Origin of the sequence: Actinomyces sp. zg328 (assembly GCF_009829635.1) — a bacterium.
Taxonomy (GTDB): Bacteria; Actinomycetota; Actinomycetes; order Actinomycetales; family Actinomycetaceae; genus Actinomyces; species Actinomyces marmotae.
Map to the genome: position 1 here is coordinate 56,558 of NZ_VWPE01000001.1, position 55,615 is coordinate 112,172.

Annotated in this window: 52 protein-coding genes, 2 tRNA genes and 1 pseudogene (2 of these 55 cut by a window edge); 15 read left to right on the forward strand and 40 right to left on the reverse strand. The window is 72.6% G+C overall.

The features are described 5' to 3' along the window. Positions 1-131: the 3' portion of an ATP-binding cassette domain-containing protein gene (locus GVV75_RS10420; RefSeq protein WP_159812983.1), read on the forward strand. It extends 355 nt beyond the left edge of the window; 131 of the gene's 486 nt are visible here — the last part of the coding sequence; the start codon falls outside the window, past its left edge; it ends in the stop codon at positions 129-131. On the opposite strand, the gene prmC is transcribed toward GVV75_RS10420, so the two are convergent. From prmC to argS, 12 genes are all read right to left on the reverse strand, one after another. Beyond that, positions 106-990 (reverse strand): peptide chain release factor N(5)-glutamine methyltransferase, encoded by an 885-nt coding sequence (gene prmC, locus GVV75_RS00245; protein WP_159812985.1) that lies wholly within the window; start codon positions 988-990, stop codon positions 106-108. The two genes, GVV75_RS10420 and prmC, sit on opposite strands and share 26 nt — an antisense overlap. Further along, positions 987-2,087: a peptide chain release factor 1 gene (prfA, locus tag GVV75_RS00250; protein WP_159812987.1), complete on the reverse strand. Its 1,101-nt coding sequence runs from the start codon at positions 2,085-2,087 to the stop codon at positions 987-989. Before prfA ends, prmC begins: the two co-directional genes overlap by 4 nt. A gap of 94 nt (positions 2,088-2,181) precedes the next feature. Then, the gene (gene rpmE / locus GVV75_RS00255; protein ID WP_159522280.1) at positions 2,182-2,394 is read right to left on the reverse strand and encodes a 50S ribosomal protein L31; all 213 of its coding nucleotides are present in this window, start codon (positions 2,392-2,394) and stop codon (positions 2,182-2,184) included. A gap of 256 nt (positions 2,395-2,650) precedes the next feature. Next, positions 2,651-4,606: a transcription termination factor Rho gene (rho, locus tag GVV75_RS00260; RefSeq protein ID WP_442858376.1), complete on the reverse strand. Its 1,956-nt coding sequence runs from the start codon at positions 4,604-4,606 to the stop codon at positions 2,651-2,653. A gap of 325 nt (positions 4,607-4,931) precedes the next feature. Further along, a complete protein-coding gene (locus GVV75_RS00265) occupies positions 4,932-5,681 on the reverse strand; it encodes a CE1759 family FMN reductase (RefSeq protein ID WP_236266023.1) in 750 nt (249 codons plus the stop codon). A gap of 31 nt (positions 5,682-5,712) precedes the next feature. Further along, a complete protein-coding gene (locus GVV75_RS00270; RefSeq protein WP_236266011.1) occupies positions 5,713-6,987 on the reverse strand; it encodes a CE1758 family FMN-dependent luciferase-like monooxygenase in 1,275 nt (424 codons plus the stop codon). A 150-nt stretch (positions 6,988-7,137) separates the two neighbouring features. Continuing rightward, positions 7,138-8,112, reverse strand: coding sequence for a permease (locus GVV75_RS00275; RefSeq protein WP_159813155.1), 975 nt, complete (start codon positions 8,110-8,112; stop codon positions 7,138-7,140). Positions 8,113-8,117: 5 nt separating this feature from the next. Continuing rightward, positions 8,118-9,047, reverse strand: coding sequence for a TIGR03943 family putative permease subunit (locus GVV75_RS00280; protein WP_159812993.1), 930 nt, complete (start codon positions 9,045-9,047; stop codon positions 8,118-8,120). Continuing rightward, on the reverse strand, positions 9,044-9,943 hold the full coding sequence (thrB, locus tag GVV75_RS00285; protein ID WP_159522272.1) for a homoserine kinase: 900 nt from the start codon (positions 9,941-9,943) through the stop codon (positions 9,044-9,046). Before thrB ends, GVV75_RS00280 begins: the two co-directional genes overlap by 4 nt. Before the next feature lie 2 nt (positions 9,944-9,945). Further along, positions 9,946-11,268 (reverse strand): homoserine dehydrogenase, encoded by a 1,323-nt coding sequence (locus GVV75_RS00290; RefSeq protein WP_159522270.1) that lies wholly within the window; start codon positions 11,266-11,268, stop codon positions 9,946-9,948. 235 nt (positions 11,269-11,503) lie between these two features. Further along, the gene (gene lysA, locus GVV75_RS00295) at positions 11,504-13,009 is read right to left on the reverse strand and encodes a diaminopimelate decarboxylase (RefSeq protein ID WP_236266012.1); all 1,506 of its coding nucleotides are present in this window, start codon (positions 13,007-13,009) and stop codon (positions 11,504-11,506) included. Between the two features lie 2 nt (positions 13,010-13,011). Beyond that, entirely contained in the window at positions 13,012-14,688 is a 1,677-nt protein-coding gene (gene argS, locus GVV75_RS00300; RefSeq protein ID WP_159812995.1) for an arginine--tRNA ligase, read from the reverse strand. A gap of 170 nt (positions 14,689-14,858) precedes the next feature. On the opposite strand from argS, the gene GVV75_RS00305 reads away from it, so the two are divergent. Continuing rightward, positions 14,859-14,934: transfer RNA gene (locus tag GVV75_RS00305), tRNA-Arg, on the forward strand. A 468-nt stretch (positions 14,935-15,402) separates the two neighbouring features. Here GVV75_RS00305 and GVV75_RS00310 read toward each other — a convergent pair. From GVV75_RS00310 to GVV75_RS00325, 4 genes are all read right to left on the reverse strand, one after another. Beyond that, positions 15,403-16,206, reverse strand: a complete 804-nt coding sequence (locus GVV75_RS00310; protein WP_159522262.1) for a glycerophosphodiester phosphodiesterase — start codon at positions 16,204-16,206, stop codon at positions 15,403-15,405. Beyond that, positions 16,203-17,768: a peptidoglycan DD-metalloendopeptidase family protein gene (locus tag GVV75_RS10485; RefSeq protein ID WP_275690042.1), complete on the reverse strand. Its 1,566-nt coding sequence runs from the start codon at positions 17,766-17,768 to the stop codon at positions 16,203-16,205. The genes GVV75_RS00310 and GVV75_RS10485 overlap by 4 nt, the downstream gene beginning before the upstream one ends. A 207-nt stretch (positions 17,769-17,975) precedes the next feature. Continuing rightward, complete coding sequence (locus GVV75_RS00320) at positions 17,976-19,094, reverse strand: hemolysin family protein (protein WP_159522260.1); 1,119 nt, start codon at positions 19,092-19,094, stop codon at positions 17,976-17,978. Beyond that, positions 19,091-20,443, reverse strand: a complete 1,353-nt coding sequence (locus GVV75_RS00325; protein WP_175994056.1) for a hemolysin family protein — start codon at positions 20,441-20,443, stop codon at positions 19,091-19,093. Before GVV75_RS00325 ends, GVV75_RS00320 begins: the two co-directional genes overlap by 4 nt. A gap of 287 nt (positions 20,444-20,730) precedes the next feature. On the opposite strand from GVV75_RS00325, the gene GVV75_RS00330 reads away from it, so the two are divergent. Both GVV75_RS00330 and GVV75_RS00335 read left to right on the forward strand, forming a co-directional pair. Next, the gene (locus GVV75_RS00330; protein WP_235904936.1) at positions 20,731-24,444 is read left to right on the forward strand and encodes a multifunctional oxoglutarate decarboxylase/oxoglutarate dehydrogenase thiamine pyrophosphate-binding subunit/dihydrolipoyllysine-residue succinyltransferase subunit; all 3,714 of its coding nucleotides are present in this window, start codon (positions 20,731-20,733) and stop codon (positions 24,442-24,444) included. A 191-nt stretch (positions 24,445-24,635) separates the two neighbouring features. Then, the gene (locus tag GVV75_RS00335; protein ID WP_159522256.1) at positions 24,636-25,250 is read left to right on the forward strand and encodes a GDSL-type esterase/lipase family protein; all 615 of its coding nucleotides are present in this window, start codon (positions 24,636-24,638) and stop codon (positions 25,248-25,250) included. Positions 25,251-25,401: 151 nt separating this feature from the next. Here the strand turns inward: GVV75_RS00335 and GVV75_RS00340 are convergent, their stop codons facing one another. From GVV75_RS00340 to GVV75_RS00355, 5 genes are all read right to left on the reverse strand, one after another. Beyond that, a complete protein-coding gene (locus GVV75_RS00340) occupies positions 25,402-25,671 on the reverse strand; it encodes a type II toxin-antitoxin system RelE family toxin (protein ID WP_159522254.1) in 270 nt (89 codons plus the stop codon). Next, positions 25,668-25,892, reverse strand: coding sequence for a type II toxin-antitoxin system RelB family antitoxin (relB, locus tag GVV75_RS00345; protein WP_159522252.1), 225 nt, complete (start codon positions 25,890-25,892; stop codon positions 25,668-25,670). The genes GVV75_RS00340 and relB overlap by 4 nt, the downstream gene beginning before the upstream one ends. A gap of 151 nt (positions 25,893-26,043) precedes the next feature. Next, entirely contained in the window at positions 26,044-26,118 is a 75-nt protein-coding gene (locus GVV75_RS10520) for a 50S ribosomal protein bL37 (protein WP_370427841.1), read from the reverse strand. A 162-nt stretch (positions 26,119-26,280) separates the two neighbouring features. Next, entirely contained in the window at positions 26,281-26,697 is a 417-nt protein-coding gene (gene rsrA, locus GVV75_RS00350; RefSeq protein ID WP_159522250.1) for a mycothiol system anti-sigma-R factor, read from the reverse strand. Next, the gene (locus tag GVV75_RS00355; protein WP_175994136.1) at positions 26,697-27,299 is read right to left on the reverse strand and encodes a sigma-70 family RNA polymerase sigma factor; all 603 of its coding nucleotides are present in this window, start codon (positions 27,297-27,299) and stop codon (positions 26,697-26,699) included. The genes rsrA and GVV75_RS00355 overlap by 1 nt, the downstream gene beginning before the upstream one ends. Before the next feature lie 539 nt (positions 27,300-27,838). Here GVV75_RS00355 and GVV75_RS00360 point away from each other — a divergent pair. The 4 genes from GVV75_RS00360 to GVV75_RS00375 all read left to right on the forward strand — a co-directional run bounded on the left by GVV75_RS00360 (position 27,839) and on the right by GVV75_RS00375 (position 32,040). Next, on the forward strand, positions 27,839-28,276 hold the full coding sequence (locus tag GVV75_RS00360; protein WP_159522246.1) for a PadR family transcriptional regulator: 438 nt from the start codon (positions 27,839-27,841) through the stop codon (positions 28,274-28,276). After that, positions 28,273-29,001 carry a hypothetical protein gene (locus tag GVV75_RS00365; RefSeq protein WP_159522244.1) on the forward strand — a complete coding sequence of 243 codons (729 nt, stop codon included), beginning with the start codon at positions 28,273-28,275 and terminating at the stop codon, positions 28,999-29,001. Before GVV75_RS00360 ends, GVV75_RS00365 begins: the two co-directional genes overlap by 4 nt. Before the next feature lie 78 nt (positions 29,002-29,079). Beyond that, the gene (locus GVV75_RS00370) at positions 29,080-29,586 is read left to right on the forward strand and encodes a DoxX family protein (RefSeq protein ID WP_159522242.1); all 507 of its coding nucleotides are present in this window, start codon (positions 29,080-29,082) and stop codon (positions 29,584-29,586) included. A gap of 129 nt (positions 29,587-29,715) precedes the next feature. After that, complete coding sequence (locus GVV75_RS00375; RefSeq protein ID WP_159522240.1) at positions 29,716-32,040, forward strand: NADP-dependent isocitrate dehydrogenase; 2,325 nt, start codon at positions 29,716-29,718, stop codon at positions 32,038-32,040. Between the two features lie 230 nt (positions 32,041-32,270). Here the strand turns inward: GVV75_RS00375 and rplL are convergent, their stop codons facing one another. From rplL to GVV75_RS00410, 7 genes are all read right to left on the reverse strand, one after another. Then, positions 32,271-32,663 carry a 50S ribosomal protein L7/L12 gene (gene rplL / locus GVV75_RS00380; protein WP_073451464.1) on the reverse strand — a complete coding sequence of 131 codons (393 nt, stop codon included), beginning with the start codon at positions 32,661-32,663 and terminating at the stop codon, positions 32,271-32,273. A 69-nt stretch (positions 32,664-32,732) separates the two neighbouring features. Next, complete coding sequence (gene rplJ, locus GVV75_RS00385; protein WP_159522238.1) at positions 32,733-33,254, reverse strand: 50S ribosomal protein L10; 522 nt, start codon at positions 33,252-33,254, stop codon at positions 32,733-32,735. Positions 33,255-33,602: 348 nt separating this feature from the next. Next, positions 33,603-34,292: a 50S ribosomal protein L1 gene (gene rplA, locus GVV75_RS00390; RefSeq protein ID WP_159522236.1), complete on the reverse strand. Its 690-nt coding sequence runs from the start codon at positions 34,290-34,292 to the stop codon at positions 33,603-33,605. Between the two features lie 77 nt (positions 34,293-34,369). Beyond that, a complete protein-coding gene (rplK, locus tag GVV75_RS00395) occupies positions 34,370-34,801 on the reverse strand; it encodes a 50S ribosomal protein L11 (RefSeq protein ID WP_073451467.1) in 432 nt (143 codons plus the stop codon). Between the two features lie 179 nt (positions 34,802-34,980). Next, complete coding sequence (gene nusG, locus GVV75_RS00400) at positions 34,981-35,769, reverse strand: transcription termination/antitermination protein NusG (RefSeq protein ID WP_175994057.1); 789 nt, start codon at positions 35,767-35,769, stop codon at positions 34,981-34,983. A gap of 61 nt (positions 35,770-35,830) precedes the next feature. Continuing rightward, the gene (secE, locus tag GVV75_RS00405) at positions 35,831-36,061 is read right to left on the reverse strand and encodes a preprotein translocase subunit SecE (protein WP_159522234.1); all 231 of its coding nucleotides are present in this window, start codon (positions 36,059-36,061) and stop codon (positions 35,831-35,833) included. A 100-nt stretch (positions 36,062-36,161) separates the two neighbouring features. Next, positions 36,162-36,234: transfer RNA gene (locus GVV75_RS00410), tRNA-Trp, on the reverse strand. 253 nt (positions 36,235-36,487) lie between these two features. On the opposite strand from GVV75_RS00410, the gene GVV75_RS00415 reads away from it, so the two are divergent. The 3 genes from GVV75_RS00415 (at position 36,488) to GVV75_RS00425 (ending at position 39,856) form a co-directional block, all read left to right on the forward strand. Further along, a complete protein-coding gene (locus tag GVV75_RS00415) occupies positions 36,488-37,558 on the forward strand; it encodes a DUF4862 family protein (protein ID WP_159812997.1) in 1,071 nt (356 codons plus the stop codon). A gap of 619 nt (positions 37,559-38,177) precedes the next feature. Then, on the forward strand, positions 38,178-38,447 hold the full coding sequence (locus GVV75_RS00420; RefSeq protein WP_201288236.1) for a metal-sensing transcriptional repressor: 270 nt from the start codon (positions 38,178-38,180) through the stop codon (positions 38,445-38,447). Between the two features lie 194 nt (positions 38,448-38,641). Then, a complete protein-coding gene (locus GVV75_RS00425; RefSeq protein ID WP_159813159.1) occupies positions 38,642-39,856 on the forward strand; it encodes a pyridoxal phosphate-dependent aminotransferase in 1,215 nt (404 codons plus the stop codon). Positions 39,857-40,308: 452 nt separating this feature from the next. Here the strand turns inward: GVV75_RS00425 and GVV75_RS00430 are convergent, their stop codons facing one another. Beyond that, positions 40,309-41,556, reverse strand: coding sequence for a phosphotransferase (locus GVV75_RS00430; RefSeq protein WP_159522231.1), 1,248 nt, complete (start codon positions 41,554-41,556; stop codon positions 40,309-40,311). A gap of 130 nt (positions 41,557-41,686) precedes the next feature. On the opposite strand from GVV75_RS00430, the gene GVV75_RS00435 reads away from it, so the two are divergent. Next, positions 41,687-42,796, forward strand: coding sequence for an adenosine deaminase (locus GVV75_RS00435; protein WP_159522326.1), 1,110 nt, complete (start codon positions 41,687-41,689; stop codon positions 42,794-42,796). Here the strand turns inward: GVV75_RS00435 and GVV75_RS00440 are convergent. From GVV75_RS00440 to GVV75_RS00450, 3 genes are all read right to left on the reverse strand, one after another. Next, positions 42,751-43,944: a UDP-N-acetylmuramate dehydrogenase gene (locus GVV75_RS00440; RefSeq protein WP_159522229.1), complete on the reverse strand. Its 1,194-nt coding sequence runs from the start codon at positions 43,942-43,944 to the stop codon at positions 42,751-42,753. The genes GVV75_RS00435 and GVV75_RS00440 overlap by 46 nt on opposite strands. Further along, positions 43,941-44,039 (reverse strand): 30S ribosomal protein bS22, encoded by a 99-nt coding sequence (locus GVV75_RS00445; RefSeq protein ID WP_003792170.1) that lies wholly within the window; start codon positions 44,037-44,039, stop codon positions 43,941-43,943. The genes GVV75_RS00440 and GVV75_RS00445 overlap by 4 nt, the downstream gene beginning before the upstream one ends. Positions 44,040-44,198: 159 nt before the next feature. Next, positions 44,199-44,438 carry a helix-turn-helix domain-containing protein gene (locus GVV75_RS00450; RefSeq protein WP_159522227.1) on the reverse strand — a complete coding sequence of 80 codons (240 nt, stop codon included), beginning with the start codon at positions 44,436-44,438 and terminating at the stop codon, positions 44,199-44,201. A gap of 369 nt (positions 44,439-44,807) precedes the next feature. Between GVV75_RS00450 and GVV75_RS00455 the strand changes: the two genes are divergently transcribed. Next, on the forward strand, positions 44,808-46,205 hold the full coding sequence (locus GVV75_RS00455) for a TrkH family potassium uptake protein (protein WP_413227731.1): 1,398 nt from the start codon (positions 44,808-44,810) through the stop codon (positions 46,203-46,205). A 58-nt stretch (positions 46,206-46,263) separates the two neighbouring features. Further along, positions 46,264-46,932 (forward strand): potassium channel family protein, encoded by a 669-nt coding sequence (locus GVV75_RS00460; RefSeq protein WP_159522223.1) that lies wholly within the window; start codon positions 46,264-46,266, stop codon positions 46,930-46,932. A 25-nt stretch (positions 46,933-46,957) separates the two neighbouring features. Here the strand turns inward: GVV75_RS00460 and GVV75_RS00465 are convergent, their stop codons facing one another. The 4 genes and pseudogenes from GVV75_RS00465 to dhaK form a co-directional block, all read right to left on the reverse strand. After that, a complete protein-coding gene (locus tag GVV75_RS00465) occupies positions 46,958-47,887 on the reverse strand; it encodes an aldose 1-epimerase family protein (protein ID WP_159522221.1) in 930 nt (309 codons plus the stop codon). A gap of 241 nt (positions 47,888-48,128) precedes the next feature. Continuing rightward, positions 48,129-48,572 (reverse strand): PTS-dependent dihydroxyacetone kinase phosphotransferase subunit DhaM, encoded by a 444-nt coding sequence (locus GVV75_RS10065; RefSeq protein WP_175994139.1) that lies wholly within the window; start codon positions 48,570-48,572, stop codon positions 48,129-48,131. 177 nt (positions 48,573-48,749) lie between these two features. After that, positions 48,750-49,445, reverse strand: a pseudogene (gene dhaL, locus GVV75_RS10070) (dihydroxyacetone kinase subunit DhaL); the annotation flags it as partial. Further along, positions 49,442-50,452, reverse strand: coding sequence for a dihydroxyacetone kinase subunit DhaK (gene dhaK, locus GVV75_RS00475; protein ID WP_159624904.1), 1,011 nt, complete (start codon positions 50,450-50,452; stop codon positions 49,442-49,444). The gene dhaK and the pseudogene dhaL, both read right to left, overlap by 4 nt. A 246-nt stretch (positions 50,453-50,698) precedes the next feature. Between dhaK and GVV75_RS00480 the strand changes: the two genes are divergently transcribed. Then, a complete protein-coding gene (locus tag GVV75_RS00480) occupies positions 50,699-51,463 on the forward strand; it encodes an L-ribulose-5-phosphate 4-epimerase (RefSeq protein ID WP_159522215.1) in 765 nt (254 codons plus the stop codon). Positions 51,464-51,615: 152 nt separating this feature from the next. Here the strand turns inward: GVV75_RS00480 and GVV75_RS00485 are convergent, their stop codons facing one another. The 4 genes from GVV75_RS00485 to GVV75_RS00500 form a co-directional block, all read right to left on the reverse strand. Further along, complete coding sequence (locus GVV75_RS00485) at positions 51,616-53,013, reverse strand: MFS transporter (RefSeq protein ID WP_159522213.1); 1,398 nt, start codon at positions 53,011-53,013, stop codon at positions 51,616-51,618. A gap of 49 nt (positions 53,014-53,062) precedes the next feature. Next, the gene (locus tag GVV75_RS00490; RefSeq protein WP_159717540.1) at positions 53,063-54,010 is read right to left on the reverse strand and encodes a sugar kinase; all 948 of its coding nucleotides are present in this window, start codon (positions 54,008-54,010) and stop codon (positions 53,063-53,065) included. A gap of 144 nt (positions 54,011-54,154) precedes the next feature. Further along, the gene (locus GVV75_RS00495; protein ID WP_201288675.1) at positions 54,155-55,129 is read right to left on the reverse strand and encodes an L-ribulose-5-phosphate 3-epimerase; all 975 of its coding nucleotides are present in this window, start codon (positions 55,127-55,129) and stop codon (positions 54,155-54,157) included. After that, on the reverse strand, positions 55,120-55,615 hold the 3' portion of the coding sequence (locus GVV75_RS00500) for an orotidine 5'-phosphate decarboxylase / HUMPS family protein (protein WP_159522209.1). The gene runs 164 nt beyond the window's last position; 496 of the gene's 660 nt are visible here — the last part of the coding sequence; the start codon falls outside the window, past its right edge; the stop codon is at positions 55,120-55,122. Before GVV75_RS00500 ends, GVV75_RS00495 begins: the two co-directional genes overlap by 10 nt.

Here is a 55,615-nt window from a genome sequence, read left to right on the forward strand (position 1 = left end):
CCAGCGCCTCACGCGAGACCGCATCGCGGAGCACTACCGGGGCGAGGACATCGACCGCGCGACCGAGCCGAACAACCGCGGGGGCGGAGGCACCGAAGGGACGGTTCAAGCCCGTGAGGCTCGCTCGGTGACGGCCCGTAGGTAGCGGTCGCGACCGGCGAGGTCCTGGCCGGTGACCGCCTCGGTGAAGCCGGCACCGAGGGCGGCGGCCCGCAGCGCGGCCCCCTGCCCGGGGTCGTGTTCCATGACCAGCACGGCGCCGGGGCGCAGCAGGGCAGCGGCCCGCTCGATGACGGCGAGCGGCAGGCGCAAGCCGTCCGCTCCCTCGCCGTACAGGGCCAGGTCCGGGTCGTACCCGGCCGTCTCGACGTCCTCCACCTCCCCGGCGGGCACGTACGGCGGGTTGGAGACGACCACGTCGACGCTCCCGTCCAATTCGGCGAGCACGGCCGGGGCGGTGGCGTCACCGCCGACAACCTCCACCCGTCCCGGCGCCAGGCGCTCGCAGTTCTCCCGCGCCAAGGCGAGGGCGGCGGTATCGATCTCGACAGCCCACACGCGGGCCAGGGGAACCTCCGCCGCGACCGCGGCGGCAATGGCCCCCGAACCGGCGCACAGGTCCACGACCACGGGGCCACGTCCCTCCTCCGACGCCACCGCCCGGGCGGCCTCGATGGCGGCCCCGGCCACCACCTCGGTCTCAGGGCGCACGATGAACACACCCGGTCGGCACTCCAACTCCAGCCCCCGGAACCACATGACGCCGAGAATGCGCTGCAGCGGTTCGCGTGCGGCACGACGCTCCACCAGCGCCGCGTATGCGGCGGCGAAGCCCTCGGGGGCGCCGTCGGCGAGCAGCAGCGGCCCGCCCAGCAGGTGCTCGGCCAGCAGCCGGGCGTCGACCTCCGGCGAGGCGACGCCCGCCAGCGCAAGCATCTGCCCCGCCTCACGCACCGTCCGCCGCAGCGCGTAACGGTCGAGTGAGTTCACGACTGCTCGCCGACGGCCGCCAGGCGCTCCGCCTCGTCCATGGCGATGGCCGAGTCGATGACCGGCCCCAGGTCGCCGTCGAGGACGGCGTCGAGGTTGTAGGCCTTGTAGCCGGTGCGGTGGTCGGCGATGCGGTTCTCGGGGAAGTTGTAGGTGCGGATGCGCTCGGAGCGGTCCACGGTGCGCACCTGGGAGCGGCGGGCCTCAGCGGCCTCGGCCGCAGCGGCGGCGGCGCGCTCGGCCAGCAGACGGGAGCGCAAGACCCTCAGCGCCGCCTCCTTGTTCTGCAGCTGGGACTTCTCGTTCTGCATGGACACGACGATGCCGGTGGGCAGGTGCGTCAAGCGCACGGCCGAATCAGTGGTGTTCACGGACTGGCCGCCGGGGCCCGACGAGCGGAAGACGTCGATGCGCAGGTCGGCGGGGTCGATCTCGAGCTCACCGGGGTCATCGGACTCGGGCATGACGAGGACCCCGGCGGCGGAGGTGTGAATGCGGCCCTGGCTCTCGGTGACGGGAACGCGCTGAACCCTGTGGACGCCACCCTCGTACTTCAGGCGGGCCCAAACCCCGTCGGCGGGCTCGACGGCGCCGCGCGCCTTGACGGCCAGGCGGACGTCCTTGTAGCCGCCCAGGTCGGAGTCGGTGGCGTCCATGATGGTGACGCTCCACCCCATCCGCTCGGCGTAGCGGGTGTACATGCGGGCCAGGTCGGAGGCGAACAGAGCGGATTCCTCCCCGCCCTCGCCGGCCTTGACCTCGATGATGACGTCCCGGGCGTCGTCGGGGTCGCGGGGAACGAGGACGTGGCGCAGGCGGTCGGCGGCCTCCGCCTCAGCAGCCTCGAGGGAGGGGAGCTCGCCGGCGATCTCGGCGGCGAAGCCGGGGTCCGCGGCGGCGAGCTCGGCGGCGTCATCCAGGTCGGCCCGGGCATCCGCCCAGGCGCGGTGCGCGGCGACGACCTGCCCGAGCTCGGCATAGCGCCGCCCGAGGCGCCGCATGACGGCGGGATCGGCCGCGGCGGGACCGGCCATCTCCACCTCCAGCTGGGCGTGCTCGGCGAGCAGCGGCTCGACGGCGCTGAAGTCCTCGCTCATCATGGTCCTCTCGGGGCGGAAGGCGGATTGCCGGGATGCGACGACGCCGGCGCTGGGCTCGCGGGGAGCCGGGCGCCGGCGTCGGTCGGGATGCTTACTTCTTGCGCTTGCCGTAGCGGGCCTCGAAGCGGGCGACACGGCCGCCGGTGTCGAGGATCTTCTGCTTGCCCGTGTAGAACGGGTGGCAGGCGGAGCAGACGTCGGCGCGGATCTCGCCAGCGGTGACGGTGGAGCGAGTCTCAAAGGTGTTGCCACAGGTGCAGGTGACCGTGGTGGCCACGTACTCGGGGTGAATGCCCTGCTTCATAGGTGTCTCCTTCAGCAATCAGAGGGTCCCGGGTCCCGCACGGCAGCGCGGGTGAACCGGAGGCCGTGGGTGATTATGCCGCCGCGCGCCCCGGTGGCACAACGCGGCGGCCAGTGACGCCGAGCACCCGGAGCTGGCCCTCGGGCGGCAGACCACGCTACCTGGAGGACTGACGCGCGGGCGGGCCTGCCAGCCTCGATTCCGAGGCGGCGGGGCCCACCCGCGCGCCTCGCCGGGGATGCGTCCTGTCAGTTCGTCACTCGCCGTCGTCGGCGTCCGCCAGGGAGGCGCCCGCCGGCGTCGTCTTGGAGATGACCATGAGGAACTCGGCGTTGGACTGGGTGTCCTTGAGCTTGGAGAGCACGAGTTCGAGGGCCTGCTGCTGCTCCAGGCCCGCGAAGAGGCGGCGCAAGCGCCACATGATCTTCAGCTGAGCGGGGTCGATGAGCAGCTCCTCGCGACGCGTGCCCGAGGCGGCCACATCCACGGCGGGGAAGATGCGCTTGTCGGCGAGCTGGCGGGAGAGCTTGAGCTCCATGTTGCCGGTGCCCTTGAACTCTTCGAAGATGACCTCGTCCATCTTCGAGCCGGTCTCCACCAGCGCTGTGGCCAGGATCGTCAGGCTCCCGCCGTTCTCGACGTTGCGCGCGGCGCCGAAGAAGCGCTTGGGCGGGTAGAGCGCCGCAGCGTCGACACCACCGGACAGGATGCGCCCGGAGACGGGGGCGGCGAGGTTGTAGGCGCGGCCCAGGCGGGTGATGGAGTCCAGGAGCACGACGACGTCCTGCCCGAGCTCCACCAGGCGCTTGGCGCGCTCAATGGCCAACTCAGCGACGATCGTGTGGTCCGAGGCCGGGCGGTCGAAGGTGGAGGCGATGACCTCGCCCTTGACCGTGCGCTGCATGTCGGTGACCTCCTCGGGACGCTCGTCGACGAGCACGACCATGAGGTGGGCCTCCGGGTTGTTCACCGCGATGGCGTTGGCAATCTGCTGGAGGACGATCGTCTTACCGGCCTTGGGCGGGGAAACGATGAGCCCGCGCTGGCCCTTCCCGATCGGGGAGACGAGGTCGATCACGCGCGGCGTGACGGCCTTCGGCGTGGTCTCCAGGCGCAACTGCTCCTGCGGGTAGAGGGGGGTCAACTTGGCGAACTCCGGGCGGCGCTTGGCTCGCTCGGGGTCCATGCCGTTAATCGTCTCCACGGAGACCAGGGGGTTGTACTTAACGCGGCCCGCGCGGTTCTGCCGCCGGTTCTGGCGCCCGCTGTGACCGCCCCCGAACTGAGCAGACTCGCCGCCCTCGCGGACCCAGCCCGAGACGGCGTCGCCCGGGCGCAGGCCGTGCTCCTTGACCTGGGCGGCCGAGACGTAGACGTCCTTCGAGCCGGGCAGGTACCCGGAGGTGCGCAGGTACGCGTGGTTAGGGTCGGAGGCGTCGAGGATGCCGGCTACCGGGAGCAGGACCTCGTCCTCGCGGGGGGCGCGCTGCCTGCCCTGCTGCTGGTTGCGGCTGTCGCGGCCGTCACCCTCGTCGTCGTAGCGGTCACGGCCGCGCTTACGGCCCCGGCGACGGCGCCCGGGACGGCCCTCGTCCTCGCCATCGCGACCCTCGCGCTCAGGGCGGTCCTCGCGGCGGACGCGCTCGGCGGGCTCGACGGCGGCGGTGCCGGTGACGTCGGCCAGGTCGCGCATGAGGGCGGCCTTGGCGTCGAGATGGTCCTCGGCGGAATCGGGGCCGTCGGCGGGGCGCTGGTCGCGCTCGGCACGGCGACGGCGGCGCGAGCCCTCCTCAGACCGGTCGGAGCGCTCCGCGCGGTCGGCGCGCTCGCGACGAGGGCGGAGTGCGCTGTCAGAGCTCTGCGCGGGGGCGTCCCCACTGCGCTCCGAGCGGGTCGGCAGGTCGAGCTCAAGGGAGGCGGGGACATCGCTCGGGGCACCGGCGGCGGCCGTGGCGCGGCGACGGCGCGGGCGGGAGGAGCCCTGCGCGGGGGCCTCAGTGGAGGCCGGCGCCTGGGCGCTAGCGGGCTCGGAGGCAGGGGCCGCGCCATCCTTGGCGCTGGAAGCGGTCGATTTGGCGCTGGAAGCGGTCGATCCCTGCGCCGCGGGGGCGCCGGCGTCACGGATCGCGGCGATGAGCTCGCTCTTGCGCATGCGGGAGGTGCCCTTGAGGCCCATTGAGGAGGCGAGCTGCTGCAGCTCGGCCAGGCGCATGGCAGTCAGGGCGGGGGCGCTGGAAGTCTCAGTCACGAGTGTCCTCATGGTGTGGCGCGCGCGATGGCTGCGCGCGGGTAGGGGGATAACCCGGATTCATTCACGGGAGAGGTGATGCACTGCGCGGCGCCAGGGTGATGCCTCGGTCCGGTGGTTCAGTGCTCGCGGCGGGCTGGCTGCGTCGCCACTGGGAGGCGCTATGGCTCGGCCGCTGGACGCAGCATAGCAGGGATCGGCGACCATCCCCACTGCGGCCGCCAACACGCGGCGAGGCCGGGCCCAGGGCCCGCGCCCTCGTGGTCGTGGTTCGAGGGCGCACGAGCGCTCAGGAGATGCCGCCCGCCGCCTCCCCGCCGCGCGACCGCCCCGGCAGGAGGTCGGTCATCGGGGTGAAGCCCGCCAGCGCGTCCACCGGGGCCTGGCGGCTCAGCCGCGTCATGAGATCCGCGAACTCCGCGCCCGCCCGGGCGATCCGATCGGCCAGGGGCGCCCCACGGTGGGGGCCGTCGCCGTCGGAGCCCTGCGCCCATGCGGCGCCGAAGTCCTCGCTGGCGGCGAAGACCGCGAGCGTCGTCGGGCGGGCCTTGAGGTAGGTGAACAGCGGCCGCAGCGCCATCTCAGTGACGAGGCTGTGCCGCGCGGTGCCAGCGGTGGCGCCCATCAGGACGGGCGCGTCGCGCAGGGCGCCGTCGGGAATGACGTCGAAGAAGCCCTTGAACAGGCCCGTATAGGAGCCCTGGAAGACGGGGCTGACCGCGACGACGCCGTCAGCTGAGGACAGGGAGTCAATGGCGGACTGGAGCCCTCCGCTGATCGGACCTCCGATCCCGGCCAGGGCGATGTCGGCCGCCAGGGGTCGCAACGCTATGACCTCGGTGGTGGCCAGCCGGGCTCGCGACTCCAGGGCGGCGCGCGCGGCCTCCACGAGGCGCTCGGCGAGCATCGCGGAGGTCGACGGCGCTCCCAGGCCCGCGTGGACGGCGACGATCCGGGGGATGCGGTCCATCTGCGCGTGCTCGTAGGCGTCGGGCGTCTCGCCGTGCTCCCCGGCGGGAGCGGCACGCCTCGCGCCCATCACCCGCGCGCCGCGATACGGCTCACTCATGTCAGATCCTCACTCTCCTGCCCGTGAGCGGGTCGAAGTCGTTCACGAGCCCGAAGGGCTCCTCGGCAGGGGGATTCCCGCCGGCGAGGGCGGCCTCGTGGCGGGGGTGGAGCGGGGCGTCGGGGACGCCGTCGGGGCGGGAGCCCTCGAGCTCGGCTCGCAGGGCGGGCACGATCCGGGTGCCCAGGATCTCGAGCTGCTCCATCACGACGGAGTGCGGGGCCCCGCCGGCGTCGATGAGGAAGCCCTGGCGCTGGTAGTCGCCAACGGCGTCGCGATAGGTGAGGTAGCGCTCGACGATCCGCTCGGGAGTGCCGACCGTCAGCGGGGTGTGGGCCGTCATGTCCTCCAGGGAGGCCCCCTGGTAGACGTAGCTGGAGCGGAAGTAGGGGGTGTAGCGCTCGATCGCCGCGGCCTCGGACTCAGCGGCGAAGAACTGGCCGCCCAGGCCGACGATGGCGTGTTCGGCCCGGCCGTGGCCATAGTGCTCGAAGCGCTGCCGGTAGAGGTCGACCATCCGCCTGGTGTGGTCCAGGGGCCAGAAGATGTTGTTGTGGAAGTAGCCGTCGCCGTAGTAGGCGGCCTGCTCGGCTATCTGGGGCGAGCGGATGGACCCGTGCCATACGAAGGGGGCTGCGCCGTCGAGCGGCCGGGGCATGGAGGTGAAGTCGGTCAGCGGCGTGCGGAACTCGCCCTCCCAGTCCACGTTGGTCTCGCGCCACAGGCGGCGCAGGAGGTCGTAGTTCTCCACCGCCAGCGAGATGCCCTTGCGGATGTCCTTGCCAAACCAGGGGTAGACGGGGCCGGTGTTGCCCCGGCCCATCATGAGGTCCACGCGGCCATCGGCGACGTGCTGGAGGAAGGCGTACTCCTCGGCCAGGCGCACGGGGTCGTTCGTGGTGATGAGGGTGGTGGCGGTGGACAGGAGGAGGCGGGAGGTGCGCGCGGCGATATTGCCCAGCAACGTCACCGGGGAGGAGGGGACGAAGGGCGGGTTGTGATGCTCGCCGGTGCCGAAGAAGTCGAGGCCGAGCTGCTCGGTGGCCACGGCCATCTCAATGGTGTTCTTGATGCGCTGGTGCTCACTGGGCGCGCGCCCGGTGGCGGGGTCGGCGACGATCTCGCCGACGGTGAAGATGCCGAAGTGCATCCGGTGGCGGGGCGCGGGGGCGGCCTGGTCGACGGGGGCGGCCTGGCTCACCTGGATGGCCGGGGACTGGCGGTCGGAGGCGGTTGTCGCGGGCGCAGCGCCCGGGATGGTCCGCGCGCTGCTCATGGCGCTGTCCTTTCATGGCTTTCACGCCTGTGCGTGATGCCCCGACTCTAACCCAGTTAGTTGAGAATGCAACTACTCAGGGGTGGCGCCTCGATCACACCACCCAGCCGTCCCCGAACCGGTCTCGCTCGTGTTTTCGACCGGTCTCGCTCAGAGGGGGAGGAGGAGGGGGCCGATGGCGAGGGCGCAGAGGATGGCGGCGCCCAGCGCGAGCGGGACGAAGCGCACCACGAAGCGCCGCCCGAAGGCCCCGTACTGCATGGCCATGAGTTTGAGGTCCACCATGGGGCCGACCACGAGGAACACCAGTTGGGCCGTGGCGGGCACTCCCGTGAAGGAGGCGGCGACGAAGGCGTCGGCCTCCGAGCACAGGCTCAGCACGATGGCCAGTCCGGCCATGACGAGCGCGGCCGCCCAGGGCCGCTCCCCCAGAACGGCGAACCACTCCCCCGGCGCCGCGACCCTGACCAGGCCCGCCACCATGGCGCCGACGACGAGGAAGCCACCGGCCTCCAGCAGGTCGTGCACGGCCGCCGCCCTAAAGGCGTCCAGCCTGCCAGCGCCCCCATGCCGGTGCTGGTCGCAAGCCCCATCGTCGGCGCCCCCTGGGCCCAGGGCAAGGCGGGCGTCGTCGTCGAGCAGGATCCAGGCCCAGCCGACGAGCACCGCGGCGAGGAGCGAGGCGACCAGGCGGGCGATCGGCATGCCGGGCGAGCCCTGGTAGGCCACCGCGGTGGACACGAGCACGATGGGGTTGATCGCCGGGCTGGCCAGTAGGAAGGCCAGGGCCGCGGCGGGCGGCGCGCCACGCTGGATGAGCGAGCGGGCCACCGGCACGGAGCCGCACTCGCAGCCCGGCAGGAGGACGCCGGCCCCGGCGGCCACCGGGACCGCGAGCGCGGGGCTGGACGGCGTGGCGCGGCGCAGCAGGCGGACGGGAACGAGCGCGGAGAGCGCGGCGGAGACCAGCACTCCCAGCAGGAGGAAGGGCAGGGCCTGGACGGTGATGGCCACGACGATGGTCGCCCACGAGCTCGCGGCGCCGTCGAGCCCGGGCGAGATCAGCAACTGGGGGCCCGGGGAGCGGAGGGAGGGAGCGCTCAGCGCCACGGCCGCCGCGCCCATCGCGCTCACAGGTAGGGCTCCTTGGGCTGGGGGATCTCGCGGAGGCGCTCGACGTCGATCGCGGGCCCGCCTGCGGCCCCGACAACGGTGCCGACCACCTCGTACCAGCGGTCGGCGCGCAGGCCGCCGACGTCGGCGCCGGGGACCGGTCCGCCACCGGCGCGCAGCCCCACCTGGTAGGGGACGGCGTCGGCGGCGCAGCAGATGATCTGGAAGCGGCCCAGGACCCAGCCTCCCTCCCCATCGGGGGCGGCGAACCCGATCACGGTCACGCGCTCGCCGAGGAGCTCCCCGCGGCGTGCCGAGTCCCAGTACTGGCCGAGCTCGGCCAAGGTGAGCGGGTTGTTCGCGTCGGGGTCGAGGGCGGGCAGTGCCGTGCCGCGCCGGGCGGCGCGCGCGGCTAGGTCGATGCGCTCACCGGTCCAGGCGTCGACGGCCACCGCGCCACCGGCCTCGCCGTGGGCGGCTGCCGCTCTTCCCCCGCCCACGGCGGTGGATGCGAGCAGGGCGCTTCCCAGCGGCGCGGGTGAGGCGGCGGCCAGGACGGCGGGCAGGAGGAGGAGCCAGGAGGCCGCCCGCGGGCGGTGGGCGCCGCAGCCCCGCCGTCGCGAGCCGCGCAGTGCCCAGAGGCTCCAGGCCGCGAGGGCGAGGAGGAGGGCTGCGGTCAGGCCGAGCGCGGGGGTGAGCAGCGGCTGGACGTAGTGGTGGCTGCGCCCGGTGAGGACGAGCGCTCCCAGGAGCAGGCCGAGGACGAGGACGATGACGGCGCCAGCGGCCTCTCCCGCGCGGGAGGCGGCTCCCCCTGGCCCGGGACCGCGCGAGGCCTCCTCCCCTCCCCCGGGCGCCGGGGCGTAACCGGTCTCGACGCAGTTTTCGACCGGTCTCGGTAAGAGGGGGGTGGGGGCCTGAGTTCGGTCGGCCGCGGGGTCGCTCACAGGAGGCGGGCGCCCTGGGTGTCGATGCCGGGGGTCAGCACCTGCCAGCCGTGCTGCTCCAGGGTGAAGCGGGTCTGGTCGGCCAGGCGCGCCAGGACCAGCACGGTGGGACCGGCCCCCGAGATGACCGCGGGGTAGCCCTGCTCGCGCAGGGAGTCCATGACGGCCATGGAGCCGGGCAGGACGTCGCGGCGGTACTCCTGGTGGAGACGGTCCTCAGTGCCCGCCATGAGCAGGTCGGGGCGACCGGCGAGGGCCAGCATGAGGACCGCGGCCCGGGAGGTGTTGAACAGCGCGTCGGCTCGGGGCACCGAGTCCGGCAGGACCCGGCGGGCCTCCTCGGTGGACAGGCGCGTGGCCGGGGGCGGCACGAGGATCGTCACCGGCAGGGAGCCGTCCACGGGCATGGGGGCGGAGCGGGGGGTCCCGTCCGCCTCGATCCAGGCCACCGTGGCGCCGCCGTAGACGGCGGGGGCGACGTTATCCGGATGCCCTTCGAAGCGCGTGGCCAGGGAGAAGACGGCGTCAAGGGGCAGGGCCTGGGGGTCTGAGAGCAGGCCTCGGGCGAGCATGAGGCCGGCGACAGCGGCGCACGCCGAGGAGCCGAGCCCCCCGCCGTGGGGGATGCGGTTGACGCAGCGCATCTCGAACCCGGCCTGGGGGGCGCCGGCGGCCTCGAGCCCGGCGCGCAGGGCCCGCACGACGAGGTTGTCGTCATCGGTGGGGACGACGCCCTGGCCCACGCCCTCCACGCGCACGCTCGTGGCGCCGATGATGGGGCGGACGCTGACCTCGTCGTAGTAGCGGAAGGCCATGCCGAAGGAGTCGAAGCCCGGCCCCATGTTCGCGGTGGTCGCGGGGACGCGGACCCGCGCCTCCTCATGGGCGATGCGCACCGTCACTCCCCCTCGACGCGCAGGACGGAGATGACTTCGCGGACCTGCTCCATGCCGCGCAGCGCATCGACCGCCCGGTCGAGGTGGAGGACGGCGGCCGGGTGGGTGACGATCGTGACGAGGGGATCGACGCCGTCGGAGACGTAGGAGGCCTGGCGCACAGAGTTGATGGAGATGCCATGGTCGGCCATGGCCTGCATGATCGCGGCGAGCGTTCCGGGGGCGTCCACGGCGCGCAACTGGATCTGGTAGCGGGTCAGCGCCGACTCGGGGCCGAGGATCGGCAGGTCGGCGTAGGCGAGCTCGCGGGGCGCCTGCCCCCCGCCGACGCGGTGGAAGGCGGCGGCGACGACGTCGGAGAGCACGGCGGAGGCGGTGGGCGCCCCGCCCGCGCCCTGCCCGTAGAACATGAGGCGGCCGGCGGACTCCGCCTCGACGAGCACGGCGTTGAAGGCGCCGTGGACGCCGGCCAGGGGGTGGTCCGCGGGGACGAGGGCGGGGTGGACGCGCACGGAGACACCGTTGGCGTGATCGTCCTCGCGGCGCTGGGCGACGGCCAGGAGCTTGAGGACGCAGCCCGAGGCATGGGCCTCGCGGATGTCGTCGGCGGTGATGGAGCGGATGCCGGTGACGTCGACGTCGTTGATGCCCACCCTCGTGTGGAAGGCGAGTGAGGCGATGATGGCGCACTTGGCGGCGGCGTCGAGGCCATCGACATCGGCGGTGGGGTCCGCCTCGGCGTATCCGAGGGCCTGGGCGGCCGCGAGGGCCTCCTCGAAGCCGAGGCCCTTGGTGCTCATCTCGTCGAGGATGTAGTTGGTGGTGCCGTTGACGATGCCGAGCACGCTGGTGACGCGGTCCCCGGCCATGGACTCGCGCAGGGCGTAGACCACGGGGATGGCGCCGGCGACGGCCGCCTCGTAGTAGAAGTCGGTGCCGGCGGCCGCGGCGGCGGCGTAGAGCTCGGGGCCGTGGGCGGCGATGAGGGCCTTGTTGCCGGTGATGACGGAGGCGCCGGCCTTGAAGGCCGCCAGGATGAGCGTGCGGGCTGGCTCGATGCCGCCGATGAGCTCGATGACGAGGTCGTTGCCGGTGGCCACGGCGGTGGCGTCGTCGGTGAGGAGCTCGCGGGGGATGTCGGTGTCACGCGGGGCGTTCACGTCGCGCACGGCGACGCCCGTGATCTCCAGACGGGCGCCGGAGCGGGCGGCGAAGTCGTCGGCCTGCTCGCCGAGCAGGCGGATGACCTGGCTTCCGACGGTGCCGGCGCCGAGGACACCGACGGTGAGGGCGCGCGCCGCTGGGCGCTGGGGATTCTCAGTCACGTCTGACCACCTGGTTCTCAGGGCGCGCGAGCGCCGGGGCTGGGTGGGCGCGCCGTCGGGGGGTCGCGGAGCACGCGGCGGCGTCCGAGCGGTGGGGCCGCTGGGCGCCTGGGGCGACGACGAGCCGGTCCGGCCCAGCATAGGGGCACCGGCCTCGCGGCGCTCGTCCCGACCGGCGGGCAGGCGGGGCCGACGGCGGGCCCAACCCCGCGGCGGTCCCGGCCCCGCGGAGGGCTCAGCCCTCCAGGCGCAGGAGGTCCTCGACCGTCTCAGGGCGCAGGACCCAGCCCTGCTCGCCCCCCGCCACCCAGGCCACGCCCGGGCGGGTGAAGAGGTTGTAGTTCATGGCCATGGAGCGCCCGTAGGCGCCGGTGGCGGGCACGGCGAGCACGTCGCCGATGACGAGGTCCGCGGGCAGGTCGACGTCGCGAACGACGATGTCCCCGCTCTCGCAGTGCTTGCCGACCAGGCGGGAGCGCACGAGGCCGACGGCGGGGTCGGGGCGGCGGCCCGCCAGCAGCGCGGTGTAGTCGGCGCCGTAGAGGGCCGGGCGCAGGTTGTCGCTCATGCCGCCGTCGACGCTCACGTAGAGGCGGCTCGTGCCCTGCCCCAGCTCGACGCGCTTGAGGCCGGTCACCGTGTAGAGGGTGACCTGGGCGGGGCCAGCGATGGAGCGGCCGGGCTCCACTGACACATGGGGGACGGCGTCGCCGAGCTCGTCGCACAGTCGGCGCACCACGGCCGCCAGCGCGCGGGCGAGAGCCGCGGGTGAGGGGGCGGGGGCGTCGGCACCGGTGTAGGCGATGCCGAGGCCGCCGCCCAGGTCGATCTCCTCGCACAGCACGCCAGTGTCGGCCGCGACCTCGTGGCGCAGGCGCAGGACCGCCTCGGCGGCGGCCTCGAAGCCCGCGGGGTCGGTGATCTGGGAGCCGATGTGGGAGTGCAGGCCGCGCAACTCGAGCTCGGGCGCGGCGATGATCGCGTCGATGGCGGCGCGGGCGGCGCCGGTGTGGACCGACAGGCCGAACTTCTGGTCCTCGTGGGCCGTGGAGATGAACTCGTGCCCGCCGGCGTGGATGCCAGTGGTCAGGCGCACCATGAGCCCGGCGCGCTCATCGGGGCCGTATATGCCCTCGGCGCGCAGGCGGCGCACAGCCTCAGCCGCGTGGGCGATCTCCTCGGGGGAGTCGACGACGAGGTGCCCGAGGCGCTCCTGGACGGCCGCGGCAACCTCGGCGGAGGTCTTGCCATTGCCGTGCAGGCCCAGGCGCGAGGGTGGGAAGGACTCGGAGTCGTCCCCCTCCCCGCTCAGGGCCGCCAGGCCGATGGCCAACTCGACGCGCGAGGCGGTGTCGATGCCGAGGCCGTCGGAGAGCATCCACCGGGCCACGCGAGTGGTGAGGAAGGCCTTGCCGGCGTAGAAGGCGTCGCCGCCATTCATGCCGTAGCCCGGCCAGAATTCCTCGGCCATGGCGGTGGCCCACACGCGCGCGCGCCCGCGCATATCAGCCTCATCGAGGACGTAGACGGGGGTGGGGGCGCTGGCGAGGATCTCGGACACTGAGCGCCCGCCGATCACCAGCTGGCCGTCGTCGCCGCGGTGGGCCGTGGTGGGCCACAGGTCGGGGCGCTCGGCGGGCTCGGGGCAGGCCAGCGCCCCCAGGGGCCGCTCGCCACTGGGGACCAACGCCCCGGCGCCCCCAGTGCCCCCGGTGCTGCTCCCGCTGCTCATCGGCGTCATGCTCACATCCTCTCAGGAGCGCTGACCCCCAGCAGCCCCAGCCCATTCGCCAGGACCTGGCTGACGGCGTCGTTGAGCCACAGCCGGGCGACGTGGCCGGGGGTGATGGCGTCATCCCCCCGCGGGGTGACGCGGGTGGCGCCGTACCAGGTGTGGTAGGCGGCCGCGAGGGACTCCAGGTAGCGCGCCACGCGGTGCTGCTCGCGCAACTCGGCCGCCTGGGCGACCACCGCCGGGTACTGGGCGAGCGCGCCCAGGAGCGCGGCGTCGGCGGGATCGTCGAGGGCGGCGGGATCGAAGCCAGCCTCCCGCGTGACCCCGTGCTCGGCGGCGTTGCGCGCCACGTTGCGAGTGCGGGCGTGGGCGTACTGGACGTAGTAGACCGGGTTGTCGTTGGAGGAGGAGGCCAGCAGGTCCAGGTCGATGTCGATCATCGAGTCCATGGACGAGCGAGTCAGGGCGTAGCGGGCGGCGTCCACGCCGACGGCGTCGACGAGGTCCTCCAGGGTGACGATCGTGCCGGCGCGCTTGGACATGCGCACCGGCTGCCCATCGCTCACAAGGTTGACGAGTTGGCCGATGAGGATCTGCATGTTGACCTGGGGAGTGTCCCCGAAGGCCGCGCACATGGCCATCATGCGGCCGATGTAGCCGTGATGGTCCGCGCCGAGCAGGTAGACGGCGCAGTCGGCGCCGCGCTCGCGCTTGTCCAGGTAGTAGGCCAGGTCCGCGGCGAAGTAGGCGGCGTTGCCGTCGGACTTGATCAGGACGCGGTCCTTGTCGTCGCCGAAATCGGTGGTGCGCAGCCAGACGGCGCCGTCGTGGTCGTCGATGACGCCGCGGGAGCGCAGGCGCTCAATGGCGCGGTCCACGGCGCCGGAGGCGTGCAGGGAATCCTCATGGAAGAAGACGTCGAAGTCGGAGCGGAAGGCGTGGAGCTCGGCCTTGATGGAGTCGAACATGAGGTCCACCCCGCGGGCGCGGAAGACCTCGGTGGCCTCGGCGTCGGGCAGGCTGGCGGGCTCGGGGCGGTCGGCGGCGGCCTCGGAGCGGGTGACCTTCTCGGCGATCTCGCCGATGTAGGCACCGCCATAGCCGTCCTCCGGGGTCTCCTGGCCGCGGGCCGAGGCCAGCAGGGAGCGGGCGAAGCGATCGATCTGGGTCCCGTGGTCGTTGAAGTAGTACTCGCGGGTGATGCCGGCCCCACAGGCGGCGAGGATACGGGCAAGGGAGTCCCCCACGGCGGCCCAGCGAGCGCCGCCGAGGTGCACCGGGCCGGTGGGGTTGGCAGAGACGTACTCGAGGTTGATGTGCTGGCCGGCCAGCGTCTCGTTGCGGCCGTAGGTCTCGCCCGCGGTGACGATCACGCGGGCGAGCTCGCCGGCGGAGGCGGCGTCGAGGCGGATGTTGAGGAAGCCAGGGCCGGCGACCTCGGCGGAGGCGACGCCGTCGAGGGCCTCGATGCGGGGGGCGAGGAGCTCGGCGAGGACGCGGGGGCTGGTCCCGGCCCGCTTGGCCAACTGCATGGCGACATTGGTGGCCCAGTCGCCGTGGTCGCGGTTGCGCGGGCGCTCGACCTTGGGGAGCCCGATGTCCTCCGGGGCGAGGGCCAGGGAGCCGTCGTCGACGGCGGAGGCGAGGACTGTGCGGATTGCTGCGGCGAGCTCTTCTGGGGTCACGGCCGCAAGAGTACCGGACCCAGGCCGGGGCGCCCCGGGCGGGACCGGGACCCGGGCGGGGGCGGGACCCGAACTCGTGGGCGCCCGGCTCCCGACCGGCGGGGCGGGAGGGCCGCGAACCGCCCGCCGGTTTCCCCCCTGGGCCGGGCACTGGTACAGTCGCGCAGCGGGCCCCGGTAGCTCAGTGGATAGAGCGTCTGCCTCCGGAGCAGAAGGTCGCAGGTTCGAATCCTGTCCGGGGCACCACCGAGCCCCCGCCCGGCGCGACGTCGGCGGGGGCTCCGTCGTCGTCGCCCCGCTCAGCGCGGCCGGGCATGGCGACGGCCGACGGAAGAGTCGAGGGCCCGTGGGCCCGGGCTCTCACCCGGACCCACGGGCCCTTCGCTCACGAGGCCGCTCGACTCCCCCGGTTCCCATGACAAGGGAGGAGCGGTCCTCCTTCACCGAAACGAACGGAACGGGCTCCCTAAGACCCGCACCGATCTCGATGCGAAGCGGTCACCGGGTTCCCCAACCCTCGCGCCTCGCACCGTTCGGCGGCAGTCACTATGTAACCCGCCGGACCTGGGAGCACACCCCCTTTTGAACTGGGAAGCACCTGGGAAATGACGCCGAGTGGTGACGAACTCGCCCCGTGGCGCCCGAGCGCGGGACCACAGGCGCTCTCACGCGGGGCCGAGCGCCCCGCCAGTGGAGAGTGAACCGGTCTCGCTCTTATTTTCGACCGGTCTCGGCGCTGTTTTCGACCGGTCTCGATCTTAGGGAGTGGAGGGCCAGGGCGGGACGGTCGGTGATGATCGCGTCCACGCCGAGGCCCGCCAGGCGCCGCATCTCCTCCGACTCGTCGACGGTCCACACGTGGACCTCCATGCCCGCGGCATGGGCGGCGGCGATGAGACGCCGGGTGACCACGGGCACGCCCCAGTGCGCCGTGGGCACCTGGGCCGCGTCGACCCGGCCGCCGCGGGAGAGGCGGTCGAGGACCGCACGCCGCAGCAGGCGCCTGGGAAGGGACGCCTCGGCGGACAGGAGCAGCGCGGCGATGTCCCGCATCCCCAGGGAGGAGCGAATGGTGGGCTCCAGGGCCCGGGCGCGGCCGAGCCGGCGCGAGGAGAACGAGGAGAAGCGCACCCGCTCCAGCGCGCCAGCCCCCCTCACCACGGCGATCGCCGCCTCGACGACGCGGTCGTCCTTGAGGTCGGCGTTGAGGCCCAGGCCCGGGTGGGCCTCAAGGGCCTCGTCGAGGCGCACGGGCGGGCGCCCGTCACCGGCGTCGACAGTGGCCAGGTCGGCCCAGCGCAGCTCCTCGATCATCCGGGGATCGCCCGTGGTGCGCTCCAGGCCCGGGTCGTGCGAGAGGACGACGACGCCGTCGGCGGTGGCGCGCAGATCCGTCTCCATCCACTCCAGCCCGAGCCGGACCGTGCGCTCCAGGGACAACCAGGTGTTCTCCGGGGCCTCGCCTCCCCCGCCCCGGTGGGCGATGACGGCGCAGCGGCGCCCCGGAGCAGGCGTCACGAGCAGTCCGTGGTGAGCGCTACGGCCTTGTTCTCCTTGAGCCAGGTCCACGGGTTGACGGTGGAGGAGTCCGCCACGTCGTTCTTGGTGCGGATCTCGAAGTGGAGGTGCGGGCCGGTGGAGTAGCCGGTAGAGCCCACGCCGGCGATGAGCTTGCCGGCCTCGACAGTGTCGCCCTTCTTGACGTAGATCCCGTCCGCGTACATGTGCAGGTAGGAGGAGTACCAAGTGGTGCCGTTGATGCGGTGCTCGATGGTGACGGTGCCGGTGCCGTCCACCATGCCGGCCTCGACCACGGTTCCCGAGGCGATCGCGTAGATGGGTGTGCCCACCGGGGCGGCCATGTCCTGCCCCGCGTGGAGCTTCTGGAAGCCCAGGGTCGGGTGGATGCGGTAGCCGTAGTCGGAGGACAGCTCGTAGGTCCCCGCGACCATCGGGTAGAAGAGCTCGGGAGTCTTGGTGAAGGCGCTGGTGTTCCCGGAGGCGCCGGAGCGCTGGGCGCAGGTCACCGCCGCGTTCTCGTAGGCCTCGCGGATGCGGGCCAGGGTCGCGGCGTCGGGGGCGTTGGAGAGCTCGGCGTCCGTGCCGGGCCCGAGGTCGGCGTCGGAGCCCAGCACGCCGGCTGACACGGAGGACGGCGTGCCGGCCGCGACACCCAGGTAGGCGGAGGCCGCCGCGGAGGAGGACCCGACCCCATTGTCCAGCACGCGGGCCTCGAGGGGCGCGACGACAGTGACAACGGCGAGCACGGCGAGAACGGCGACCCTGCTCGTGGTGCCGAGCAGGGTGCGGCGACGAGCGCGCGCCGGCGGGACGATGGCGTCAGCGTCCTCCAGGCCCCCAGGGGCCTCGAAGCCGGTGTCGGTGGGCTGCTCGGAGGATGGGATCTCCACCGTGGGCCCGTCGAAGCCGCGGCGCGAGCCCGACGCGGGGCCCGCGGGCGCGGCGGTGCCCGCATCCTCCGCGGGGGGCTCGCCGAAGGGCTTGAGCGCGTCGAGCCCGAGGGCGTCTTCGCGCGCGACCATCGCGGGGGCGTCCTCCCCGGCCGACAGTGGCCGCCAGATCGGGCCCTCGGCCTTGCCCCGGCGCTCCCAGCGCTCGGGATCCCGGGGGGCGGGCGAGGGGGGATACGCCCGAGGCGCCGCGGGCTCGGGCTGCGCGGCAAAACGCTCGATCGCGCTGGCGTACAGGGGCGAGTCGGGGAACTGGGTGGCAGCGCCGGCGGCGCGCGCGGCATGGAGGGCGCTGGCGGTACTGGGCGCGCTGCTCGCGGCCTCCCGCTCGGCCCGGCGACGCTCCTGCCGGAGGCGCTCGCAGCGGGTGGCCGGGGCCTGGGGCGCCGATGCGGCGCGACGGGGCGCGCTCGACCCGGCGGCGCTGAGGGTGGGGACGCTGGCCAGCGCCGCCGGCACACGTGAGGGGGGCTCCATCACTGCGCCGCCGAGTCCATCCGCACCGGGGACGGCACCCTCGGCCTGACCGCTCCCAGGCGCCGCGAGCGCGGCCCGGGCGGCCCGCTCCGCATCACGGCGCTGGCGGCGGGTCAGAGGAGGCTGGTTCACGCTGGGATTCTCCAGATCGTTCCGGGAACTTCCTCGGTCACCACCGGGGAGGCAGGGGTCGGGTCGGGCCGACGATCAACTCGGCCTCTTTCACCTTAGCGAGCCGACGCCGCGAGCGCCACATGGGCTGCGGCACGCAGCGGATCCGGGCAGGTCGTCACCGCTTCAGGAGGGCGCTGACTCATCCTCAGCGGCGTTGGGCCGCGGTCAATCCCGGTCCCTGCGCTGGTGCTCCTCGCGCTGCATGGCGTCGTTCACCTCGCCGACGAGCTCCTCGAGGATGTCCTCCAGGAAGACCACACCGATGGTCCGCTCACCGCGCCCCTGCCCGACGGGCTCGAGCACGCGCCCGAGGTGCGCCCCGGTGCGCTGCATGGCGGCGAGCACGTCCTCGACCTCGTCGTCGGCTCGCACCGGCACGAGCGCCCGCGAGCGCCAGGCGGGCACGGGCTCGCGGCGCTCGCGCTCATCGGCCCCCAGGATGTCCTTGAGGTGGATGTATCCGGTGATGATCAGTTCGGCGCCGTCCTCGCGGGCGGCCGCGGCGCCGTCGGGCCCGCCCGCCCGGGTGATCGGGAAGCGGGAGAACCCGGTGGAGGCGACCTGGCGCTCGACGTCCTCCGGGGTGCAGTCCAGGGGCAGGGTGACGAGCTCGCCGAGGGGCACCATGGCCGAGCGCGCGGTCTCCTCGGAGAACTCGATCGTGGAGCTCAGCAAGCCGGAGTCGTCGTCGAGGACACCCTCGGCGGTGGAGCGCTCGACGATCGCGGCGACCTCCTCGACGGTGTAGACGGCGGACACCTCGTCGCGCGGCTCCATGCCGAGCGCGCGCAGCACCCCGTTGGCGATCCCGTTGAGCCCGGCGATAACGGGCCCGACCAGCCGGGAGAGGGCCACGAGCGGCGGGGCGAGCCAGCGCACGGCGGATTCGGGAGCGGCGATGGAGAGGTTCTTGGGGACCATCTCACCGGCGACGACGTGCAGGAACACGACGATGACGAGGGCCGCGACGACGGCGGCCGCGTGAGCGCCGGACTCCCCCACGCCGACGGCGAGCAGAGGCCCGGCGAGCAGGTGGGCCAGGGCAGGCTCGGCGATGACGCCCAGTCCCGTGGAGCACAGGGTGACGCCGAGCTGGGCGGTGGCGAGCATGGCAGAGACGTGCTCAAGGGCCCACAGGGCGGTGCGGGCGCGGGCGTCGCCGGCCTCGGCCAGGGGCTCCAGGGCGGCGCGGCGGGAGGAGGTGACGGCGAACTCGGCGCCGACGAAGAAGGCGTTGCCCACCAGGAGGGCGACGGCGATGGCGAGGGCGACGGGGGCGCTCATGCGCGCGCTCCCCCCTCAGCGGGATCCTCGCCCGCCCCGGAGGCGCCGGCCGCCCCCACGGGGCGCACGCGCAAGCGGGTGATGCGCCGCCCCTCCATGGCCTCGACGATAAGCTCGGCCCGCGGCAGGGCCAGGCGGTCCCCGATGGCGGGGATGCGGGCGAGTTCGGTCATGACCAGGCCGCCGAGCGTCTCGTAGGGGCCGTCGTCGGGGACGTGGACGCCCGCGCGGGTGGCGAGCTCGTCGGGGCGCATCCAGCCAGGGACGATCCAGTCGCCGGAGGCCTCCAGGTGCGCGCCACCTCGGCGCCGGTCGTGCTCGTCGGCGACATCGCCCACAATCTCCTCGACGGCGTCCTCGAGGGTGACCACCCCGGCGGTGCCGCCGTACTCATCGACGACGACGGCCATCTGGACGCCCTGGGCGCGCAGCTCGACGAGCAGGGAGGCCAGGGGCATGGTCTCGGGCACGCGCGGGGCGGGCGTCATGAGCGAGGAGGAGGTCACGGGCACCTCGGCCCGCTTGGCGTGGGGAACGCCGATGGCGCGCCGCAGGTGGACGATGCCCTGAATGTCGTCGACGTCGTCACCGGTGACGGGGAAGCGGGAGTGGCCGGTGGCGCGGGCCAGGTCGACGACATCGGCGGCGGTGGCGCGCGCGGGCAGCGTGTGGAGGCGGCCGCGGTCGGTCATGACGTCGACAGCGCTCAGCTCGGCCACCAGGATGGAGCGGGTGAGCAGCGTGGCGGTGGAGGCGTCCAGCGCGCCCTCCTTGGCGCTGTGGCGCACGAGGGCGGCGAGCTCGCCGGCCGAGCGGGCGCCGCTGAGTTCCTCGGCGGGGGTGATGCCCAGCCGACGCAGGACGATGTTCGCCGTGGCGTTCAGGACACGGATCACCGGGGACAGGATCGTGGTGAAGCCGGACAGGAACGGGGTGACCAGCCCCGCAGCGCGCAGGGGGTCGGACAGGGTGGCGTTCTTGGGGATAAGCTCGCCGACGATCATGGAGAAGGCGTTGACCAGGACGAGGGCCAGGGTGACGGCGGCGCCGGCGGCCACGGACTGGGCCACCCAGCCCGACAGGAGCCCGTCGAGGATGTTGGCCAGGGCGTCCTGCATCGTGTAGCCCAGCAGGATCGTGGTCAGCGTGATGCCCACCTGCGCCCCGGACAGGAGCGTGGACAGGCGCCCCAGGGCCAGCCGCACCCGCTCGGCGCGGCGGTCGCCCGCGGCGGCGCGCGTCTCAACGGTGGAGGGGTCGAGGGCGACGAGGGAGAACTCCCCGGCGACGAAGACCGCTGTGCCCGCGGTCAGGAGGATGCCGACAAGGATCATGAGCGCGTCGCGCACGTCTCCCCTTTCCTATGGTGGTGGGCCGCACGCTACCACCGCGCCCGGGGCTCGCCCGGGCGGGGCCGGGGGACGGCTCTCTCCCTCCCCGTCAGCCGCGTCGCGCGCCGGTGCGATCCCGGCTCGCCCGCCGTTTCCCGGGAGCCAGGCCTCATGTGCCCGTAGACTTGGGCCAGCGCCCGGGCGCCGGTGCTCCGCGCATCACGGCCCGGCACCGCCGTCCCCGCTATCAGGAGAGATGAGCCGTGACCACCCCGCAGACCGCAGACTTCGGCGCCAACGAGTGGATGGTGGAGGAGAAGCGCGAGGCCTGGCTGGCCGACGCCTCCTCGGTGAGCGCGCCGTGGCGCGAGTTCTTCGAGGCGACGGGCCCCGTCGGCGGGCCCGGGCCGGAGGCGTACGGGGCGCTGCATGACGTCACGCGCTCGGACCTGCCCCCGGCCCCACCGTCGAGCACGGAGCCGCCGACCTCCCCCTACGCCCAGCGCCTGGCGGCCTGCCCCCGCTCCCCACAGGAGGTCCCCGCCGCGGACACCGACATCCGCCTCAAGGGGGCGGCGGCCCGGACGGCCAAGAACATGGAGGCCTCGCTGGCGATCCCCACGGCGACATCGGCCCGCGCCGTGCCGGCCAAGGTCCTCATCGAGAACCGGGCGATCATTAACGCCCACCTGGCGCGCACACGGGGCGGCAAGGCCTCCTTCACCCACCTCATCGGCTGGGCCGTGGTGGAGGCGCTGGCGGAGATGCCGGCGATGAACGTCTCCTACCGGCTCGACGACGATGGCCGCCCCACCCTGCGCTCCCCCGCGCACGTGGCTTTCGGGCTGGCGATCGACGCGCCGTCGTCCAAGGGCGAGCGGCGGCTGCTCGTGCCCTCCATCAAGGAGGCGGACCTGATGGACCTGGCCGGGTTCATCGCCGCCTATGAGGAGTTGGTGCGCAGGGCGCGCGCCGGGGGGCTGGGCGTCGAGGACTTCGCCGGCACCACGGTCACGCTCACCAACCCCGGCATGATCGGCACGCTGCACTCGGTGCCCCGGCTCATGAGCGGCCAGGGGCTCATCGTGGGCGTGGGCTCGATGGCCTACCCGGCGGCCTTCGCCGGGGCGAGCGAGGAGACCCTGGCCAGGCAGGGTATCGGCAAGGTCCTCACCCTGACATCCACCTACGACCACCGGGTCATCCAGGGAGCCGCGAGCGGGGAGTTCCTGCGCCTGGTGGAGCGCAAGCTCATGGGCCTCGACGGCTTCTGGGACCGCGCCTTCACCTCGATGCGCGTCCCGCACGAGCCGGTCGCCTGGCAGCGCGACACCACCTACGACCCCGAGCTCGAGACCGGCAAGCCCGCGCGGGTGGCCGAGCTCATCCACGCCTTCCGCCAGCGCGGGCACCTCGCCGCGGACACCGACCCGCTGACCTACCGCCAGCGCCACCACCCGGACCTGGACCTGACCTCCTATGGGCTGAGCCTGTGGGACCTGGACCGCTCCTTCCCCACCCGGGGGGTGGGAGGGGCCGGGCGGGCCACGCTGCGCGAGATCCTGTCCCTGCTGCGCGAGGCCTACTGCGGCACCGCCGGCATCGAGTACATGCACATCCAGGACCCGGCCCAGCGGGCGTGGTGGCAGGAGCGGCTCGAGGGCCCCCGCGCGCCGATGAGCGCCGACGAGCGCCGCCGGATCCTGGCCAAGCTCGTCCAGGCGGAGGCCTTCGAGACCTTCCTGCAGACGAAGTATGTCGGGCAGAAGCGCTTCAGCCTCGAGGGCGGGGAGTCCCTCATCGTGGCTCTCGACCGCCTCCTGGACGCCGCCGCCCACGACGGCCTGGACGAGGTGGTCATCGGCATGGCGCACCGCGGGCGCCTCAACGTGCTGACCAGCATCGCAGGCAAGTCCTACGGCCAGGTCTTCGACGAGTTCGAGGGCAACGGCGTCATCGTGGGGGCGGGCACCGGGGACGTGAAATACCACCTGGGCACGGAGGGGGTCTTCTCGGGCACCGACGGCGTGAGCACCCGGGTGTCGCTGGCCGCCAACCCTTCCCACCTGGAGACGGTCGACGGCGTCGTCGAGGGGATCACGCGCGCCAAGCAGGACCGGATCGGCCTGGGCGAGCGCGGGTACACGGTCATGCCGGTGCTCGTGCACGGCGACGCGGCCTTCGCGGGCCAGGGCGTGGTCTACGAGACCCTCAACATGAGCCAGCTGCCCGCCTACCGCGTCGGCGGGACGGTGCACATCATCGTCAACAACCAGATCGGCTTCACCACGGGGGCGGCCTCGGCGCGGTCCACCAACTACGCCACGGACCTGGCCAAGGGCCTGCAAGTGCCGATCTTCCACATCAACGCCAATGACCCTGAGATGGTGGCCCGCGCGGTGCGCCACGCCTACGAGTACCGGGCGGCCTTCCACAAGGACGTCATCATCGACCTCATCTGCTACCGGCGCCGCGGGCACAACGAGGGCGACGACCCCTCGATGACTCAGCCGGTCATGTACCGGCTCATCGACTCGCTGCCCTCCACGCGCGCCGTCTACACCACCGACCTGCTGGGGCGCGGGGAGATCACCGCCGAGCAGGCCGAGCGGATCGAGTCCTCCTTCCACGACGAGCTGGAGCGGATCTTCGCCTCCACGCGCGCCCAGGCGCCGGGCGGGCCCGAGGCCGGCCCGGCGGCGGCGCCCGTGGGCGAGGACGCCTCGCTGGCCGACCCGACGACGGTGGGCCGATTCCCCGGCGGCCTGGGGGTCCCAGCCTCCCAGGAGGCCGGAGCGGGCATGATGATCGGCTGGAGGAGCGCCGTCGAGCCGGGCGTCATCGAGCGCATCGGGGACGCCCAGGTGGCCTGGCCCGAGACCTTCACCGTCCACCCCAGGCTGGAGCCGATGCTGCGCCGCCGCCAGGCCGCCAGCCGCGCCGGCGGCATCGACTGGGCCTTCGCCGAGCTCATCGCCCTGGGCTCACTGCTCATGGAGGGCGTGCCGGTGCGCCTGGCCGGGGAGGACGCGCGCCGAGCCACCTTCGCCCAGCGGCACGCCGTCCTGCACGACCACAGCACGGGCGCGGAGTGGACTCCCCTGGACTTCCTCACCCCCGGCCAGGCGCCCCTGGAGATCTACGACTCCCTGCTCAGCGAGTACGCGACCTTGGCCTTCGAGTACGGCTACTCCGTGGAGCGGCCCGAGGGGCTGACGCTGTGGGAGGCCCAGTTCGGGGACTTCGCCAACGGGGCGCAGTCGGTCATCGACGAGTACGTCACCTCCGCGTCCCAGAAGTGGGGTCAACGCTCGGGCCTGGTCATGCTCCTGCCCCACGGGCAGGAGGGCCAGGGGCCGGACCACTCCTCGGCGCGCATCGAGCGCTACCTGCAGATGTGCGCGCAGGAGAACATGCGCGTGGTGATGCCGTCGACCCCGGCCAACCACTTCCACCTGCTGCGCGAGCAGGCCTACTCCCGGCCGCGCCGCCCGCTCATCGTGTTCACTCCCAAGCAGTTGCTGCGCCTCAAGGCCGCCACGAGCCCGGTGGAGGCCCTCACCTCCGGCTCCTTCCAGCCGGTGATCGGGGAGGTCGATGCGGCGATCTCGCGCGGGGGCGGCGTGGACCGGGTGCTCCTGTGCTCGGGCAGGGTCTACTACGACCTCATGGCTGAGAGGGAGCGGCGCGGGGACGCCTCCACGGCGATCGTGCGCCTGGAGCAGCTCTACCCGCTCGACGGCGAGGCGATCGAGGCGGCTCTGGCGCCCTTCCGGGGCGCGGAGGTCGTCTGGGTGCAGGACGAGCCGAGGAACCTGGGGGTCTGGCCCTTCCTCGCCCTCGCCGCCCCCGCCGGGCTGGCCCGGCGCCTCTGGCCCGCGGGCCATCGGGGCGGCCTTGACGACGGCGCGGCCCACTGCGTGTCGCGCCCGGCGGCGGCCTCCCCCGCGCCCGGCACGGCGGGGCTGTACAAGCGCCAGCAGGAGACGCTGGTGGCCCAGGCGTTCGACCGCTCCTGACGGCACCGGTCCCGGGGCGCGGAGGGGTGGCCGGGGGGGCCCGCGCCTCCCGGGCCCTTCCCGCCCCCGGGCCCCGGCGCGCGGGTGCCGCGCCCGCAGCGCGCCGCCGGGATCGGGAGGGCCGGATCGGTAGTCTGGGGCCACTGGGGGCCACTGATCGGGAGGACTCCCGCACGAACAGGAGACCGTCAATGAGCGCAGCAGCCGTCCCTGGAGCGGCCGACGCCAACAGGATCCACTTCATCGGCGATGAGATCGTCGCCGGCTACGGCGATGCGCGGGCGCTGGGCTGGACCGGCCGTGTCCTGGCGCGCACGCCCCGCGAGGCTGACCTGCTCCCCTCCACCCTGGCGATCCCCGGGGAGACCCTCGCCCAACTCGCCGAGCGCTGGCACGCCGAGGTGGCGCCGCGCTCCACCCACACCCGGGACAACCGGCTCGTCATCGGCATCGGCGTCGGGGATGTGCTGGCGGGCATGTCCGCAGCGCGCTCGCGCCTGGCCCTGGCCAACATCCTCGACAAGGCCTCCAGCGAGCACCGGCCCTGCTTCGTCGTCGGCCCTCCGCCGCTCCCCCACGCGGACACCGATGCGACGGCGGCGCTGTCGCACGCGGCGGCCGAGGTGTGCCGGCGCCGCTCCACGCCCTACGTGGAGGTCTTCGACCCGCTGCGCCACCACGACCAGTGGCTCACGGACGTGGCCGGGGGCGCCGGGCACCCGGCCCAGACCGGCTACGGGCTCATGGCCTGGCTCGTGCTGCACCGCGGCTGGTACGAGTGGCTGGGGGTTGAGGCCCCCGCCTGAGGCCTCCGACGGCGCGAGGCGGGCACCGCCCTCATGGGGAGGCCTGGAGGGCGGGCTGGCTCCGGCGGCTCCACTACGCGCGAGGGGATGGCATGTGGCGATGACTTATGCGCGCTCGCGCGCCATCGCATCGGCGGTGACCGTCACGGGATCAGCGTCGGTAGATCACCGAACGGTGCCCGATCTCAATGGCCAGGACGATCAACTCCTCGTCACGGATGTCGCACAGCACTCGGTAGTCACCGATCCGATACCTCCACGCCCCGCTCAACTCACCGCTCAGCGCCTTCCCCCGCTCCCTGGGGTCTTGGGCGCCGTCGATATTCTTGTTGAGCCACGCGACAATAACGCGAGCTGTTCCGCGATCCATCTTGGCGAGCTGTTTGTCCGCGCGTTTGGAGTAGAGGAGCCGGTAGTTCATGCGTACTTGCGCGCCATCGCATCGGCGGTGACCGTCACGGGATCAGCGTCGTGCTCCGCCCGCGCCTCCTGCCATGTCTTGAGATCGGTCTCATCCTCGATGCGCTCCAGAGCCGCGGTCCTCATGAACTCGGACAGGCTCTGGCCGAAGGCCGAGGCGTAATCCTGGATGATGGCTTTCTCCTCCGCCGCCAGGCGCAGGGTGATCGATGTCGCGCTCATGCGCACCTCCTCCGCAAGACATTGTAAGGCAGGCTCTGGCCGAAGGCCGAGGCGCGGCGGCTCCCAAGAGGATGGCCGCGCGACACGGCGGCGGCCGATCACCCATGTGATCGGCCGCCGCCGTTCGATGCTCGGGGCGTTGCCGCCCGACTCAGGCGTTGGGGCGCTTGCCGTGGTTAGCCCCGCCCTTGGCCCGGGCCCTGCGCTTGCGACCGCGCTTGCTCATGGTTGCCTCCTCGTGTCAGATCTGCCCCACGAGGGGGCAAGGAACGCGCACCATCCTCCCACACCGCGCCGAGGGCCGGCCAATCGGATGGGGCCCCTTCGGCGTGCGCCTGGACACAGGCCGGGCGCGCGCCCGCGAGGACCGCGAGCCGGCGCGGGCTCCTCAGTCCCGCTCGACGCGCATCGAACTCGTCCGGGTGACGGTCACCCGGGAGCCGTCCCTGGAGACGGTGGTTGAGGTCGTCCGCGACACGGAGGCGACGCCGCTCGTCCCGCGCAGGACGGCGAGCCGCCCCAGGACCCGGGCGCGGAGCTCGGGCGGCGCCTGCTCGGCGCAGCGCGAGCGGATGATGGCGCGCAGGTGCTGCTCGGCGTCGGCGATCTGCGCGCAGTGCGCGCAGTCGGCCACGTGCCGCGCCAGGCGCTCGGCGACGGAGCGCTCGCACTCATGGTCGAGGAAGGCCTGGAGGTGGGCGATCATCTCCTCACAGGAGACACAGGTGCCCTCCGAGGACGCGGGCTTCCCGGCCTCACCGGTCGCGGCGCCACGAGCGACGGCGCTGGCGTCGGGCGCGCCCATCACTCGCCCTCCTCGTCGTCGCCGGGGAGGTAGCCGAGCTGGCGGGCATGGTCGGCCAGGAGCTCGCGCAACTGGCGGCGCCCGCGGTGCAGGCGGGACATGACGGTGCCGATCGGGGTGCCCATGATCTCGGCGATCTCCTTGTAGGCGAACCCCTCGACGTCGGCGAGGTAGACGGCTAGACGCCTCTCCTCGGTCAACTCGTTGAAGGCCGCCTTGATCTCCTCGTCAGGCATGTCGTCCAGCGCGAGGGACTCCGCGCTCGGCAGCCCGACGGAATCGTGGGAGGCGGCGCGGTGGAGCTGCCAGTCCTCGACGGCGTCAGCGTCGGACTGCAGGGGCTCGCGCTGCTTCTTGCGATAGGAGTTGATGAAGGTGTTGGTCAGGATCCGGTAGAGCCAGGCCTTGAGGTTGGTGCCGGGCCGGTACTGGTGGAAGGAGGCGAAGGCCTTGGCGTAGGCGTCCTGGACGAGGTCCTCGGCGTCGGAGCGGTTGCGCGTCATGCGCAGGGCGGCGCCGTAGAGCTGGTCGAGGTAGGGCAGGGCCTCGGCCTCGAATCGGGCGGCACGGGCCTCGGCGTCCTCGTCTGCGGGGGCTCGCATAGGAGTGTCGCGGTGGTCGCCGAACTCCTGGGCGTCATCAAGGATGACGCTCCCGGGAGTCGGCGCGGCTGAGGACTCGCCGGTGAGGCGGTCCTCGTCGTCGATCGTGCTCGCGGAGCGCTCGCCGCGCTGGGTCTGCTGCTGGGTCATCACCGGCGAGCCTAGCGCGATGCGCCGCGCGGCGCGGGAGGGCCGGCGCGGGGCCCCACCCGTCAAAGAGGCGATAACAGGCGTCATCAGGGCCACAGGGCTGGACGGTGCGGACGTCTCGATCATCACAGTCACGCATCATCCAACGACGACGGCACCGCGCTTGTTCCCGCTCCGGCGTCGCGCGCCTCACCCCCGACACACCGTCTCGCCCCGCCCTTGCGCCCTCGAACGACGACGATGAGGGCGCAAGGGCGGGGCGAGGCGGTTTCCGCGGCCTCAGAACGCATGACCAAGCCGCATCAGCCTGAACCAGCCCCACAGCCGTTGACGCCAGGTACCTTGTAGTGCAAGATATTTGGCATGACCGGGAACGCGAGGTGGAGGGGATGAGCAAGGAGATGTCCGCAACAGCGAGAGCCCCGAAGGGGACCGCGGCTGGCGCCGCGGAGCCGCAACTGCGCAAGGGAGCCCTCGAACTCGCCGTTCTGGCCCTGGTCGAGCGCGCGGAGCCGGACGGCATCTACGGCGGCGCCCTCATCGAGGAACTCGCCGCCCTGCCCACGCTCGCCGCCCCCCAGGGAACCGTCTACCCGCTCCTGTCCCGCCTGCGCGCCGCCGGCGTCGTGGAGACCACCTGGCAGGAGTCCCCCAGTGGGCCACCCCGGCGCTACTACCTGCTGACAGAAGCCGGTCGAGAGCGACTGGCGGCCCAGCGACGGGTCTGGCTGGCACTCAGCCGCGACATGGCCGCCCTCCTGGACAGCGCGGCAACGACAACCAAGGCGCGCGGCACGAGGACGCGCGAGGAAGGAGAGCCAAGATGAGCACGGACGAGACCCGCGCCCCCAAGGAGCGCGCGACGCCCACGGAGCCCACCGCGTGGGAGGAGGCCGCCTGGGACGCGGGCGGGGACCCCGCAGCCCTCCGCGTCCTCGGCATCCCCGTCTCCCTCGATCCACGAGGCCTGCACGAGCGCTCCGCCCGCCACTTCTCCCCGACGGACCCGGTGCTCGTTCCCCGCGCATGGGGCATCGGCTGGGACCTCAACCTCGGGGCCCTCGCGACGAGGGCGGGCTGGATCAACCCGGATGACCTGGGCGATGACCTGCGCCTGGGCCCGGCGGGAATGAGGGCGCTCAGCCTGGCGCCGGCCGCCCTCGCTGTGGGAGCGGCCGCGGGCGTCATCGTCACCAGCGGGCGGGTCCCATCGACGGCGCGCTCTCGACCTCGGGCGGTGCCGACGACGTCGAGCGCGGCCATCGCGCCCATTGCGCCGGCCGCACTCATGGCCACCGCGCTGGGCGCCGTCGACCTCGCGCTCGACGCGCCCCTACCGCAGCGCCTCGGCCACGCCACCGCCTCGCTCCTGCTTACCGGCGCCGGGATCGCCGGCACGATCCAGCAGCGGGGAGGCGCCGGCCGCGCCCGGCGGGCGGCGGTCGTCGTCGGGGCCGCCACCGCGGCCACGGGCCTCGCCATCGCCGTGACCCGGGCCGCGATCCGCCGCGCCATGAGGTCCACCACCACGAGCGGCCAGGAGCAGTCATGAGCAGCGCTCCCCCGCGCGGCGCGGACTCGCGGGGCCCTGGGCCTGGCCCGCGCCGCCGAGGTGGGCCAGGATAGGGGCATGGATCTTCTGCGCGCCGTCGCCCGTCCCCTGCTCGCCGCGAGCTTTGTCGTCGATGGCATCGACGCGATCGCCCGCCCCAAGCGCCACGTCGAGAAGATGAGGCGGGTGACGCCCATCCTGGAGCGCGTGGGCGTCCCGCCGGTCATGGACTCCGACGCCGCCCTGGCCACCCGTGCCCTCGGCGCCGTGAGCGTCGCCGCGGGCCTGGGCCTGGCCACTGGCCGCGCGCCGCGCACGAGCGCCGCCGTGCTGGCCGCGATCAACGTGCCGCTCGCCGTCGTCAACCACCCGGCGTGGGCGGTCAAGGGCAGGGAGGCGCGCCTTGACGCCGTCTCCGGGCTCCTGCGCCGGGGCGCGCTGGGCGCGGGCCTCCTGCTGGCCTGCGTGGACCGCGCTGGCCGTCCCTCGCTGGCGTGGCGCGCCGCGAACAAGCGGGAGCAGCGCCAGGCGATCCAGGCCGCGAGGGCCGCGGTGCGCCAGCGCTATGAGGGCACCTCCGCCTAACCCGCCCACGGGACGGCGCCGTCCGGTACCGGCCGGCTCTGTCCAGTGCCGGATGGCTCTGTCCAGTGCCGGCCCGTACCGCCTCATCCCACGTCCACCGCCGCTACGCCGCCCCGAGGAGCCGTTCCAGTGACCGACCACCAGATCACCGCCACCGAGCCCGACATCGTCTGGACCCGCACGGATGAGGCCCCCATGCTGGCCTCGGCCTCCTTCCTGCCGATCGTGGAGGCCTACACGCGCGCGGCGGGGGTGAGCGTTGGCGTCGCCGACATCTCCCTGGCGGGGCGCATCCTGGCGGCCTTCGGGCTGGCTGACGACGGCCTGGCCCGCCTGGGCGATCTCACCTCCTCCCCGAGCGCCACGATCATCAAGCTCCCCAACATCTCCGCCTCCCTGCCCCAGCTCAAGGCCGCGATCGCCGAGCTGCGGGGGCAGGGCTTCGACATCCCCGAGTACCCGGACGCCCCCGCCTCGCCCCTGGCGGAGGAGGTCCGCGCCGCCTATGACGCGATCAAGGGCAGCGCCGTCAACCCCGTCCTGCGCCAGGGCAACTCCGACCGGCGCGCCCCCGCCTCCGTCAAGGCCTACGCCCGCTCCCACCCGCACTCCATGGGTGAGTGGTCCCCTGAGTCGCGCACCCGCGTGGCCACCATGGACGAGGGCGACTTCAAGCACAACGAGCGCAGCGTCATCGTGAGCGAGGGCGGCGCCCTGGAGATCCGCTTCGTGCCCGCGGGCGGTGGCGAGCCCCGCGTGCTGCGCGACCACCTGACCGTCACGGCGGGCGAGGTCGTGGACGCCACGCGCATGAGCGCTGCCGCCCTCGACTCCTTCCTGGCCACGCAGGCGGCCGCCGCCAAGGAGGAGGGACTGCTGCTGTCGGTCCACCTCAAGGCCACGATGATGAAGGTCTCCGACCCGGTCATCTTCGGGCGCGCCGTCGCCTCCGTCATCCCGAGGACGCTGGCCGAGCACGGGGACGCGCTCGCCGCCGCCGGGCTGCGGGTCGAGGACGGGCTCGCCTCGATCCTCGCCGGGCTCGATGGGCTGGAGGGCGGGGAGGCGATCCGCGATTCGATCACCGCCGAGCTGGCCGACGGCCCGACGATCTCCATGGTCGATTCGGACAAGGGCATCACCAACCTCCATGTGCCCTCCGATGTCATCATCGACGCCTCCATGCCGGCGATGATCCGCCGCGGGGGAACCCTGTGGGATGCCGACGGCGAGCTGCGCGACACCCTCGCCGTCATCCCCGACTCCTCCTACGCGGGCGTCTACGAGGCCGTCATCGAGGACTGCAAGGCCCATGGCGCCCTTGACCCCACCACCATGGGCACGGTCCCCAACGTGGGGCTCATGGCCCGCAAGGCCGAGGAGTACGGGAGCCACGACAAGACTTTCATCATGGACGCCGCGGGGCAGGTCGAGGTGGCGGCGATCGAGGGGGCGGGGGTGGAGCCCGGCACCGTGCTGCTCTCCCACGAGGTTGAGGCCGGGGACATCTGGCGCGCCTGCGCGACGCAGGACGCCCCCATCCGCGACTGGGTGCGCCTGGCCATCGCCCGCGCCCGCGCCACCGGGGCTCCCGCCGTGTTCTGGCTCGACCCGGAGCGCGCCCACGACGCCGTCCTCATCTCGCTCGTCACGCGCTACCTGGCTGAGGAGGGCGTGACCCTGACCGAGGGCGGCGACGGCGCCGATGAGCGCGCGAAGAAGGCCGACGGCGATGACGCCCCCGTGGAGGACTCGGCGGATGGCGCCGGGCTCGACATCCGCATCCTCGACCCGGTGGCGGCCACGCGCCTATCCCTGGAGCGGGCGCGCCGGGGCGAGGACACGATCTCCGTGACCGGCAACGTCCTGCGCGACTACAACACCGATCTCTTCCCGATCCTGGAGTTGGGCACGAGCGCCAAGATGCTCTCAGTGGTGCCCCTCATGAGCGGTGGGGGCCTGTACGAGACGGGCGCGGGCGGCTCGGCCCCCAAGCACGTCGCCCAGCTGCTGGCGGAGAATCACCTGCGCTGGGACTCCCTGGGCGAGTACCTGGCCTTGGCCGAGGCCCTGCGCCATGTGGCCGACCGCGGCGGAAAGCCGGCCGCCGCCCTCCTCGCCGATGCCCTCGACACCGCCACGACCGCATTCCTGGAGGCCGACCACTCCCCGGGCCGCAAGCGCGGCCAGATCGACAACCGCGGCTCCTCCGCGTGGCTCGCCCTGGAGTGGGCGCGCGCCCTGGCCGCCCAGTCTGAGGACCCCGAGTTGGCCGGCGCCTTCCGCCCCGTCGCCGAGGAGTTGGAGGCCGTCATGGGCACGATCCAGTCCGAGATGCTCGCCGTCCAGGGAGGCGCCGTGGACATCGGCGGCTACTACCACCCCGACGCCGAGCTCACCGCCGCCGTCATGCGCCCCAGCGCCACTCTCAACGCGGTCATCAACGGGATCTAAGACCCGCCCAGGAGAGGCGGCCCCCGCGCGGCAGGGGCCACGCGCAGCAGGGACCACAGCCCTCCCGTGGTGACGGGCCCGGTGGCGCCCCATGCGCTCATCGCGGGATCGCCTCCTGCCCCGCGCGCGCCTGGGCCCCGACCACCTCGCGGTGGTCGGGGCCCAGGATGATCAGTGGCTCCCTGCGCCGGCTCAGGCCGCGAGGCCGAGCGCCGACGCCGGGGACGGGGTCACTTGAGGGTGACGGTGGCGCCGGCGCCCTCGAGCTGCTCCTTGGCCTTCTCGGCGGCCTCCTTGTTGGCGCCCTCGAGGACGGGCTTCGGAGCGCCGTCGACGAGGTCCTTGGCCTCCTTCAGGCCGAGGGAGGTCAGGGCGCGCACCTCCTTGATGACCTGGATCTTCTTGTCGCCAGCGGCCTCGAGGATGACGTCGAACTCGGTCTTCTCCTCAGCGGCCTCGCCACCGGCGGCGGCAGCGCCGGGAGCGGCGGCCACGGCCACGGCGGCCGGGGCGGCGGCGGTGACGTCGAAGGTCTCCTCGAAGGCCTTGACGAACTCGGACAGCTCGATGAGGGTGAGCTCCTTGAAGGCCTCGATGAGCTCGTCGGTGGTCAGCTTCGCCATGATGGGCGTTCCTTCCTGGTTAAGTGGTTCCTGCGCGGGCAGGATGGGGGATGACGCGCGCGGCCTGGATCAGGCCGCGGCCTCCTGCTTGTCGCGCAGGGCGTCGACGGTACGCACGGCCTTGGAGGCCGGCGCGGCGAAGAGGTAAGCGGCCTTGGACAGGGACGCCTTCATAGCGCCCGCGGCCTTGGCGAGCAGAACCTCGCGGGATTCGAGAGATGCGAGCTTGTCGACGCCGTCGGCGGACAGCACGGAGCCATCCATGACACCGCCCTTGATGACGAGCTCCTTGTTGTCCTTGGCGAAGTCACGCAGGGCCTTCGCGGCCTCCACCGGCTCACCGGTGACGAAGGTCAGGGCCGTGGGGCCCTTGAGGTCCTCCGCGAATGCCTCGAAGCCGACCTGGCGGGCGGCGATCGCGGCAAGCGTGTTCTTCACCACGGTGTACTCGGCGTTACCGGCGAGCGAGCGGCGCAGCGTCTTCAGCTGGGCGACGCTCATCCCGCGGTACTCAGTCAGCAGCACGGCGCCGGAGGCGCGGAACTTGTCCGCGATCTCGGCAACAGCCGCTTCCTTGTCAGGCCGTGCCATGGGCCCTCCTTCCGTGGTCTGCCGCAGCGCCCTTCACGGAAGAAGCCCCGCGCCGGTGGGCACGGGGCTCGCAGCCCAGCGATGCTGGAGCGGTCTCGTCTCACCTGCGCCGGCCCCGCCCGTGGCGGACTTGGTCCCGCTCGCGCGGGAGACCTGCGGTCTTTGGCACGTCACACTCTGCCCGCTGGCCGCGCCCCCGCGCAAGCCAGGAGGGGGCCAGCGCGCGGTGTGATCGCTCACTGCCCCGGTTCACCCGCCACCGCCCCGGAGGCGCCCGCGCGGGAATGACGACGGCGCCGCCCGTCCCAGCGTGGGGCGGGCGGCGCCGTCGGACGCGATCGCGGGCGGTCAGGCCTTCGTGACATCCATCGGGATGCCGGGGCCCATCGTCGTGGCCATGGTGGCCTTGAGGATGTAGCGGCCCTTCGACGTCGACGGCTTGAGGCGCAGGACCTCCTCAAGGGCGGCCTTGAAGTTGTCCTCGAGCTGGGCCTCGGTGAACGAGGACTTGCCGATGATGAAGTTGAGGTTCGCGGCGCGGTCCACACGGAACTCGATGCGGCCGCCCTTGATGTCGGTGACGGCCTTGGTCACGTCCATCGTCACGGTGCCCGTCTTGGGGTTGGGCATGAGGCCGCGCGGGCCCAGCACCCGGCCCAGGCGGCCGACCTTGCCCATGAGGTCCGGGGTGGCGACGGCGGCGTCGAAGTCCGTCCAGCCCTTGGCGACCTTCTCGATGAGCTCGTCGCCGCCGACCTCGTCGGCGCCCGCGGCGAGGGCCTGCTCGGCCCGCTCGCCCTGGGCGAAGACGATGACGCGGGCGGTCTTACCCGTACCGTGCGGCAGGGACACGGTGCCACGCACCATCTGGTCGGCCTTGCGGGGGTCCACGCCCAGGCGGAGGACGACGTCCACGGTGGAGTCGAACTTCGTCACGGACGTGGCCTTGGCCAGCTTCACGGCCTCGGCCGGGGTGTAGAGGATCCCGGACTGGATCTTCTCAGCGGCGGCGCGGTAGGCCTTGCTGCGCTTGGTCATCTGCTTCTCCTTGGCAGTCGTGGTGAACGGGCCGCGCATGGCCCTTCCACGGGGTCTTGATTAGGGGTGCCGGGGCCTCAGGCCTCGACGGTGATGCCCATCGAGCGGGCGGTGCCGGCGATGATCTTGGAGGCCGCCTCGACGTCGTTGGCGTTGAGGTCGGCCATCTTCGCCTCGGCGATCTCGCGCACCTGGGCAGCGGTCATCGAGCCGACCTTCGCGGAGTGCGGCGTCGAGGAGCCCTTGGCCACGCCAGCGGCCTTCTTGATGAGCTCGGCGGCCGGAGGGGTCTTGAGGACGAAGGTGAAGGAGCGGTCCTCGTAGACGGTGATCTCAACGGGGATGACGTTGCCGCGCTGCGACTCCGTGGCGGCGTTGTAGGCCTTGCAGAACTCCATGATGTTGACGCCGTGCTGGCCGAGCGCGGGGCCGATCGGCGGCGCGGGGTTCGCGGCGCCGGCCTGGATCTGGAGCTTGATGAGCCCAGAGACCTTCTTCTTGGGTGCCATGTGTATGGGTCTTTCTTGTCCGGATGCCGCGCGCCTGCCGCGCGGCGGTGCGCAGGAGCGCGCACGAGGGCCCATCCTAGCCCCCGCGCGGTGCCCCGATAGCGCCCGGTGCCCGGTATCACAAGCGCTCGCGCTGTGATACCGGGCACCGGCGCGGCTCGCCGCGGGGGCGGCTCGCCTCAGATCTTGGACACCTGTGTGAAGGAGAGCTCGGCCGGGGTGTCGCGACCGAACAGGGAGATGAGCACCTGGAGCTTCTGGGTGTCCGGGTGGATCTCGGAGATCGTGGCCGGCAGCGACTCGAAGGGGCCGTCAGTGACGATGACCGACTCGCCCACGGAGAAGGCGACCTCGTAGACCTGGCCTCCGGCGGCGACCTGCGTGGCGGCCCCCTCCTCGGGGCTCGCGTTCGCGCTGGCGGCCTGCTTGGCGGCGACCTCCTCCGGGGTGGGGCCGAGTTGGGAGACGGCCTCCTCGAAGGTCAGCGGCACCGGGTTGTAGCGGTCCCCCACGAAGCCGGTAACGGCCGGGGTGTCCTTGATGGTGCGCCACACGCGGTCAGAGGTCTCCGGGTCATCCAGGTCCATCCGCACGAACACGTAGCCGGGGATGCGGACCCGCGACACCTCCTTCTTCTTGTTGGAGGCCTTGATCTCGATGACCGTCTCCATGGGGACGACGGCGTCGAAGACGTAGTCCTCGATCTCGAAGTTCTCGGCGCGGGCCTTGATGTCCGCGGCCACGCGGCGCTCGTAGCCGGAGTAGGTGTGCAGCACGTACCACTCGCCGGGCAGGGAGGACATCTCCTTGCGGAAGTCCTCCAGCGGGTCGATGGCGTCGGCGGCCTCGGCGGCCTCGGGCGCGGCCTGGGCGGTGGCGCCCTCAGCGGCCTCCTGGGCGGCGTCGGCGGCGCTGGCGGCCCCACCGCTCTCCTCGACAGCGGTTTCCTCGAGCGTCTCTTCGGACACGGTGTACCTGCTTTCCACTGGCTTCTTCAGGCTGACGGGTGGGCGCTGGGCTCGGCGGGACTCAGCCGAGGCCCCACATGACCAGGCGGTCGAAGATGGTGTCGAGAATGCCGGTGAAGGCCATGATCGCGACGATGAAGACCATGACGACGACGAAGTAGGTCCACAACTCGTTCTTCGTGGGCCAGATGACCTTGCGCATCTCGTCGATGACCTGGCGGATGAAGCGCATGACGCGCTTGATGGGGTTGCCACTGCGCGTGGATGCGTCCTTGGCGGCGCTCTCGCTCATTGTCACGATCCTCGGGTGCTCGACGGTCCGAATCCTTGCCATCCCTGACGGGACGAGAAGACGAACCGACGGGATCTCCCGACAGATCCGCCGTTCTCAGCAGGGCAGGCGGGACTCGAACCCACAACCGCCGGTTTTGGAGACCGGTGCGCTACCAATTGCGCCACTGCCCTTCAGCGGTGACCAATCCTGCCACAGGTTCCCCCGGGAGTGGAAACAGCGACGGGGTGGGCTGCACCACTGCCAGACCCCAGAGTCTCGGGCGCCAGCCCCAGAGCCTCGGGCAGAGGCAGGCATCCCAGGGGAATCCGCTATCGTGGTCCCCGTTGTCTGATATCCGATGAGAGGTGCCGACGACAGCTCGTGACCGCGCGCACCGCGCCCGAACCGCCCCGGCCCTGCTCGACCTCACGAGAGGAGGCCACTATGACCAATGCTCGGAACACCGCCGCAGCCCTCCCGACCCCCGGGGCGCCCAGCCCCACCGGCACCGTCGCCGCCCATCAGCCAGCATCGGGCGCCGGCGCGCCCGGCGAGTCGCGCCCCGCCCCGAGCGCGATCCTCGGCGCCTACGCCTCGCTGCCCGAGTCCCAGGAGGACCAGGAGGAGTACTACCGGCTCCTGGCGCAGATTCCGGGCGCTCGCGGGCTCGAGATCCCCTTCCGGGACGACCTCGGCGGGGCGGCCGGCCTGCCCTGGCTGGCCTCCCAGCTCGCACCCCACTGGGACCGCAACATCATCACCGCGATCCCCGGGACCATGGTGCGCGTGTGGGCGACCGGCGCCTTCGGCCTGGCCTCCACCGATCGCCAGGGCCGCGCCGACGCCCTCTCCTTCACCCGCTCGGTGCGCGACGGCGTCGAGGCGCTGCGGGAGGCGGCCGGCCGCGACGTCGTGGCCGCCGTCGAGATCCACTCCGCGCCCTCGGGCGAGCCCGGGGTGGCGCACAGCGCCGAGGCCTTCGGGGAGTCGCTGTCGCAGATCGTCGACTACGACTGGGGCGGCGCGCTCCTCCTGGTGGAGCACTGCGACGCCTTCGTGGCGCCCGACCTGGGGGAGAAGCGGCTGCTCGGGATCGACGAGGAGTTGGAGGTCCTGCGCGTCCTCAACCATCCCCGCGCGCGCATGTCCCTCAACTGGGGCCGCTCAGCCCTCGAGGCCCGCGACGCCGCCACCGCCTTGGAGCATGTGCGCCTCGCCCGCGCCGCCGGAGTGCTGGAGGGGGTCATGTTCTCCGGGGCCGGCCCCGCGGATACCCGCTACGCGAAGGCGTGGATGGATGGGCACCTGCCCCTCGACGTCGACGAGCCGGGATCGGTGATGGGCGCTGAGGATGTGCGCGCCTGCTCCCTGGCCGCGCTGGAGCCCATCGAGGGCCCCGAGGGGGCTATCGCCCCGGCCTCCTACCTCGGGGCCAAGTGCCAGGTCCCGGCCGAGGCCACCCCCGAGCAGCGCCTGTCCTTCCTCACCCACATCCTCGACGCCACCCGCGTCTAACCGCCCCTCATCACCGAGACCGGTCGAAATCAAGAGCGAGACCGGTCCACAGCACGCAGGGCGGGGTCATCGGGAAGCGCAATGCCCTCCCGCGCCACGCGCCCGGCTCCCTGCGGGCCCGCAACCCTGGGGCCCTCGCCTCCACCGAGGCCGCGCCCATCGACCGCGCCGCGCCACCATCCACCGCGCCGACGCCGGGGCCAGCATCGCCGAGGCCGGGCCCTCCTGCGCGCCTTTGACCGGCGGCGCGCGAGGCTGGGGGCCGATGAGCGCGGGGCGATCGCCGTCGACGAGCAGCAGCGATCATCCGATCCCGCGACGTGGCCGGCCGGCGACGCCACTGCCAAGCGCGACGCCATCGACGAGCGGGCCGGCGGAATGCGCCCGGCGCCCTCAACATCCCGGAGGGCACCCCACGCGATCACCTCGGAGATCCGCCCGACCGACCGCTGGCAGCGGCTCGCGAGGCGGGCCTGCGCGGCCACGTCGCGACCCGTATCCTCCTCCAGGAGGGGCGCGAGGCGCGCGATCTCGACGGCGGCCACCGCACCTGGTCCGCGGCTGGCGGGGCCGGCGCTCAGGACGACGCCGCAGCGCCCCCGATGAAGGAGGAACGACCATGGGCATCGCGCTCAACCCCACGGACCTGCATCCCACTATGGCCCGCCTCAAGCGGGCGCGCGGGCAGCTCGACGCCGTCATCCGCATGATGGAGGAGGGCCGTGACTGCGAGGAGGTCGTCGTGCAGGTCGCGGCCGTGAGCAAGGCGGTGGACCGCGCGGGGCTCGCCATCATCGCCTCCGGAATGCGCGCCAGCCTCACGAAGGACCCATCCGGCCAGATCCTGGAAGCGACCCGCCTGGAGAAGCTCTTCATGTCCCTGGCATGAGGGTGCGGGGCGGGGCGGCGGCATCGCGAGCACGAATCTCGCCGTGTTGATGGACCGGTCTCGCTCCTGATTTCGACCGGTCTCGTTGCCGATTTCGACCGGTCTCGCTCCTGATTTCGACCGGTCTCGGCTAGAGGGCGGGAGGGGCGTGACAGGCGGATAACCCGCGTGGGACCATAGGCCCTGTGAGCACAGTGAGCACCTCCCCCGCACGGCGCGTCTCCGCGCGCCTGTCCGCCATCGCCCCCTCCGCCACCCTCGTCGTCGATGCCAAGGCCAAGGCCCTCAAGGCCGCTGGTCGGCCGGTCATCGGCTTCGGCGCCGGCGAGCCCGACTTCGCCACCCCTGACTACATCGTCGAGGCCGCGATCGCCGCCGCCAAGGATCCCGCCAACCACAAGTACTCCCCCGCCAAGGGCCTGCCCGTGCTGCGCGAGGCCATCGCCGCCAAGACCCTGCGCGACTCCGGATACGAGGTCTCCCCCGACGACATCCTCGTCACCAATGGCGGCAAGCAGGCCGTCTTCCAGGCCTTCGCCTCCATCCTCGACCCGGGCGACGAGGCCCTCCTGCCCGCCCCCTACTGGACCACCTACCCCGAGGTTATCGCCCTGGCCGGCGGTATCACGGTGGAGGTCTTCGCCGGCGCGGACCAGGAGTACAAGGTCACCGTCGAGCAACTCGAGGCCGCCCGCACCGAGCGAACGAAACTCCTGCTCCTGTGCTCGCCGTCGAACCCCACCGGCTCGGTGTACACGCCCGCTGAGCTCACCGCCATCGGGCAGTGGGCCCTTGAGCACGGCATCTGGGTCATCACCGATGAGATCTACGAGCACCTCCTCTACGACGGCGCCGAGCCCGCCCACATCGTGGCGCTCGTCCCCGAGCTGGCGGACACCACGATCGTCCTCAACGGCGTGGCCAAGACCTACGCCATGACCGGCTGGCGCGTGGGCTGGATGATCGGCCCGAGCGACGTCATCAAGGCCGCCACGAACTTCCAGTCGCACCTGTCCTCCAACGTCGCCAACGTGTCCCAGCGGGCAGCGCTCGCGGCGGTGGCCGGGGACCTGACCGCCGTGGCGCGGATGCGGGAAGCCTTCGACCGCCGTCGGAAGGTCATGGTGGAGATGCTCTCGGCCATCGACGGGCTCGCCGTCCCGACGCCGCGGGGCGCCTTCTACGCCTACTCGAGCATCGAGGCGCTGATCGGGAAGTCCCTGCGTGGGACGGTCATCGACTCCTCCGCCACGCTGGCCTCGCTCGTCCTCGAGCACGCCGAGGTCGCGGTGGTGCCCGGTGAGGCCTTCGGCCCGTCCGGATTCCTGCGCCTGTCCTACGCCACGAGCGACGACGCGATCACCGAGGGCGTGGGGCGCCTCCAGGCGCTCCTGGCCGAGGTCGCCTGAGCGCCCGCCCGCCGGGCCTCCTTCCCGGGAGCGGTTCCGCCGCTCAGTACCGCGAGCAGGGGGCCCGGCCGACGGTGGGCCCGCGGCCTGTCGCCAGGTTCCATCAGGTCATCCCCGACCGCTCCAAAGGACGGGCGGAGACGCCGTGGGCCGCTGTCAGCCCGTACTCGAGCCCATGGGACCGGACCCCGGCCCCGCCGTGTAAGTACTCGCCGCAGCGCGGCTGACGCCCAGCGGAGTCCGTGGGGATCGCGCGGGGGAGCGAGGCTCCAGTGGCGGAGGATGCGCGGTCAGGGACGTTGACGCGCTCCCCGAGGAGGATGCCGCCGACGGCGCCCGCAGCAGCCCGCGCGAGCACGAGCGGGAATCAGCGCGCTCTCCTGCGCCCAATGCGAACCGGTCTCGACGCCGTTTTCGACCGGTCTCGGCGAGGGGGAGGGTGGGGAGCGGCGTCAGTGGGGGCCGCGGCGGGCTTGGAGCTCGCGGGCCTGGGCGAGCCAGGTCTCGGCCCGGGCCAAGCGGCCCTCGGCGTCGGAGCGCCACGGGCCGCCATCCTCGCGCCGGGCGCCCGCCACGAGGGACAGCACCACGCCGGCGGCCCGCGCCCGCAGCGCCACGGGATCCGCCTGCTTCTCGGCCAGGCGCGTCCAGGTCTCCAGGGCTGGGCGCAGGCGGGGGTAGGAGGCAGGGGCGAGGTGGTCGAGGACGCTGACATGCCCGAGCAAGCAGGCCAGGTCGTCCACGCGCCGCCCGGGCCCGAGGGAGTCCACGTCGAGCAGACAGGAGACGGACTCGCCGTCCATGAGGACGTTGGCCTCGTAGAAGTCGCCGTGAACCGGCACCACCGGGCCCGGGTCGGAGGTGGCCATGAGCTGGGCGACGCCGTCGGCGATGGCCCGGGCGCGCGAGGCGTGCTCGGGCAGCACGGTGGCGGCGGCGTGGGCGTAGTGGCGGGCGCGGTCGGACCAGGCCGGGTGGACCGGCAGATCCAGGGAGGCCCGCGGAAGAGCGTCGAGCAGGCCGGTGAGGTGGTTGAAGACGCGGGTGGCCTGCTCGGGATCCATGCCGCGGCTGAGCAGCCCGGACAGGGAGGCCCCCTTGCCGGTGGACAGCAGGACGAGGCCATCGGGGTCGTCCCGCAGCACCTCGGGGGCGGGGACCTCGGCTGCGGTGAGCAGTCGGTGCCGGTGGGCGAAGGCCTTCGACTGGGAGGGGCGCAGCACCTTGGCGTAGGCGGTGGAGGCGTCGGCAAAGGTCACCTTGACCACCGCGCGGCGCGTGGGGCGGTAGGCCACCATCATCGCCTTGACCGGGGATCCCAGGCGCTGGGAGAGCAGGGAGGGAGTGCAGGCCACGGGGAGGGCGGGGAGCTCGGGGTCCCCGGGGTGCCGCCACACGTGGACGGCCGGCCCGTCCCCGCCGGTGGGCGCCACGCGGGTCAGGCCCGGTGCCTGCGGGTTGGTCAGTCGCGCCGTCGTCGCGCACAGGTACTCGGTGGAGCGGCGCCCATCCGCGGACAGCACGACGGCGGTGTAGCCCACGGACACGCCCGCGCCGGGGCGGTGGTGGACGGAATGGACCTCCCAGGAGTCCAAGCGCCTGCCCGCGGGGGCGAGGGCCGCGGACAGGACGGAGGCCGCTCGGGGCCCGGTGAGGAGCGCGACCTCCTCGGGCTCGCGGGATGCCGACGATGGACTCATGCCGATAAGTCTGCCGCACTCGGCGCCAACGCACATCCGACCAACGGGCGGTGCTCGTGGGAGAATCACCGCCGTGCCCACCGAGTTCCCCGGGCCGAACGCGCCCACCGCATCCGCCGCATCCACCATGATGAAGGCGCCCGCCCCCACCGATGGGCCGACCGACGCCCGGCGCTCCAGCACCGGCCGGCGCGATCTCGCCGCCCTTCCCAAGGCGCACCTCCACCTGCATTTCACGGGCTCCATGCGCCTGGACACCCTGACCGAGCTGGCCTCGACGTCGCGCGCGCGTCTGCCCTCCTCTCTCCTAGACGGCGATCCCCTGCGTGTCCCGGCGGACCACCGGGGCTGGTTCCGTTTCCAGCGCGCCTACAACACCGCCCGCCACCTCGTGGACTCAGAGGAGGTCATGCGCCGCCTCGTGCTGGAGGCCGCGCTCGACGATGCCGCGGAGGGCTCGCGGCGCCTGGAGATGCAGGTGGACCCCACCTCCTACGCGCCCTTCGTCGGCGGGATCACGCCGGCCCTGGAGATCATCCTCGACGCCGCGGCGCAGGCCACCGCCCTGACCGGCGTGGAGGTGGCGATCATCGTGGCGGCCTCCCGCATCCGCCACCCCCTCGATGCCCGCGCCCTGGCCAGGCTGGCCGCCCGGCACGCGGGTGATGGGCCGGGCCAGGTGGTTGGCTTCGGGCTGTCCAACGATGAGAGGGCCGGGGAGACCTCCGCCTTCGCCCCCGCCTTCGCCATCGCGCGGCGCGCGGGCCTGGCCTCTCTCCCCCACGGCGGTGAGCTGCTGGGGCCGGAGCACGTGCGCGAGGTCGTCTCCGCCCTGCGCCCCCACCGCCTGGGCCACGGCGTGAGGGCCGGAGAGGACCCGGCCCTGCTGGACTCGATCGTGGCGGCGGGCATCAGTCTGGAGGTGTGCCCGGCCTCGAATGTGTGCCTCGGGGTCTACCACCGCACCGAGGACGTGCCACTGCGGGCACTCATCGACCACGGGGCGCAGATCGCGCTGGGCGCGGACGACCCGCTGCTGTTCTCCTCGCGCTTGACGGACCAGTACGCGATCGCCCGCTCGCAGGGGCTCGACGACGACGCGCTGGCAGAGTTGGCGCGCGGCTCGATCCGGGCGAGCCTGGCTGAGGAGTCATCCAAGCGGCGCTGGCTGGCCGAGGTGGACGACTGGCTGGCTCACCAGCCGACGTGGACGGGCTCGGGGACGAGCGTGACGCCGTAGCGCTCGCGCACGCCGTCGACCACCGCGTCGCGCAGGGCGACCAGGTCGGCGGCGCTGGCCCCGCCCCTGTTGGTCAGGGCCAGGACATGCTTGGTGGACAGCGAGGCGCGCGGCGCATCGGGCAGGGCGAAGCCCTTGGGGAAACCGGCGTGGTCGATGAGCCAGGCGGCGCTCGTCTTGACCATGCCCTCGATGACGGGCGCTCCCCGCACCGTGTCGGTGGGGCGGGAGTGGTCGGCGACCGGGAAGCGGGGGGCGTCGTCGGGCAGGCTCGCGGCCTGCTCGGCGGTGAGGATCGGGTTGGTGAAGAACGAGCCGGCGGACCAGGTGTCGTGGTCGGCGTCGTCGAGGATCATCCCTTTGGAGCGGCGCAGGTCGAGGACGGCCTGGCGCACGTCGACCGCGGGGACGCGCGCGCCGATCTCAGTCCCGAGGGCGGAGGCGAGCTGGCCGTAGGCGATGGGGGCGGCGAGGCTGGCCTGGCGGACGTGGAAGCCCACGGCGAGCACCACCCAGCGGCCCGTCGGGCCCCAGACGCGCCCGCCACCGGTGGGGGCGTCCGTGAGCGAGCGCTTGATCACGGAGTCGCGGTAGGCCAGGCGCAGGTCCGCCAGCGGCATGTGGACGACGCGGCCGGTGAGGCGGTCCCAGGCGCGCACGGAGGCGAGGAGTTCGGCGACCTCAGCGCCGTAGGCGCCGATGTTCTGCACGGGGGCGGCCCCGACGCTGCCGGGGATGCCGGACAGCGGGGCGAATCCGGCCCAGTCGTCGGCCACCGCCCGGCTGACGAGATCGTCCCAGGCCACGCCACCGGTGGCGGTGATCTCGACGCCGCCACAGGCGGATTCGGAGACGACGCGGACCTCCTGGCGGCCGTCGCGCAGGACGAGGCCGTCGAAACCGGCGTCGGAGGCCACGATGTTCGAGCCGCCTCCGACCACGAGCAGCGGCGTCCCCGAGGCGTCGGCCTGGCGGACCGCCTCGATCATCTCCTCCTCCGTGGAGGCTTCGAGATAGTGGCCGAGGGGACCGCCGATGCGCAGGGTGGTGAGCTCGGCGAGGGAGGACGGCGCCCGGCCGCCCAGCGCCCGGGCGCGCGTGGGCACGCCCGGGGCGGGAGCCCCCGAGGCCCCCGGGGGGCGCGTCACTTCTTGTTGCGGCGCTGGTGACGCGTCTTGCGAAGCAACTTGCGGTGCTTCTTCTTGGCCATGCGCTTGCGACGCTTCTTGATGACAGAACCCATGGGTATTCCTCACAGTCTTACTTGCCGGGGCCCGACCGCGCCCCGGGATCCGAAGACGGGCCAGCGGGCGGCCGGACGGGCCTGATGGTCGGGCGATGACGGGCCCTCATGGGATGTCTCGACCCGGCCACTCATGTGACCCGGCGAGTCTAGCGGGTCTCAGGACCCCGAGGCCTCCGTCTCCCCGTGGCCCCAGTCACCCAGGCCAGCGGAGAGGTACTCGGCCACCGCGCGCTCGGGGACCCGGAAGGAGCGCCCCACCTGCATGGCGGGCAGATCGCCGGAGTGGACCATGCGGTAGACGGTCATCTTGGAGACCCGCAGCATGGCGGCGACCTCCGCGACCGTAAGGAAGGAGGGGGCGCCGGAGGCGGCAGGACTGGGAAGGGCAGGTGCCATGGATGCGGATCCCGTCAGTCAGGTTCGGATATGTGCACAGCGGGCAGCCCCGGGCGGCGGAAGGCGCTGAGGAGTCATGGGTGACGCGCCCTCCCGCCCGGGCGGTCGGCGCCGCGCAGGACTGAGCCCAATATAACGCCTGTCCCACCAGGCGCACACGTCCATCGCGTCCCCAAACGCACCACTCGTTGCAGATCACATTTTGGTCACGACAACGCCCGAGATCAAGAAGGGGAAAGCGACGCCGCGATGGCGCGCGCGGCCCATCGAAGGGGCCACAATGTGCCCGTGCCCTCATCCAGCAAGTCGCCCCGGCAGTCCCCGGGCCCCCTCTCCGCGCTGAGCACCGCGCCCGAGGACGCGGCTCTCATGCCCGCCGACCGCGGCCCCGCCACCGGACCGCGGGGCCTGCTGGTGCGCCTGGGGCTCTACGACCGCCTGGCGCGGGCGGCCCGGTTCTCCCCCGCGCGGCTCGCCGTCGTCATCTTCGCCGCGATCATCGGCGCGGTCGCGGCCCTCCTCGCCCTGCCGATCTCGACGGCGTCGGGGCGCGCGCCCAGCCTCGTCGACTCACTGTTCACGGCGACGTCGGCGGTCTGCGTCACCGGCCTGACCACCGTGGACACCGCCACCTACTGGTCCACTTTCGGCCAGGCGGTCATCATCCTGGGCGCCGCCATCGGCGGCCTGGGCGTCATGACCCTGGCCTCACTGCTGTCCTTCGCCGTCAACCGGCACGTGGGCCTGACCCAGCGCATCCTCGCCGCCAGCGAGAACCAGTCCCGGCTGGGCGACGTCGCCGCGCTGCTGAGGGCCGTCATCATCACGGCGTTGGGGGCCGAGGTGATCCTCGCCATCGTGCTGCTCCCGCGGTTTCTCACGCTGGGGGAGCCCCTCCCCCGGGCGCTGTGGTACTCGGCGTTCATGTCCCTATCGATCTTCAACAACGCCGGATTCGTCATCATGCCCGAGGGGCTGGAGCCCTACGCCTCGGACTGGTGGATGGGACTGCCGATCGTGGTGGGCACCTTCGTCGGCGCGCTCGGCTTCCCCGTGGTGCTCGACATGGTCCGGCGCCGCCGGCGCCCGCGGCAGTGGACGCTGCACACCAAGCTCACCCTCGCCACCTACTCGCTGCTGACCGCCGGATCGGCGATCACGCTCACCGCCTTCGAGTGGGCCAATCCCCGCACGCTCGGGCCCATGCCCATCGGGAGCAAGATCCTCAACGGCCTGATCATGGGGGTGGACTCACGCTCCTCGGGACTCAGCCTCATCAACACCGACCACATGCGCGAGACCACCTGGTTCGTCCAGGACGCGCTCATGTTCATCGGCGGGGGCTCGGCGTCCACGGCCGGCGGCATCAAAGTGACCACCTTCGCGATCCTGCTCATGGCGATCGTCGCCGAGGCCCGGGGCGACGAGGACATCGAGATCTTCGGCCGACGGATCACCCCGCAGGCCGTGCGGCTGTCCGTGGCCGTGGCCTTCATCGGCTCGTGCGTGGTGGGCGTGGCCTCCGTGCTGCTGCTGGAGATCACGGGCCTGTCGCTGGATCGGGTGCTGTTCGAGGTGATCAGCGCCTTCGCCACGGTGGGGCTGTCCACGGGCATCACGCCGATCCTGCCGACGAGCGGGAAGTACGTCATCATCGTGCTCATGTTCGTGGGGCGCGCCGGGACCATGACGGCGGCCTCAGCCCTGGCCATGCGCGAGCGCAGGCGGGTCATCCGGATGCCCGAGGAGCGCCCCCTCATCGGCTGAACCGCTACCGTGGGGCGTGGGCGGGGCATCCCGCCGCCGATCTTCCTCAGGAGCAGACATGGCACCCGCCGCATCACGCACCGACTCAACCCTGGTCATCGGCCTGGGCCGATTCGGCTCAGCCGTGGCCGCCACCCTCGACCGCCTGGGCCGCGAGGTCCTGGCCGTGGAGAGCGACCCGGCCATCGTGCGCCAATGGAGCGGCCACATCCCCCTGGTCGAGGCCGACGCCACCGATGTCGAGGCCCTCGAGCAGTTGGGCGCCACCGAGTTCGGGACGGCCGTCGTCGGCGTCGCCTCCTCACTGGAGGCCTCCGTGCTCATCGCCGGCAACCTCGTCGACCTCGAGACACCCCAGATCTGGGCCAAGGCGATCTCCCGGGCGCACGGCCGCATCCTGCGCCGCATCGGCGCGCACCACGTGGTCTACCCCGAGTTCGACGCCGGGCAGCGCGCCGCGCACCTCGTGTCGGGCCGGATGCTCGACTACATCGAGATGGAGAAGGGCGGCTTCACGATCGTCAAGATGCGCCCGCCGGCCGAGCTGCACGGCTTCACCATCGGCGAGTCCCGCATCCGCTCCCGCTACGGGGTGACGGTCTTCGGCCTGATGAGCCCCGGCGAGTCCTTCGAGTACGCCCGCGCCGACACCCTGGTCTCCTCCGACGACGTGCTCGTGGTCGGCGGGGACGCCAACCTCCTGGAGCGCTTCGCCAACCGGGCCTGAGAGCGGGCGCCGGGGCGGGCGCCGCTCAGCGCTCCTCGCGCAGGGCGCAGGCCAGGGCGTGGGACTCTCCGACGGCCAGGGTCAGGAGGCCGTCGCCGGAGTTGAGGGCGTTGGGCGGGCAGGTCATCGGCTCCACGGCGATCGCGCGGCGGCCGAGGCCGTCGTCGGTGTAGACCTGCGCCCAGGGGGCGTCGGAGGACAGCACGACGGCGCCCCCCTCCCCTTCGACGCGCACCTGCCAGGCGCCCTCGGGAAGGCCGGTGAAGGCGTTGTCCACGCTCACGCCGGCCATCGGGCGCCCGGAGCGGAAGTCCCAGTCGGTGCCGGCCACGTCCACGAGGCCGTTGGGAACCATCCGCTCATCGGCGGTGAGGACCGCGGCGGCCGGGACCGTGAGGACGCAGTCGTCGGCGCCCGCGCCGCGCAGGAGGTAGGGGTGGAAGGCGGCGCCGTAGGGGGCGGGGAGGAGGGCGCCGTCGGAGAGCGGGGCGCCGACGACAGCCTCGGAGGGCCGCGCCGCGCCGACGCAGGTGGTGGTGAGCGTCATCGTGAGACCGGCCTCGGCGTCGAGCTCCCAGCGGCTGGAGAGCTCGAGGGCCCAGGGGTAGGCGTAGGAGGCGGGCAGCAGCACCTCAAGGGTGACGGAGTCCTCTGCGACCTCGGCCACCTGCCAGTCGAGCCAGCCGACCAGCCCGTGGAGGGCGGAGTCCGTCTCCGGCTCGTTGCGGGGCAGGAGGTAGTCAGTGCCCCCGTAGGCGTATGCGGCGCCGGCGGTCCGGTTGGGCCACGGGGCGAGGGTCTTGCCCTGCCAGCCCGGGGGGAGCTCGGAGGCGGCGTCGAAGGGGAGGACGAGGTCGCGGCCCCCACGGCGCGCGTGGACGAGGGTGGCCCCCGCGGTGGCGATGCGCGCGGCGTAATCGCCCGCCCGCAGGTCGATGAGCTCTCCGTTGATCATCGGTGTTCCTCCCTCGTATGCCGCCGCGCGTCGCCGCGCCGGTCGCCGCCCATCCTAGGCAATCCATCCCTCCCCCTGCTCCTCAAGGACCGATAGGCACCGCTCGCTGATCCGGCGGGCCAGCGCCTCGCTCATCTCGGGATGACCGCGCGAGGGCTCCGATCGCCGGGCTGGTCGGTGGACGCATCGACCCGCCCCGGTACGCGCCCGTACCGGGGCGGGCCATGGTCCAGCCGGGGGCTCAGGAAATCTGAGCGGCCTTGGCGGGGGCGGCCTTGGCGGCCTCAGCGACCACCGCCTCCAGGTCGAGGCCGATCCCGGCGGCGCCGTGGGCGCCGATGAGACCCTCGACGAAGGGAGCCGGGCTCAGGCGGGCGCGGGAGGCCGCCGCTGGACTGAGCCGCTCCAGGGCGGCCTCGGCGCTCATGATGGCGCTGCCAAGATCCGCGATGACGAGCACGCCCTGATTGCCCGGCTGAGCGGCCAGGCGCTCGATGGCGGCGGCGACGACCGCGGCATCGGTTCCGAGCCCTCCGTCCGCCAGGCCGGCGGCGATCTCGATCGGAGCGCTCACCGAGGCCATAAGCCCAGTGGCCAGGTCACGGGCGGCCTCGGCCAGGGCTCGGGAGTGCGAGACCAGGACGATACCGACGGTGCCGCCCCTCGTACCGGCTGCGCCCGTCATACCGGCGTCGGCTCCGCGCCCCTCCTCAGTGGTGGGAGCGGGCACCGGCCGCTCCACTGGCGCCCCGGGAGCACCGGTCGCACCGGTCGCACCGGTCGTCGCAGGCGCCGCGGCCTCTTGGGGCCGCGACACCTCGGCGGGCTCCTGCGCGGCCTGGGCCCCAGCCCCGGGAGCCTCGGCGGTCCCGGCGACGACGTCGGCCAGGGCCCCCAGGATGATCGCGGTCGAGGCGGCGCCCGGATCGATGTGCCCCTGCGAGCGCTCGCCCAGGTAGGAGGCGCGGCCCTTCGTGGCGATCATCGGCTTGGTGGCCTGGCGGCCCTCGGCAGCGGCGCGCGCGGCGGCGGCCGTCCCCGCGGCCAGGTCCTCGCCGTGGGCGCGCAGGGCCTCCAGGGCGGGGTACCAGGCGTCGAGCATGGTCTTCTCCCCAGCGCCCGCCTTGCCGCGGGCCACGATGCCGGCGACTCCGGCGTCGATGGCCTCCGAGAGTTCGGTGGCGCCGAGCTCGGTGACGCCTGCCTGGGAGGCGCCCATGCGCATGAAGAAAGTGCCGTACAGGGGGCCGGAGGCCCCGCCGACCGAGGAGACGAGCGTCATGCCGGTCTTCTTCAGCAGCGCGTCGGCGGTGGCGAGCACCGGGGCGCCGTCGGCCCCGTTCGCCGTGTCGATGGCCTTGACGACGGCGGCCATGCCCCGCCGCATGTTGGCGCCGTGGTCGGCGTCGCCGATGGCGGCGTCGAGCTCGGTGAGCTCATCGGCGCGCTCGGCGATGCGCGCCGCGGCCACGCGCAGCCAGGACTTCAGATCCTCCACCGTCAGCCGGGACGGCGGGGCAGCGGGCGCGGCCGAGGATTCGGCGGGAGCGGCGCTCATGCGCCCATCCTCAGACCGGGGGTGACGGCGGGGGCGTCCCACAGGCGCAGCATCTCGTCGGTGGCGCGCACGAGGGTGAGCGAGCATCCGGCCATGTCGAGGCTGGTGATGTAGTCGCCCACGAGGCTGCGGGCCACGGTGATGCCGGCGGCATCGAGGAGTTTCGCGACCTCGCCGTACATGAGGTAGAGCTCGAGCAGGGGCGTGGCTCCCATGCCGTTGAGGAAGGCGATGACGCCCCGGTCCTCGCCGTCGGCGGCGGGTAGCTCAGCGAGGATCGGCTCGACGAGCCTCTTGGCGATCTCGGCGGCGGGCGCGATGGGAGCGCGGTGGCGGCCGGGCTCCCCGTGGATGCCGATGCCGATCTCCATCTCGTTGTCGGGAAGATCGAAGGAGGGCTTGCCGTTGGCGGGGACGGTGCAGGAGGTCAGGGCCATGCCCATGGAGCGGCCCGCGGCGTTGACCGCTCCGGCGATGCGGGCGACCTCCTCCAGCGGCTGGCCCTCCTCGGCAGCCGCGCCGGCGATCTTCTCCACCAGGACGGTCACGCCCACGCCGCGCCGCCCAGCGGTGTAGAGCGAGTCCTCGACGGCGACGTCGTCGTTGGTGACGACGGTGGCGACCTTGATGCCGGACTCCACGTCCACGATCTCGGCGGCCATCTCGAAGTTCATGACGTCGCCGGTGTAGTTCTTGACGATGTGCAGGACCCCTGCGCCGCGGTCGACCTCGGTGGTGGCGGCGACGATCTGGTCGGGAACGGGGGAGGTGAAGATCTCTCCCGCGCAGGCGGCGTCGAGCATCCCGGTGCCGACGAAGCCCCCATGGAGGGGCTCGTGGCCGCTGCCGCCCCCGGAGACGAGCGCGACCTTGCCCTCGGCCTTCGGGGTGGCGCGGTAGACCACGCGGTGCTCGGGATCCACCCGGAGCTCACCCGGGTGGGCGGCGGCCATTCCGGCCAGGGCTTCGGGGACAACGGCGTCGATGGCGTTGATGAGTTTCTTCATGCCGCCGACGCTACTCGCCCCGGGCCCGGCGCGCAGGCGGATCGGCGGGATCCCGCGCCGCGCTCGGCGGGGGCGGGCTTGGCACTGCACCGATGTGCACGCAGCCCGGTGAGATCCCCTCCGCACCAGTGTGACAATCGGGAGCCGTCAGGGAAACCACCGAATCAGCATGTGAGCAGGTCGGGACGGCTGTCGCGGAGCACCGTCCGGCCCTCCGGCCCGCAATCCCAGTGAGGAGAAACCGTCATGTCAGCATCTTCGTCAACCGCCCCATCCCCCGCCGGCCGGATCGTCCTGGCCGAGTTGGATGAGGAGCTGCGCTCCGCCGTCGCCGCCACCCGGGAGCGGGTGGCCGCCCTGCACGCCGAGCTGCCCCGATGGGGCCTCGTGGTGTGGACGGCGGGCAACGTCTCCGAGAGGGTGGTCGTGGATCGCGGCAACGGGCCGGAGAAGACGGACCTGTTCGTCATCAAGCCCTCGGGCGTCACCTACGACCAGCTCTCACCCGAGACGATGGTCGTGTGCTCCCTGGATGGGACCAAGATCGACGACGGCACGCCCGCCTCGCTCGCGCCATCGTCGGACACGGCCGCGCACGCCTACGTCTACCGGCACATGGAGCGCGTGGGCGGGGTGGTGCACACGCACTCAACGTACGCGACGGCGTGGGCGGCCAGGCGCGAACCGATCCCCTGCGTGCTGACGATGATGGCCGACGAGTTCGGCGGCGAGATCCCGGTGGGGCCCTTCGCGCTCATCGGGGATGACTCGATCGGCCGGGGCATCGTGGAGACGCTGTCGGGATCGCGCTCGCCGGCGGTGCTCATGGCCAACCACGGCCCCTTCACCATCGGCGCCGATGGGCGGGCGGCGGTCAAGGCCGCCGCGATGTGCGAGGAGGTGGCGCGCACCGTTCACATCGCGCGCGACGGCGGCACCCCGGTCCCGATCGACCAGGCGGCCATCGACAGCCTCAACGACCGCTACCAGAACGTCTACGGCCAGCACTAACCCACCCATCACCCCCTCCTATATCCGAGACCGGTCGAAATGACGAGCGAGACCGGTCGAAATGACGAACGAAACCGGTCGGGAGCGCTCCAAGCGGAGTTCCCGACCGGTTTCGTTCTTGTTTTCGACCGGTCTCGACGGGGGGGGAGGGGTCAGATGTCGTCGAGGGAGGCGCCCTTGGTCTCGGTGGCGAACATGTAGGTCACCCCGCCGAGCACGAGCAGCACGGCGAAGATGAGGAAGGGCACGAAGACGACGTCGGTGCTAGTGGGCTTGTCCCCGCCGATGAGGGCGCCCACGAGGTAGGGCCCCGCCACCTTCGCGATCGCGCCGATGCCGTAGCCGAGCCCCAGGCCGGTGGAGCGCGCGGAGGTCGGGAACTGCTCGCCGCCGAAGGCGTTGAGGATCCCGAAGGCGCCGTCGCCGAAGGTCATGATGATGAGGATCCCGATGAAGAACACCCAGCCGGCGGTCCCCGCGGTGCTCGCGGCGCCGTCGTCGACCATCGTCGTGGACAGCGCGGCGATGAGCGCGCCGATGCCGCCGATGACGCCGCAGCCGAGCATGGTCAGGCGCCGCCCGATGCGGTCGGAGATCCAAGCCGAGCCCAGGCGCCCCAGGAGGTCGCCGAGCGAGACGAGGATGAACAGCGTGGCCACCATGCCGCCGTCGAACTTGAAGGACTGCCCGAGCAGCGTCTGCCCCCAGGACTGCACGGTGAACGACCCCAGGATGAAGCAGAAGGAGCCCAGCGACACCACGAGCAGTTGACGCGGGTAGCGCTTGAGGATGGTGGAGTACGCCACCGAGGTCTCCTGGGGGATCTCCGGCAGGGAGGCCACCTGCTCCACGGGGATCTCCATCGCCCAGGCGTAGGCCTCCCGCGCCTCGGCCTCACGGCCGTGGGTCTGGTAGAAGCGCGGCGACTCGGGCACCACCCGGGTCCAGGCGAGCAGGACGATGGGAACGCAGCCCACCGCGATGAGGCCACGCCAGCCCAGGTCGTCCCCGAAGTACTTCGTGACCAGGCTGCCCAGCAGGATCCCGGCGGGGATGAACACGCTGGTCAGGCCGGACAGGAGTCCGCGCTGCTTGGCCGGGACGAACTCCTGGACGTAGGGCACGGAGGTGATGTTGAGGCCGCCGACGCCGAACCCCACGCCGGTGCGCAGGATGGCCAGGATGATCCAGCCGTTGACGGGGGTGAGCGCCGAGGCCGCCGTGAACACGACAAGCACGATGATGCACCAGATGAAGGCCTGTTTGCGGCCGATCCTGTCGGCCAGGCGCCCCCAGATGATCGAGCCGAGGACCGTGCCGAGTCCCGCCCCGGCCAGGATGATGCCGGACTGTATCCCTGTCAGGCTCCAGCCCGGGGCGCTGGAGAGCATGTTGATGATGAAGCCGATGAGGAACAGGTCGAAGAACTCCGACACGTTGCCCACGATGGCCATCGAGATGAGGGACTTCTGATGGCCGGTGAGGCGGTGGTTGTCGATCTGCTCCGCGGCGGTCGCGCCGCGCGGAGGGGTAAGAGTCGATGCGCTCATCATTGAACCTATCTATACCTTGCTGAACCGATGTGTGTGCTGGCCCGCCTCAGCGGACGATGTCGGAGCCGCCTAGCAGGGCGAGCTCACCGGGGCGCACATGCGTGAGGTCGCCGTGATGGGTGAGGGCCAGCTGGGCGACCCGCGTGCCCATCTCGATGCCGGCGACGACGTCGCCGTCGAGCCAGCCGTGGAGGGTGCCGGCCACGAAGGAGTCACCCGCCCCCGGGCGGTCGATGACGGTGACGGGCTTGATGTCGAAGACCTTCTCGTCGCTCTCGGAGGAGAGGTAGGTCCCGGCTCGCCCGTCAGTGGAGACCACGATGGGCGCGCCCATGGCCTCACGCAGGTTGTGGCAGGCCTGGATGCCCTCGCCGTCGATGCCGAACACGATGCCGGCATCGGTGCGCGAGCAGAAGAGGATCGAGGACATCCTCGCGATGGGCTCGAGGACCTCGCGGGCCTGCTCGCCGCTCCACAGCAGGGAGCGGAAGTTGACGTCGAGGGCGATATCGACGCCGCGCTCACGGGCGGCGTCGGCGAAGTAGCGCACGACGCCGGCGGTCTCGGGGGTGAGCGCCGCGGTGATCCCGGTGAGGAAGACGACGCGGGTGTCGAGCAGGGAGTCCCAGTCGAAGTCGGCGGGAGTGATCGAGCGGAAGGGCGTGTGCTGCCGGTCGTAGGTGACCTTCCCGGGCAGGGGGAACTCGCCGGGCTCAAGGAAGTAGAGCGCCACCCTCCCCTCGTCGGTGAGCACCACGTGGCTCATGTCGACGCCGACGGCGGAGTACTCCAGGGCGATGCGGTCGGCGAGCTCGCCCTTGGGCAGCTTGGAGGCCCAGGTGGTGGAGCGGCCGAGCTCGGAGAGCAGGCCGGCCACGTTGGCCTCCGAGCCGGCGGCGGTCATGCGCAGGGTGCGGGCGGTGATGAGCCGGTCTCCCCGCTCGCAGGTGAGGCGGATCTGCCCCTCACCGATCGTGGATAGGTCATAGGTCATGGCGAACTCCTTCGTTCTCCGGGCTGGGCCGGGTCCGGCCCGGGTGGTGCGGTGGTACGGATCGTGCGAGTGGTGGGGTCGTGCGGCGCTGGCCGCGGGCGGGCAGGGACTGGTTGACGGCGGGCATCACGGCCCACGGGGTGATCAGGGGGACTCGGGACCGACGATGGCGATGCCCGCCGCGCGCGCCCGCTCCTCGATGAAGGACCGGGCGGCCACGCATCTGGCAACAGAATCGGGGGCATCATCGTTCCACATCTCGATCATGAGGCGCCCGGCCCAGCCCTGGTCGGCCAGGAGGGAGAAGGAGAGGTCCCAGTCGACGATCCCGGTTCCCATCTCCACGCGGCGCGGCTCGCCCCGGCGCACGTCCTTGGCGTGCATGGCCACCATGTGGCCGCGCCCCGCGGGGATCTCGACGCGCGGGTCGAGGCCCTGCTCGGCGATGTTGCCGAGGTCCGGGTAGACCTGGAGGAAGGGGGAATCGATCTCCTCCACGAGCTCCATGGCGCGGGTGATGGAGGTGACGCCGACGCCGTCGACGTTCTCGATGCCCATGACCACCCCGAGCCGGGCGGCCAGGGGGACGGACTCGACGAGGAGATCGGCGTACCAGCGCGCCGAGTCCGGCCCGGGCTCCTCGTAGAAGCAGTAGTAGCCGGCGATCTGGAGGACCGGGGCGCCCACCTCGTGGCAGGCGTGCAGGCCCTGGGCCATGACCTCGCGGGCGCGCTGGCGCGTGGCGGGGTCCGCCGAGCCCGGCGCGATACGCCGGTGGATGGATAGGCAGATCCCGCCGATCATCACTCCGGCATCCTCGGCCGCGCGGCGCACGGCGCGCCACTGCTCGGGGGACCAGTCCAGGCGGGCCTCCCTCTCGGGGGACTCATCGATGGACAGGTCCAGGAACGAGAACCCGCCCTGCGCCACCTGGGCGAGGAAGTCCCGCCACTGCGGGGGCGTGACGGGGGCGGGCCCCCGCAGGGCCTTCTCGTAGATCCCCAGGCTGAGGCCTTCGGCCAGGGGATCGTCGGCCCGGGGCGAGCCGTTGGGCCGCGTGGCGCTGGAGCCACTGGCCGAGGACGCCGACCCCGCCAGGACGCTCGCGCTCACGGCCATACCTCCTCGATGGCCCGCTTGAGTTCGGCCGCCGCGGCGGCAGGGTCGGCGGCGGACACGATGGAGCGCCCGGCGATGACGATGCCGACCGGGTGGCCGGCGAAGGCCGACAGGTCGGCGGGGGTGACCCCACCGGTGATCGTCACGGTGAATCCCATGCCCGCGAGCTCGTCGACACGCCCCAGGTCCTCGGGCTTCCAGGACAGGTCCCCGGCGGCCTCGCGGTCCCGGGAGCGCTTGACGATGACGTGCTGAACCCCGGCCTCCCGCCAGGCGCGGGCGCGGTCGGCGTCGTACCACTCGTCGGCGAGCTCGACCTGGACCTCGCCGTCGAACTCGGCAGCGACGGCGCAGACCTGCTCGATCGTGGCCATGGAGGCCCCCGCGACGCAACTGACCAATGAGGCCCCCGCCTCGAAGGCCATGCGGGCGATCTTGGAGCCGGCCTCCGCGATGCGCACGTCGGCGAGGATCTCCTTGTCCGGG

Bases quoted from the DNA above. Each gene is read 5' to 3' on its own strand.
- prfA (WP_159812987.1), bottom strand. From the start codon at position 2,087: ATGAGCGAGGACTTCAGCGCCGTCGAGCCGCTGCTCGCCGAGCACGCC.
- rpmE (WP_159522280.1), bottom strand. From the start codon at position 2,394: ATGAAGCAGGGCATTCACCCCGAGTACGTGGCCACCACGGTCACCTGC.
- rho (WP_442858376.1), bottom strand. From the start codon at position 4,606: ATGCGCCTGGCCGAGCTGCAGCAGCTCGCCTCCTCAATGGGCCTCAAG.
- GVV75_RS00265 (WP_236266023.1), bottom strand. From the start codon at position 5,681: ATGGGCGCGAGGCGTGCCGCTCCCGCCGGGGAGCACGGCGAGACGCCC.
- GVV75_RS00270 (WP_236266011.1), bottom strand. From the start codon at position 6,987: ATGAGCAGCGCGCGGACCATCCCGGGCGCTGCGCCCGCGACAACCGCC.
- GVV75_RS00275 (WP_159813155.1), bottom strand. From the start codon at position 8,112: ATGGGCGCGGCGGCCGTGGCGCTGAGCGCTCCCTCCCTCCGCTCCCCG.
- lysA (WP_236266012.1), bottom strand. From the start codon at position 13,009: ATGACGCCGATGAGCAGCGGGAGCAGCACCGGGGGCACTGGGGGCGCC.
- GVV75_RS00320 (WP_159522260.1), bottom strand. From the start codon at position 19,094: ATGAGCGCCCCCGTCGCCCTCGCCATCGCCGTCGCCCTCCTGGTGGGC.
- GVV75_RS00330 (WP_235904936.1), top strand. From the start codon at position 20,731: ATGGTGGAGGAGAAGCGCGAGGCCTGGCTGGCCGACGCCTCCTCGGTG.
- GVV75_RS00335 (WP_159522256.1), top strand. From the start codon at position 24,636: ATGAGCGCAGCAGCCGTCCCTGGAGCGGCCGACGCCAACAGGATCCAC.
- GVV75_RS00340 (WP_159522254.1), bottom strand. From the start codon at position 25,671: ATGAACTACCGGCTCCTCTACTCCAAACGCGCGGACAAACAGCTCGCC.
- relB (WP_159522252.1), bottom strand. From the start codon at position 25,892: ATGAGCGCGACATCGATCACCCTGCGCCTGGCGGCGGAGGAGAAAGCC.
- rsrA (WP_159522250.1), bottom strand. From the start codon at position 26,697: ATGGGCGCGCCCGACGCCAGCGCCGTCGCTCGTGGCGCCGCGACCGGT.
- GVV75_RS00355 (WP_175994136.1), bottom strand. From the start codon at position 27,299: ATGCGAGCCCCCGCAGACGAGGACGCCGAGGCCCGTGCCGCCCGATTC.
- GVV75_RS00360 (WP_159522246.1), top strand. From the start codon at position 27,839: ATGAGCAAGGAGATGTCCGCAACAGCGAGAGCCCCGAAGGGGACCGCG.
- GVV75_RS00365 (WP_159522244.1), top strand. From the start codon at position 28,273: ATGAGCACGGACGAGACCCGCGCCCCCAAGGAGCGCGCGACGCCCACG.
- GVV75_RS00370 (WP_159522242.1), top strand. From the start codon at position 29,080: ATGGATCTTCTGCGCGCCGTCGCCCGTCCCCTGCTCGCCGCGAGCTTT.
- rplL (WP_073451464.1), bottom strand. From the start codon at position 32,663: ATGGCGAAGCTGACCACCGACGAGCTCATCGAGGCCTTCAAGGAGCTC.
- rplJ (WP_159522238.1), bottom strand. From the start codon at position 33,254: ATGGCACGGCCTGACAAGGAAGCGGCTGTTGCCGAGATCGCGGACAAG.
- rplA (WP_159522236.1), bottom strand. From the start codon at position 34,292: ATGACCAAGCGCAGCAAGGCCTACCGCGCCGCCGCTGAGAAGATCCAG.
- rplK (WP_073451467.1), bottom strand. From the start codon at position 34,801: ATGGCACCCAAGAAGAAGGTCTCTGGGCTCATCAAGCTCCAGATCCAG.
- secE (WP_159522234.1), bottom strand. From the start codon at position 36,061: ATGAGCGAGAGCGCCGCCAAGGACGCATCCACGCGCAGTGGCAACCCC.
- GVV75_RS00415 (WP_159812997.1), top strand. From the start codon at position 36,488: ATGACCAATGCTCGGAACACCGCCGCAGCCCTCCCGACCCCCGGGGCG.
- GVV75_RS00420 (WP_201288236.1), top strand. From the start codon at position 38,178: ATGGGCATCGCGCTCAACCCCACGGACCTGCATCCCACTATGGCCCGC.
- GVV75_RS00430 (WP_159522231.1), bottom strand. From the start codon at position 41,556: ATGAGTCCATCGTCGGCATCCCGCGAGCCCGAGGAGGTCGCGCTCCTC.
- GVV75_RS00435 (WP_159522326.1), top strand. From the start codon at position 41,687: ATGAAGGCGCCCGCCCCCACCGATGGGCCGACCGACGCCCGGCGCTCC.
- GVV75_RS00445 (WP_003792170.1), bottom strand. From the start codon at position 44,039: ATGGGTTCTGTCATCAAGAAGCGTCGCAAGCGCATGGCCAAGAAGAAG.
- GVV75_RS00450 (WP_159522227.1), bottom strand. From the start codon at position 44,438: ATGGCACCTGCCCTTCCCAGTCCTGCCGCCTCCGGCGCCCCCTCCTTC.
- GVV75_RS00455 (WP_413227731.1), top strand. From the start codon at position 44,808: ATGCCCGCCGACCGCGGCCCCGCCACCGGACCGCGGGGCCTGCTGGTG.
- GVV75_RS00460 (WP_159522223.1), top strand. From the start codon at position 46,264: ATGGCACCCGCCGCATCACGCACCGACTCAACCCTGGTCATCGGCCTG.
- GVV75_RS00465 (WP_159522221.1), bottom strand. From the start codon at position 47,887: ATGATCAACGGAGAGCTCATCGACCTGCGGGCGGGCGATTACGCCGCG.
- GVV75_RS10065 (WP_175994139.1), bottom strand. From the start codon at position 48,572: ATGACGGGCGCAGCCGGTACGAGGGGCGGCACCGTCGGTATCGTCCTG.
- dhaK (WP_159624904.1), bottom strand. From the start codon at position 50,452: ATGAAGAAACTCATCAACGCCATCGACGCCGTTGTCCCCGAAGCCCTG.
- GVV75_RS00480 (WP_159522215.1), top strand. From the start codon at position 50,699: ATGTCAGCATCTTCGTCAACCGCCCCATCCCCCGCCGGCCGGATCGTC.
- GVV75_RS00485 (WP_159522213.1), bottom strand. From the start codon at position 53,013: ATGAGCGCATCGACTCTTACCCCTCCGCGCGGCGCGACCGCCGCGGAG.
- GVV75_RS00490 (WP_159717540.1), bottom strand. From the start codon at position 54,010: ATGACCTATGACCTATCCACGATCGGTGAGGGGCAGATCCGCCTCACC.
- GVV75_RS00495 (WP_201288675.1), bottom strand. From the start codon at position 55,129: ATGGCCGTGAGCGCGAGCGTCCTGGCGGGGTCGGCGTCCTCGGCCAGT.